The organism is Streptomyces sp. NPDC032940, from assembly GCF_040636935.1.
Lineage (GTDB): Bacteria > Actinomycetota > Actinomycetes > Streptomycetales > Streptomycetaceae > Streptomyces.
In genome coordinates this window covers 1-56,252 of the sequence record NZ_JBEZVJ010000002.1, presented here as the reverse complement: position 1 = coordinate 56,252, position 56,252 = coordinate 1, and the positions used below count along the sequence as shown (strand labels likewise).

General features: G+C 73.1%; 49 protein-coding genes and 3 pseudogenes. 36 read left to right on the top strand and 16 right to left on the bottom strand.

Annotated features, from left to right (window positions below; all coding sequences use genetic code 11):
* Positions 1 to 23: 23 nt before the first annotated feature.
* On the top strand, positions 24 to 494 hold the full coding sequence (locus AB0E77_RS02845; RefSeq protein WP_361564568.1) for a GNAT family N-acetyltransferase: 471 nt from the start codon (positions 24 to 26) through the stop codon (positions 492 to 494).
* Between the two features lie 18 nt (positions 495 to 512).
* Positions 513 to 1,328, top strand: coding sequence for a serine hydrolase domain-containing protein (locus AB0E77_RS02840; RefSeq protein WP_361564565.1), 816 nt, complete (start codon positions 513 to 515; stop codon positions 1,326 to 1,328).
* Here AB0E77_RS02840 and AB0E77_RS02835 read toward each other — a convergent pair.
* A complete protein-coding gene (locus AB0E77_RS02835) occupies positions 1,325 to 1,975 on the bottom strand; it encodes a pirin family protein (protein WP_361565573.1) in 651 nt (216 codons plus the stop codon). The two genes, AB0E77_RS02840 and AB0E77_RS02835, sit on opposite strands and share 4 nt — an antisense overlap.
* Positions 1,976 to 2,037: 62 nt before the next feature.
* On the opposite strand from AB0E77_RS02835, the gene fasR reads away from it, so the two are divergent.
* The 5 genes from fasR to AB0E77_RS02810 all read left to right on the top strand — a co-directional run bounded on the left by fasR (position 2,038) and on the right by AB0E77_RS02810 (position 6,981).
* Positions 2,038 to 3,243, top strand: a complete 1,206-nt coding sequence (gene fasR, locus AB0E77_RS02830; RefSeq protein ID WP_361564563.1) for a fatty acid biosynthesis transcriptional regulator FasR — start codon at positions 2,038 to 2,040, stop codon at positions 3,241 to 3,243.
* Between the two features lie 89 nt (positions 3,244 to 3,332).
* Positions 3,333 to 4,244: an ACP S-malonyltransferase gene (locus AB0E77_RS02825; protein ID WP_361564560.1), complete on the top strand. Its 912-nt coding sequence runs from the start codon at positions 3,333 to 3,335 to the stop codon at positions 4,242 to 4,244.
* 16 nt (positions 4,245 to 4,260) lie between these two features.
* Entirely contained in the window at positions 4,261 to 5,292 is a 1,032-nt protein-coding gene (locus AB0E77_RS02820) for a ketoacyl-ACP synthase III (protein ID WP_361564556.1), read from the top strand.
* An 81-nt stretch (positions 5,293 to 5,373) separates the two neighbouring features.
* Positions 5,374 to 5,622 carry an acyl carrier protein gene (locus tag AB0E77_RS02815; protein WP_077795951.1) on the top strand — a complete coding sequence of 83 codons (249 nt, stop codon included), beginning with the start codon at positions 5,374 to 5,376 and terminating at the stop codon, positions 5,620 to 5,622.
* An 87-nt stretch (positions 5,623 to 5,709) separates the two neighbouring features.
* Positions 5,710 to 6,981, top strand: a complete 1,272-nt coding sequence (locus tag AB0E77_RS02810; RefSeq protein WP_361564553.1) for a beta-ketoacyl-[acyl-carrier-protein] synthase family protein — start codon at positions 5,710 to 5,712, stop codon at positions 6,979 to 6,981.
* 86 nt (positions 6,982 to 7,067) lie between these two features.
* On the opposite strand, the gene AB0E77_RS02805 is transcribed toward AB0E77_RS02810, so the two are convergent.
* Positions 7,068 to 7,562 carry a DUF3145 domain-containing protein gene (locus tag AB0E77_RS02805; protein ID WP_361564550.1) on the bottom strand — a complete coding sequence of 165 codons (495 nt, stop codon included), beginning with the start codon at positions 7,560 to 7,562 and terminating at the stop codon, positions 7,068 to 7,070.
* Between the two features lie 255 nt (positions 7,563 to 7,817).
* Between AB0E77_RS02805 and AB0E77_RS02800 the strand changes: the two genes are divergently transcribed.
* Both AB0E77_RS02800 and AB0E77_RS02795 read left to right on the top strand, forming a co-directional pair.
* Complete coding sequence (locus tag AB0E77_RS02800) at positions 7,818 to 8,732, top strand: SGNH/GDSL hydrolase family protein (protein ID WP_361564547.1); 915 nt, start codon at positions 7,818 to 7,820, stop codon at positions 8,730 to 8,732.
* Positions 8,733 to 8,780: 48 nt separating this feature from the next.
* Entirely contained in the window at positions 8,781 to 9,752 is a 972-nt protein-coding gene (locus AB0E77_RS02795; protein WP_361564544.1) for an aldose epimerase family protein, read from the top strand.
* Between the two features lie 174 nt (positions 9,753 to 9,926).
* Here the strand turns inward: AB0E77_RS02795 and AB0E77_RS02790 are convergent, their stop codons facing one another.
* From AB0E77_RS02790 to AB0E77_RS02780, 3 genes are all read right to left on the bottom strand, one after another.
* A complete protein-coding gene (locus AB0E77_RS02790; protein WP_361564541.1) occupies positions 9,927 to 10,757 on the bottom strand; it encodes an EI24 domain-containing protein in 831 nt (276 codons plus the stop codon).
* A gap of 80 nt (positions 10,758 to 10,837) precedes the next feature.
* Entirely contained in the window at positions 10,838 to 11,257 is a 420-nt protein-coding gene (locus AB0E77_RS02785) for an organic hydroperoxide resistance protein (protein WP_361564538.1), read from the bottom strand.
* 126 nt (positions 11,258 to 11,383) lie between these two features.
* A complete protein-coding gene (locus AB0E77_RS02780) occupies positions 11,384 to 12,406 on the bottom strand; it encodes an NADP-dependent oxidoreductase (RefSeq protein ID WP_361564536.1) in 1,023 nt (340 codons plus the stop codon).
* 101 nt (positions 12,407 to 12,507) lie between these two features.
* Between AB0E77_RS02780 and AB0E77_RS02775 the strand changes: the two genes are divergently transcribed.
* On the top strand, positions 12,508 to 12,951 hold the full coding sequence (locus tag AB0E77_RS02775; protein ID WP_361564533.1) for a MarR family transcriptional regulator: 444 nt from the start codon (positions 12,508 to 12,510) through the stop codon (positions 12,949 to 12,951).
* A gap of 249 nt (positions 12,952 to 13,200) precedes the next feature.
* Here the strand turns inward: AB0E77_RS02775 and AB0E77_RS02770 are convergent, their stop codons facing one another.
* Positions 13,201 to 13,881 (bottom strand): hypothetical protein, encoded by a 681-nt coding sequence (locus tag AB0E77_RS02770; protein ID WP_361564530.1) that lies wholly within the window; start codon positions 13,879 to 13,881, stop codon positions 13,201 to 13,203.
* 214 nt (positions 13,882 to 14,095) lie between these two features.
* Between AB0E77_RS02770 and AB0E77_RS02765 the strand changes: the two genes are divergently transcribed.
* The 9 genes from AB0E77_RS02765 (at position 14,096) to AB0E77_RS02725 (ending at position 26,204) form a co-directional block, all read left to right on the top strand.
* Positions 14,096 to 15,262: a mandelate racemase/muconate lactonizing enzyme family protein gene (locus AB0E77_RS02765; RefSeq protein WP_361564527.1), complete on the top strand. Its 1,167-nt coding sequence runs from the start codon at positions 14,096 to 14,098 to the stop codon at positions 15,260 to 15,262.
* Complete coding sequence (locus AB0E77_RS02760; RefSeq protein WP_361564525.1) at positions 15,259 to 16,263, top strand: alcohol dehydrogenase catalytic domain-containing protein; 1,005 nt, start codon at positions 15,259 to 15,261, stop codon at positions 16,261 to 16,263. The genes AB0E77_RS02765 and AB0E77_RS02760 overlap by 4 nt, the downstream gene beginning before the upstream one ends.
* Positions 16,264 to 16,410: 147 nt before the next feature.
* Positions 16,411 to 17,406 carry a hypothetical protein gene (locus AB0E77_RS02755; RefSeq protein WP_361564522.1) on the top strand — a complete coding sequence of 332 codons (996 nt, stop codon included), beginning with the start codon at positions 16,411 to 16,413 and terminating at the stop codon, positions 17,404 to 17,406.
* Between the two features lie 144 nt (positions 17,407 to 17,550).
* Positions 17,551 to 18,660: a multiple monosaccharide ABC transporter substrate-binding protein gene (chvE, locus tag AB0E77_RS02750; protein ID WP_361564520.1), complete on the top strand. Its 1,110-nt coding sequence runs from the start codon at positions 17,551 to 17,553 to the stop codon at positions 18,658 to 18,660.
* Positions 18,661 to 18,692: 32 nt separating this feature from the next.
* Positions 18,693 to 20,243 (top strand): multiple monosaccharide ABC transporter ATP-binding protein, encoded by a 1,551-nt coding sequence (gene mmsA, locus AB0E77_RS02745; protein WP_361564518.1) that lies wholly within the window; start codon positions 18,693 to 18,695, stop codon positions 20,241 to 20,243.
* Positions 20,240 to 21,484, top strand: coding sequence for a multiple monosaccharide ABC transporter permease (gene mmsB / locus AB0E77_RS02740; protein WP_361564515.1), 1,245 nt, complete (start codon positions 20,240 to 20,242; stop codon positions 21,482 to 21,484). Before mmsA ends, mmsB begins: the two co-directional genes overlap by 4 nt.
* Positions 21,485 to 21,548: 64 nt before the next feature.
* Positions 21,549 to 22,697, top strand: coding sequence for an aldose epimerase family protein (locus AB0E77_RS02735; RefSeq protein ID WP_361564513.1), 1,149 nt, complete (start codon positions 21,549 to 21,551; stop codon positions 22,695 to 22,697).
* A gap of 169 nt (positions 22,698 to 22,866) precedes the next feature.
* Positions 22,867 to 24,510, top strand: coding sequence for a histidinol-phosphate transaminase (locus AB0E77_RS02730; protein ID WP_361564511.1), 1,644 nt, complete (start codon positions 22,867 to 22,869; stop codon positions 24,508 to 24,510).
* A gap of 134 nt (positions 24,511 to 24,644) precedes the next feature.
* Entirely contained in the window at positions 24,645 to 26,204 is a 1,560-nt protein-coding gene (locus tag AB0E77_RS02725; RefSeq protein WP_361564508.1) for a substrate-binding domain-containing protein, read from the top strand.
* A gap of 9 nt (positions 26,205 to 26,213) precedes the next feature.
* On the opposite strand, the gene AB0E77_RS02720 is transcribed toward AB0E77_RS02725, so the two are convergent.
* Complete coding sequence (locus tag AB0E77_RS02720; RefSeq protein WP_361564506.1) at positions 26,214 to 26,864, bottom strand: DUF4360 domain-containing protein; 651 nt, start codon at positions 26,862 to 26,864, stop codon at positions 26,214 to 26,216.
* 171 nt (positions 26,865 to 27,035) lie between these two features.
* The gene (locus tag AB0E77_RS02715; protein ID WP_361564504.1) at positions 27,036 to 27,494 is read right to left on the bottom strand and encodes an Rrf2 family transcriptional regulator; all 459 of its coding nucleotides are present in this window, start codon (positions 27,492 to 27,494) and stop codon (positions 27,036 to 27,038) included.
* A 96-nt stretch (positions 27,495 to 27,590) separates the two neighbouring features.
* Here AB0E77_RS02715 and AB0E77_RS02710 point away from each other — a divergent pair, with 96 nt between their 5' ends.
* Positions 27,591 to 30,329, top strand: coding sequence for a beta-galactosidase (locus AB0E77_RS02710; protein WP_361564501.1), 2,739 nt, complete (start codon positions 27,591 to 27,593; stop codon positions 30,327 to 30,329).
* A 33-nt stretch (positions 30,330 to 30,362) separates the two neighbouring features.
* On the opposite strand, the gene AB0E77_RS02705 is transcribed toward AB0E77_RS02710, so the two are convergent.
* Genes AB0E77_RS02705 through AB0E77_RS02690 form a run of 4 tightly spaced genes read right to left on the bottom strand, consistent with a single transcriptional unit; the run spans position 30,363 to position 35,059 of the window.
* On the bottom strand, positions 30,363 to 31,868 hold the full coding sequence (locus AB0E77_RS02705) for an alpha-N-arabinofuranosidase (protein WP_361564499.1): 1,506 nt from the start codon (positions 31,866 to 31,868) through the stop codon (positions 30,363 to 30,365).
* 40 nt (positions 31,869 to 31,908) lie between these two features.
* Positions 31,909 to 32,766 carry a carbohydrate ABC transporter permease gene (locus AB0E77_RS02700; protein WP_361564496.1) on the bottom strand — a complete coding sequence of 286 codons (858 nt, stop codon included), beginning with the start codon at positions 32,764 to 32,766 and terminating at the stop codon, positions 31,909 to 31,911.
* Positions 32,763 to 33,704: a sugar ABC transporter permease gene (locus AB0E77_RS02695; RefSeq protein ID WP_361564493.1), complete on the bottom strand. Its 942-nt coding sequence runs from the start codon at positions 33,702 to 33,704 to the stop codon at positions 32,763 to 32,765. Before AB0E77_RS02695 ends, AB0E77_RS02700 begins: the two co-directional genes overlap by 4 nt.
* Positions 33,701 to 35,059, bottom strand: coding sequence for an extracellular solute-binding protein (locus tag AB0E77_RS02690; RefSeq protein ID WP_361564490.1), 1,359 nt, complete (start codon positions 35,057 to 35,059; stop codon positions 33,701 to 33,703). The genes AB0E77_RS02695 and AB0E77_RS02690 overlap by 4 nt, the downstream gene beginning before the upstream one ends.
* Before the next feature lie 277 nt (positions 35,060 to 35,336).
* Between AB0E77_RS02690 and AB0E77_RS02685 the strand changes: the two genes are divergently transcribed.
* From AB0E77_RS02685 to AB0E77_RS02670, 4 genes are all read left to right on the top strand, one after another.
* On the top strand, positions 35,337 to 35,867 hold the full coding sequence (locus tag AB0E77_RS02685) for a toxin (protein ID WP_361564488.1): 531 nt from the start codon (positions 35,337 to 35,339) through the stop codon (positions 35,865 to 35,867).
* Positions 35,864 to 37,063, top strand: coding sequence for an MAB_1171c family putative transporter (locus tag AB0E77_RS02680; protein ID WP_361564485.1), 1,200 nt, complete (start codon positions 35,864 to 35,866; stop codon positions 37,061 to 37,063). The genes AB0E77_RS02685 and AB0E77_RS02680 overlap by 4 nt, the downstream gene beginning before the upstream one ends.
* A 61-nt stretch (positions 37,064 to 37,124) precedes the next feature.
* Positions 37,125 to 38,312 carry an MAB_1171c family putative transporter gene (locus AB0E77_RS02675; RefSeq protein ID WP_361564483.1) on the top strand — a complete coding sequence of 396 codons (1,188 nt, stop codon included), beginning with the start codon at positions 37,125 to 37,127 and terminating at the stop codon, positions 38,310 to 38,312.
* Between the two features lie 55 nt (positions 38,313 to 38,367).
* Entirely contained in the window at positions 38,368 to 39,771 is a 1,404-nt protein-coding gene (locus AB0E77_RS02670) for an FAD-dependent monooxygenase (protein WP_361564480.1), read from the top strand.
* A 16-nt stretch (positions 39,772 to 39,787) separates the two neighbouring features.
* Here AB0E77_RS02670 and AB0E77_RS02665 read toward each other — a convergent pair whose 3' ends face one another.
* Both AB0E77_RS02665 and AB0E77_RS02660 read right to left on the bottom strand, forming a co-directional pair.
* Complete coding sequence (locus AB0E77_RS02665; RefSeq protein ID WP_361564477.1) at positions 39,788 to 40,636, bottom strand: SMP-30/gluconolactonase/LRE family protein; 849 nt, start codon at positions 40,634 to 40,636, stop codon at positions 39,788 to 39,790.
* A complete protein-coding gene (locus AB0E77_RS02660) occupies positions 40,633 to 41,406 on the bottom strand; it encodes an IclR family transcriptional regulator (RefSeq protein WP_361564474.1) in 774 nt (257 codons plus the stop codon). The genes AB0E77_RS02665 and AB0E77_RS02660 overlap by 4 nt, the downstream gene beginning before the upstream one ends.
* Positions 41,407 to 41,568: 162 nt before the next feature.
* Here AB0E77_RS02660 and AB0E77_RS02655 point away from each other — a divergent pair, with 162 nt between their 5' ends.
* Positions 41,569 to 42,201 carry a hypothetical protein gene (locus AB0E77_RS02655; RefSeq protein WP_361564471.1) on the top strand — a complete coding sequence of 211 codons (633 nt, stop codon included), beginning with the start codon at positions 41,569 to 41,571 and terminating at the stop codon, positions 42,199 to 42,201.
* On the opposite strand, the gene AB0E77_RS02650 is transcribed toward AB0E77_RS02655, so the two are convergent.
* The gene (locus AB0E77_RS02650) at positions 42,152 to 43,054 is read right to left on the bottom strand and encodes a hypothetical protein (protein ID WP_361564468.1); all 903 of its coding nucleotides are present in this window, start codon (positions 43,052 to 43,054) and stop codon (positions 42,152 to 42,154) included. The genes AB0E77_RS02655 and AB0E77_RS02650 overlap by 50 nt on opposite strands.
* Positions 43,055 to 43,215: 161 nt before the next feature.
* Between AB0E77_RS02650 and AB0E77_RS02645 the strand changes: the two genes are divergently transcribed.
* The 6 genes and pseudogenes from AB0E77_RS02645 to AB0E77_RS02620 all read left to right on the top strand — a co-directional run.
* Positions 43,216 to 44,301 carry a MerR family transcriptional regulator gene (locus tag AB0E77_RS02645; RefSeq protein ID WP_361564466.1) on the top strand — a complete coding sequence of 362 codons (1,086 nt, stop codon included), beginning with the start codon at positions 43,216 to 43,218 and terminating at the stop codon, positions 44,299 to 44,301.
* A 28-nt stretch (positions 44,302 to 44,329) separates the two neighbouring features.
* Positions 44,330 to 44,947: a class I SAM-dependent methyltransferase gene (locus AB0E77_RS02640; protein ID WP_361564464.1), complete on the top strand. Its 618-nt coding sequence runs from the start codon at positions 44,330 to 44,332 to the stop codon at positions 44,945 to 44,947.
* A gap of 129 nt (positions 44,948 to 45,076) precedes the next feature.
* On the top strand, positions 45,077 to 46,555 hold the full coding sequence (locus tag AB0E77_RS02635) for an acyl-CoA synthetase (protein WP_361564462.1): 1,479 nt from the start codon (positions 45,077 to 45,079) through the stop codon (positions 46,553 to 46,555).
* Positions 46,548 to 47,098 (top strand): annotated as a pseudogene (locus tag AB0E77_RS02630) (carboxyl transferase domain-containing protein); the annotation flags it as partial. The gene AB0E77_RS02635 and the pseudogene AB0E77_RS02630, both read left to right, overlap by 8 nt.
* A pseudogene (locus AB0E77_RS02625) lies at positions 47,098 to 47,430 on the top strand (zinc ribbon domain-containing protein); the annotation flags it as partial. The pseudogenes AB0E77_RS02630 and AB0E77_RS02625, both read left to right, overlap by 1 nt.
* A 39-nt stretch (positions 47,431 to 47,469) precedes the next feature.
* Positions 47,470 to 47,643: pseudogene (locus AB0E77_RS02620) on the top strand (acetyl-CoA carboxylase); the annotation flags it as partial.
* A gap of 253 nt (positions 47,644 to 47,896) precedes the next feature.
* Here AB0E77_RS02620 and AB0E77_RS02615 read toward each other — a convergent pair.
* The gene (locus tag AB0E77_RS02615) at positions 47,897 to 51,532 is read right to left on the bottom strand and encodes a S8 family serine peptidase (RefSeq protein ID WP_361564459.1); all 3,636 of its coding nucleotides are present in this window, start codon (positions 51,530 to 51,532) and stop codon (positions 47,897 to 47,899) included.
* Positions 51,533 to 51,796: 264 nt separating this feature from the next.
* Here AB0E77_RS02615 and AB0E77_RS02610 point away from each other — a divergent pair, with 264 nt between their 5' ends.
* From AB0E77_RS02610 to AB0E77_RS02590, 5 genes are all read left to right on the top strand, one after another.
* Positions 51,797 to 52,834, top strand: coding sequence for a rod shape-determining protein (locus AB0E77_RS02610; protein WP_361564456.1), 1,038 nt, complete (start codon positions 51,797 to 51,799; stop codon positions 52,832 to 52,834).
* A gap of 19 nt (positions 52,835 to 52,853) precedes the next feature.
* Complete coding sequence (locus tag AB0E77_RS02605) at positions 52,854 to 54,275, top strand: GAF domain-containing protein (RefSeq protein ID WP_361564453.1); 1,422 nt, start codon at positions 52,854 to 52,856, stop codon at positions 54,273 to 54,275.
* Positions 54,276 to 54,444: 169 nt separating this feature from the next.
* Positions 54,445 to 55,122 (top strand): ANTAR domain-containing protein, encoded by a 678-nt coding sequence (locus AB0E77_RS02600; protein ID WP_361564450.1) that lies wholly within the window; start codon positions 54,445 to 54,447, stop codon positions 55,120 to 55,122.
* A gap of 81 nt (positions 55,123 to 55,203) precedes the next feature.
* Entirely contained in the window at positions 55,204 to 55,347 is a 144-nt protein-coding gene (locus AB0E77_RS02595) for a hypothetical protein (RefSeq protein WP_361564448.1), read from the top strand.
* A gap of 178 nt (positions 55,348 to 55,525) precedes the next feature.
* On the top strand, positions 55,526 to 56,161 hold the full coding sequence (locus AB0E77_RS02590) for a hypothetical protein (protein WP_361564445.1): 636 nt from the start codon (positions 55,526 to 55,528) through the stop codon (positions 56,159 to 56,161).
* Positions 56,162 to 56,252: the final 91 nt, after the last annotated feature.

Genomic DNA, 56,252 nt, shown 5'->3' with positions numbered 1-56,252 from the left:
AGCCGGTCGCTAGCGTGCACGGCATGACTCTCGTACGCCGTGCCGTGGCCGAGGACGCGCGGGAAGTGCTGCGCCTGCGCCAGGTGATGATCGATTCCATGGCCCGGTCCGATCCCTCCACGGAGTGGCACGCCGAGTCCCTGCCCGTGCTGCGGGACAGACTGGCCGAGCCGGACGGCACCTTCGCGGCGTTCGTCGTGGACCACCCGGAGCGGCCGGGCGCGCTCGCTGCCCTGGTGGCCGGGACGCTCGACTACCGCATCGGCGGGGCGCGCAATCCGCTCGGCACCGACGGCTACGTGTTCAGCGTGGCCACCGACCCGGACGCGCGCCGCCGCGGGTACGCGCGTGCCTGTGTGGAAGCCCTGCTGGAGTGGTTCCGGGAGCGCGGCGCCCGGCGGGTCCGCCTCACCGCGTCAACGGAGGCCGAGCCCATGTACCTGGCGCTGGGCTTCACGCCCAAGCCGGACCCCTTGCTGGAGCTGACGCTCTGAGCGCTTAGGCTCGACGGCATGTCGCTGAAGAGCCTCGCGCTGATCGAGAACTGGCCGGTCCCCACCGCCGCGGCGGGTGCCGTCCGCGCCGACGGCACGGTCCTCGGCACCCACGGCCCCGTCGGGCGGCGCTTCCCGCTCGCCTCGGTCACCAAGCCGCTCGCGGCGTACGCGGCGCTGGTCGCGTACGAGGAGGGCGCGATCGAGCTGGACGAGCCCGCGGGTCCGCCCGGGGCGACGGTCCGTCACCTCCTCGCCCACACCTCGGGGCTGGCCTTCGACGAGCACAAGGTCACCGCCCCGCCCGGGGAGCGCCGGCTGTACTCCAACGCCGGTTTCGAGCAGCTCGGCGACCACATCGCGAAGGCCACGGACATCCCGTTCGCCGAGTACGCGCGCCAGGCGGTGCTGGAGCCGCTGGGCATGACGGACACCACCCTGGACGGCTCCCCGGCGAAGGACGGCGTCTCGACGGTGGACGACCTCCTCCGCTTCGCCGCCGAGGTGCAGGCACCGCGCCTGCTCGACCCGCGCACGGTCGCCGAGGCGATGACGGTGCAGTACCCGGGCACCAAGGGCGTGCTGCCGGGCTACGGCCACCAGAACCCCAACGACTGGGGGCTGGGATTCGAGATCCGGGACGGCAAGTCCCCCCACTGGACGGGCGCTTCGTCCTCGCCCCGCACCTTCGGGCACTTCGGCCAGTCGGGCACGTTCCTGTGGGTCGACCCGGACGCCGGCGTGGCCTGCGCGGCCCTGGCCGACCGCGCCTTCGGACCGTGGGCGGTCGAGGCGTGGCCGCCGTTCACGGACGCGGTGCTCGCCGAGGTCTAGGGCATCTCCCACACCAGCAGCTCGGCGTCGGTCACCGCGAGCGCCTCCGCGTCCTTCGCGTCCGTGAGCCGCGCCGCGTCACCGGCGTCCAGTTCCTCGTCGTCCAGGCGTACGGTGCCGCGTACGACGTGGACGTAGACGTACGGCGCGTACGGGACCGCCGTCCGCTCGCCCGCCGCCGGGCGGCGCACATGGAGCACGGCGCCCGCCTCCGGGACGGCGTACGGGGTGGAGTCGGCGATGCCGCGGACGATCTCGTAGGCCGGGTCGCCGCCGGGCTCGGCCGGGGCCAGCCACATCTGGACGAAGGTCAGCGGCGCCGGGCCGTCGTTGCGCTCGACGTGGCGGACGCCGCCCGCCGAGCTGAGCCGCTGCACGTCGCCGGCGCGCACCAGCGTCTCGTGGCCCGCGCTGTCCCGGTGGGTCAGCTCGCCCTCCACCACCCACGTCACGATCTCGGTGTGGCTGTGCGGGTGCTCGTCGAAGCCGGCGCCGGGGGCGAGGCGCTCCTCGTTGCAGGCGATCAGCGCGCCGAAGCGCAGGTTGTCGGGGTCGTAGTGGGGGCCGAAGGAGAAGGCGTGGTGCGACTCGATGCCGGCCGAGCGGTCGCCGCCTGGGTAGCGCTCGTCGGCGCGCCGTACGTCCATCACGCCGTCCACCGTAGACCCGGCGGCACGCCCGCCCGTCCGGATAAGGCACTCTTGTCCCCGTGCCCGAACCCGAAACCAGCAAGCCCGAGCCCACGCCGCGCCCCGTCCATCCGCACACCGCGACCCTGAAGCGGCTGGAGCAGTCCTCCGGATCGCTCGCCGCGCAGGCGATCGCGCGGATGGACGAGACGCTGCCGTGGTACCGGGCGATGCCGCCGGAGAACCGTTCCTGGATCGGGCTGGTGGCCCAGGCCGGCATCGCCGCCTTCACCGAGTGGTTCCGGCACCCGGACGCCCCGCAGGCCATCTCCACCGACGTCTTCGGCACCGCCCCGCGCGAGCTGACCCGGGCGATCACGCTGCGGCAGACCGTCGAGATGGTGCGGACGACGATCGAGGTGATGGAGTCCGCGATCGACGAGGTCGCCGCCCCCGGCGACGAGTCCGTGCTGCGCGAGGCGCTGCTGGTCTACGCCCGGGAGATCGCCTTCGCGACCGCCCAGGTGTACGCGCAGGCCGCCGAGGCACGCGGTGCCTGGGACGCGCGGCTGGAGTCGCTCGTGGTGAACGCCGTGCTCAGCGGCGAGGCCGACGAGGGGGCCGTGTCCCGGGCGGCGGCGCTGGGCTGGAACTCCCCCGAGCACGTGTGCGTGGTGCTGGGCACCGCCCCCGACGGGGACTCCGAGCTGACCGTGGAGGCCATCCGGCGCGCCGCCCGGCACGCCAAGCTCCAGGTGCTGACCGGCGTGCTCGGGGACCGGCTGGTGGTGATCGCGGGCGGCAGCGACAATCCGCTGGCCGTCGCGAAGTCGCTGATCGGGCCGTTCGCGCCGGGGCCCGTGGTGGCCGGTCCGGTGGTGCCCGACCTGCTGGCCGCGACCCGGTCCGCGCAGGCCGCCGCGGCCGGGCTCAAGGCCTGCACCGCCTGGCAGGACGCGCCGCGCCCGGTCCTCGCGGACGATCTGCTGCCGGAGCGCGCGATCGCCTCCGACCCGTCGGCCCGCGAGCAGCTGGTGGAGGAGATCTACAGACCGCTGGAGGACGCCGGGGCCGCGCTCCTGGAGACGCTCAGTGTCTATCTGGAGCAGGCGAGCAGCCTCGAAGGCGCCGCCCGGATGCTCTTCGTTCACCCGAACACCGTGCGCTACCGGCTCCGACGTGTGACTGACGTCACCGGCTGGTCACCCTCTGATGTACGGTCTGCGTTCACCCTGCGGATCGCGCTGATCCTGGGGCGTCTGGCCGATGGAGATCCGCAACTCTAGAGTTTTGTCGGGGGCCCACAAAACCCCCTCGTGTTCTTCGTCCTTGTCCCCACGGGCGGTCGTGGCCGTCCTCAAGAGAGAGTGTGAGAGTGCTCGTACTCGTCGCTCCCGGCCAGGGCGCCCAGACGCCCGGCTTCCTGACTGAATGGCTCGAACTCCCCGGCGCCGCCGACCGCGTCGCCGCGTGGTCCGACGCCATCGGACTCGACCTCGCCCACTACGGCACGAAGGCCGACGCGGACGAGATCCGCGACACCTCCGTGGCGCAGCCGCTGCTGGTCGCCGCCGGACTCCTGTCCGCCGCGGCACTCGGTGACGTGGCGCCGGGCGCGGTCGCGGGCCACAGCGTCGGCGAGATCACCGCCGCCGCCTTCGCGGGCGTCCTCGACGACACCGCCGCGCTGACCCTCGTACGCCGTCGGGGCCTGGCCATGGCCGAGGCCGCCGCGGTGACCGAGACCGGCATGTCGGCGCTGCTCGGCGGCGACCCGGAGGTGAGCGTGGCGCACCTGGAGAAGCTCGGCCTGACCCCGGCCAACGTGAACGGCGCGGGCCAGATCGTGGCGGCCGGCACCCTGGAGCAGCTCGCGGCGCTGAACGAGGACAAGCCCGAGGGCGTCCGCAAGGTCGTGCCGCTGAAGGTGGCCGGCGCGTTCCACACGCACCACATGGCGCCCGCGGTGGACGCGCTCGCCGGGGCCGCCGAGGAGCTGGCGCCGGCCGACCCGAAGCTCACGTACGTCTCCAACAAGGACGGGCGGACCGTCGCCACCGGCGCCGAGGTGCTGGAGCGTCTGGTCGGCCAGGTCGCCAACCCGGTCCGCTGGGACCTGTGCATGGAGACCTTCAAGGAGCTCGGCGTCACCGCGCTGATCGAGGTGTGCCCCGGCGGCACCCTGACCGGCCTGGCCAAGCGCGCGCTGCCCGGTGTGAAGACGCTGGCCCTGAAGACCCCCGCCGATCTCGACGCGGCCCGCGCGCTCGTCGCCGAGCAGGCCTGACAAGGAGCCCGAGAGCATGCCGAAGATCAAGCCCAGCAAGGGCGCCCCGTACGCGCGCATCCTCGGCGTGGGCGGCTACCGTCCGACGCGGGTGGTGCCCAACGAGGTGATCCTCGAGAAGATCGACTCGTCCGACGAGTGGATCCGCTCGCGCTCCGGCATCGAGACGCGGCACTGGGCCTCGCCCGAGGAGACCGTCGCGGCGATGTCGGTCGAGGCGTCCGGCAAGGCCATCGCGGACGCCGGGATCGACGCCTCGCAGATCGGTGCCGTGGTCGTGTCGACCGTGTCGCACTTCAGCCAGACCCCGGCCATCGCCACCGCGATCGCCGACAAGCTCGGCACGGACAAGGCCGCCGCCTTCGACATCTCGGCGGGCTGCGCGGGCTTCGGCTACGGTCTGACGCTGGCCAAGGGCATGATCGTCGAGGGCTCCGCCGAGTACGTCCTGGTCATCGGCGTGGAGCGGCTGTCCGACCTGACCGACCTGGAGGACCGGGCCACGGCCTTCCTGTTCGGCGACGGCGCGGGCGCTGTCGTGGTCGGTCCCTCCCAGGAGCCGGCGATCGGCCCCACGGTCTGGGGCTCGGAGGGCGACAAGTCCGAGACGATCAAGCAGACGGTCCCCTGGGACCGCTTCCGGATCGGCGACGTCTCCGAACTGCCCCTGGACGGCGACGGCAACGTCAAGTTCCCCGCGATCACCCAGGAGGGCCAGGCGGTGTTCCGCTGGGCCGTGTTCGAGATGGCGAAGGTCGCCCAGCAGGCGCTGGACGCGGCCGGGATCAGCTCGGACGACCTGGACGTCTTCATCCCGCACCAGGCCAACGTGCGGATCATCGACTCGATGGTGAAGACGCTGAAACTGCCGGAGCACGTCACGGTCGCCCGTGACATCCGCACCACCGGCAACACCTCGGCCGCCTCGATCCCGCTCGCGATGGAGCGGCTCCTGGCGACCGGTGAGGCGAAAAGCGGCGACACCGCGCTCGTCATCGGCTTCGGGGCGGGTCTCGTCTACGCCGCGACGGTCGTTACTCTCCCCTAGGCACTCCGTGCCGGATCATGCGGTCCGGGGCGGGACACAAGAGCCACACACCCTCTGGAACATCTACGAAGGAGCGCCGCCATGGCCGCCACTCAGAAGGAGATCGTCGACGGTCTCGCCGAGATCGTGAACGAGATCGCCGGTATCCCGGTTGAGGACGTCCAGCTGGACAAGTCCTTCACCGACGACCTGGACGTCGACTCGCTGTCCATGGTCGAGGTCGTCGTCGCCGCCGAAGAGCGTTTCGACGTCAAGATCCCCGACGACGACGTCAAGAACCTCAAGACCGTCGGCGACGCGACCGACTACATCCTCAAGCACCAGAGCTGATCGACCGATCACTGCCTCTGGGCTGACTGCCCCGCCACCCGGCGGTGGCGCCGTACGAATCCGTATCCCGTTGGAGAAAGAATTCCCGTGAGCTCGACCAATCGCACCGTGGTCGTCACCGGTATCGGCGCAACCACACCGCTGGGTGGCGACGCAGCCTCTACCTGGGAGGGCCTGGTGGCCGGCCGTTCCGGCGCCAAGCCCCTCGAGCAGGAGTGGGCCGCCGACCAGGCGGTCCGTATCGCGGCCCCGGCCGCCGTGGACCCCTCCGAGATCATCCCGCGTCCCCAGGCCCGCCGGCTGGACCGCTCGGCGCAGTTCGCGCTGATCGCCGCCCAGGAGGCGTGGAAGGACGCCGGCTTCACCGGCAAGGCCGGTGAGGACGGTTCCGTCGACCCCGACCGGCTCGGTGCGGTCATCGCCTCCGGCATCGGCGGCGTGACGACCCTGCTGGACCAGTACGACGTGCTCAAGGAGAAGGGCGTCCGCCGCGTCTCCCCGCACACCGTGCCGATGCTGATGCCGAACGGCCCCTCCGCCAACGTGGGTCTGGCCGTGGGCGCCCGGGCGGGCGTGCACACGCCGGTCTCCGCCTGCGCGTCGGGCGCCGAGGCCATCGGCTACGCCATCGAGATGATCCGCTCCGGCCGTGCCGACGTCGTCGTCGCGGGTGGCACGGAGGCGGCGATCCACCCGCTGCCCATCGCCGCGTTCGGCAACATGATGGCGATGTCCAAGAACAACGACGACCCGCAGGGCGCGTCGCGTCCCTTCGACACCGCCCGGGACGGCTTCGTCCTCGGCGAGGGCGCCGGCGTCCTCGTGCTGGAGTCCGCCGAGCACGCCGCCGAGCGCGGTGCCCGCGTCTACGCGGAGGCCGTCGGCCAGGGCATCTCCGCCGACAGCCACGACATCGTGCAGCCGGAGCCCGAGGGCCGCGGCATCTCCGCCGCCCTCCAGCACCTGCTGGACCGCACCGACCTGAACCCGGCGGAGATCGTGCACGTCAACGCGCACGCCACGTCGACGCCGGCCGGTGACATCGCCGAGCTGAAGGCGCTGCGCAAGGTCTTCGGCGACGACGTGGACCACATGGCGGTCTCCGGCACCAAGTCGATGACCGGTCACCTCCTCGGTGGCGCGGGCGGCGTGGAGTCCGTCGCGACGGTGCTCGCCCTGTACCACCGGGTGGCTCCGCCGACCATCAACGTCGAGAACCTCGACCCGGAGGCGGAGGCGACCGCGGACATCGTGCGCGGTGAGGCCCGGAAGCTGCCCGTCGAGGGGCGTATCGCCGCGCTGAACGACTCGTTCGGGTTCGGTGGGCACAATGTTGTGCTGGCGTTCCGGACGGTCTGAGTGACGTCCGTACGGACCTGAGAGGGCCCCCACCACCGGTGGGGGCCCTTTCGTGTGCGGCGGCGTCGACGCCGGGGGTTACGCGCTCACACCACCTGGTGGAGCCAGCGGACCGGGGCGCCCTCGCCCGCGTAGCGGAAGGGTTCCAGTTCGTCGTCCCAGGGCTTGCCGAGGAGCTTGGCGATCTCCTTCTCCAGGTCGGTCTCGCCGGCCTGGGAGCGGGTCAGGGCGGCGCGCAGCCGGTCCTCGGGGATCATGATGTCGCCGTGGATGCCGGTGACGGCGTGGAAGATGCCGAGGTCGGGGGTGCAGCTGTAGCGCTCGCCCTCCGCTGTGGCGGACGGCTCCGCGGTGACCTCGAAGCGCAGCATCTGCCAGCCGCGCAGCGCGGAGGCGAGTTTGGAGGCGGTGCCGGCCTGGCCCTGCCAGGAGAACTCCGAGCGCCAGGTGCCGGGCGAGGCGGGCTGCCGGATCCAGTCCAGGGCGACGCGGGTGCCGAGCACCCCGGCGACGGCCCACTCGACGTGCGGGCAGAGCGCGCGCGGCGCGGAGTGCACGTACAGAACTCCACGGGTCGTCACCGGAACCTCCGGGCTGAGCGGGACATCTCGGAACGGGTGGAACGGCCGTGACCGGCCGGGTCACATGAGGGCGAGGCTACCGTGCGACGGCGCAAGGAGTGTGACGTACCGTCGGTCCCGGTGCCGGGAAACTCCCGGCATTCACCCGGCAGGACGCTTGTGCGGGCGTACGGCGCCGCTCGGCCGACGCCGGGAACCCTGGCGCGGTGTCATGGGTTGAGGAGTCGGAGGCACGAGACGAGGGACGGTACGGGCATGGGGCAGGGGACGGTTCGCGGGAGGCCGCGCCGGTTGCGCCGTTCGCGTGTCGTGCTCGCCGCGGTGAGCGCAGCCGTCCTGGGCCTGGCCGGCTGTGACGCGGTCGGCGGCGACTCCCCCGCCGCCTCCGGCACCGGCACCGGCCGGCCGTCCCCGAAGCCCACGCCGGACTGGGACACCAGCCCGGCGTCGGTCGCCGCGGTGGGCGACTCCATCACGCGCGGCTTCGACGCCTGCACGATCCTGTCGGACTGCCCGGAGGTGTCGTGGGCGACCGGCAGCAGCGCGGAGGTCGACAGTCTGGCCGTGCGGCTGCTGGGCGCGAAGGCGGCCTCACGCAGCTGGAACTACGCGGTCACCGGGGCCCGGATGGCGGATCTGACCGGGCAGATGACGCGGGCGGCGGCGCGGAGGCCGGAGCTGGTGACGGTGATGGTCGGGGCCAATGACGCCTGCCGGGCCACGGCCGACGCGATGACCCCGGTGGCCGACTTCCGGGCCCAGTTCGAGGACGCGATGCGCACGCTGCGCGGGACGCTCCCCAGGGCGCAGGTGTACGTGGCCGGCATCCCGGACCTGAAGCGGCTGTGGTCCGAGGGGCGCACCAACCCGCTGGGCAAGCAGGTGTGGAAGCTGGGCATCTGCCCGTCGATGCTGGCCGACGCGGACGCCGTGGACCCGGCGGCGACGCTGCGGCGCAACACGGTGCGGGACCGGGTGGACGACTACAACGAGGTGCTGCGGGACGTCTGCGCGAAGGACCGCAGGTGCCGCACCGACGGCGGCGCGGTGCACGCCTACCGGTTCGGCACCGGCCAGCTGAGCCAGTGGGACTGGTTCCACCCGAGCGTGAACGGGCAGGCCCGGCTGGCGGAGATCGCCTACCGCGCCGTCACCGCGAAGAACCCCTGATGAGACCGCGCCTCCGGCGGGTTCCCGGCGTGTCCTAGAGTTCCGCACATGAACGAACTCTTCGGCACACTTTCCGACGGCACCCCGGTCCACCGCTGGACCCTGGAGCGGGCCGGCGTGCGGGTGCGGGTGCTGACGTACGGCGGGATCGTGCAGTCGGCGGAGGTCCCGGACCGGGACGGGCGCACCGCGGACGTGGTACTGGGGTTCGCGGACCTGGACGGCTATGTGACGCACCCGGAGCCGTACTTGGGCGCGCTCGTCGGCCGGTACGCCAACCGGATCGCGGGCGGCCGTTTCCCGCTGGACGGGCGGACGTACGCGCTGGCGCTCAACAACGGGCCGAACTCGCTGCACGGCGGCGAGAGGGGCTTCGACAAGCGCGTGTGGGACGCGGAGCCCGTCGAGCACGGCGTGCGCCTCAGCCGGGTCAGCCCGGACGGCGAGGAGGGCTTCCCGGGCCGCGTGGAGTTCTCGGCGACGTACACGCTGGACGCGTCCGGGGCGCTGCGGATCGCCTACGAAGCGGTCACCGACGCGCCGACGGTGCTGAACCCGACCAACCACAGCTACTTCGATCTGAGCGGCTCCGGTCACGCGGGCGGCCACGAGCTGTGGATCGCCGCGTCCCGGATCACGCCGGTCGACGCGGACCTGATCCCTCGGGGTGCGCCCGTCGAGGTGGCGGGGACGCGCTTCGACTTCCGCGAGGCCCGCAAGGCGGGCACGGGCTACGACCACAACTTCGTCCTCGACAAGGGCGTGACAAAGACGGCGGTGCCGGTCGCCGAGCTGTACGACCCGGCGTCCGGGCGCGTGCTGACGGTGGAGACGACCGAGCCCGGTCTGCAGCTGTACACCGCGGACCATCTGGACGAGCCGTTCGCGCCGGGCGCGGGCATCGCGCTGGAGACGCAGCACTTCCCCGACTCGCCGAACCGGCCGGACTTCCCGAGCACCGTGCTGCGGCCGGGCGAGGTGTTCCGTTCGGAGACGGTGTACGGGTTCTCGGCGCGGTAGCGGTCGCGCGGACGGGGCGGCGCCGGCGCTCGCGTGAGCCCCGGCCCGGCCGTCAGGTCCCGGACCGGGGCTGTCCCGCGGGGGACGTACACGACCGTCCCGGTTCGACGGTAATCGCCGCGGTGGCCCCGGGGTCCGCGAAGCGGGCTTCGGTGCGCGGTCCGTACGAACCTTTCACAAACGCCCGGCGCGCCCGGCGGGGTCCGTGAACGCATCGCCGGAGGCGTCGTCGCCGGACGGGTCGGCGGCGCCCTCGCGGGTCTCCTCGCCCAGCAGCTCGCGGGCGAGGAGCGTGGCGCCCGCGACCGCGCCCGGCATCAGGAACACGGCGACGAACGGCACCAGGAAGGCCACGCCCAGCGGTGTGCCGAAGCCCCAGACCAGCGTCTTGCGGGAGCGGAGCAGGGCGAGGCGGTCGCGCAGCTCGACCCCGCGGCGCTGGAGGGCGACGGCGGCCAGCTCCTCGGTGAGGAAGAAGCCGGTGACGAAGAAGCCGATCACCGGCACGACCGTCTGGCCGACGACCGGGATGAAGCCGGCGGCGAAGAGCAGCACGCCCCAGACGGCGGCGCGCAGCACGATGCGCAGGCTGTCGCGGCCGGAGATCCACAGCTCGCGCCAGAGCGGTAGGCCGGACTCGGGCGCGGTGCCGTCCGGGGAGACGTCCCGGTCGACCCGCTCGGAGAGGTTCTCGTAGAAGGGCTGTCCGACCAGCAGCGTGACCGCGGTGAAGGTGAGGACGGCCAGGAGCAGGGCGAGGGCGAACAGGACGGCGGTGAGGAAGCCGCGGAAGAGGCCTGACCAGGGGCTCGTCCAGTCGTCGGCGAAGGGGGTCGCCCAGGCGACGACGTCATCGCCCCACAGCGCCAGTGCGACCAGCACGCCCAGGTACAGGAGGAGGGTGATCAGGCCCGGGACGAGCCCGAACCCGTAGCTCCTGCCGTGCCGGGCAACCCAGCGCTGGCCCTTCAGCAGATGGCCGAATCCCGCCCCAAGATCACGCATGGGCGGCACTCTACCGGGCGACGCAGGCCGCACCCCCGGCCCGTGGCGGGTGCGGCCTCCGTCGTGCGGGCGGGGTCCGGTCAGACGAGCGTCACGGTGATGTTGCCGCGGGTCGCCTTGGAGTACGGGCAGACCTGGTGGGCCTTCTCGACCAGGGACCGCGCGGTGGCGGCGTCCACGGACGGGATCGCGGCGGAGATCTCGACGATGATGCCGAAGCCCTCGTCGTTCTTGCCGATGCCGACCTTCGCGGTGACGGTCGAACCGGAGACGTCGGCGCCCTCCTGGCGGGCGACGACGGCGAGCGCGCCCTGGAAGCAGGCGCTGTAGCCGGCCGCGAACAGCTGCTCGGGGTTGGTGCCGTCGCCGCTGCCGCCCATCTCCTTGGGCGGGTTCACGACCACGTCGAGCTTGCCGTCATCGGTGGCCACGCGCCCGTCGCGCCCGTTCTCGGCGGTGGCGACGGCGGTGTACAGGACCTCGGACTGCTGGATCGGCATGCGGGTGTCTTCCTCCTCGGTCCGCCGTGACTCGCGCCCACGATCACGACGGATTTCGGAATGACGCTACCGCATGCCGGAAATCCAGTGAAGGTCCGTCCGGGTCCGGACGGCCCCCGTACCGGCTCAGAGCTTGACGATCATCTTGCCGGTGTTGTCGCCGCGCAGGACGCCGAGGAAGGCCTCGAGGGTGTTCTCGACGCCCTCGACGACCGTCTCGCGGTACTTCAGCTCGCCGGAGCGGACCCAGGGGCCGACCTCCTGGACGAACTGCGGCTGGAGGTCGTAGTGGTCGCCCACCAGGAAGCCCTCGATGCGACCGCGGGTCTGGATGAGCCGTGCGAGGTTCTTCGGGCCGGGGGCGGGCTCGGTGTTGTTGTAGACCGAGATCGCTCCGCAGATCGCGATGCGGCCGTCCCGGTTGAGGGAGCCGATGGCGGCCTCGAGGTGGTCGCCGCCCACGTTGTCGAAGTAGACGTCGATGCCGTCCGGGGCGGCGGCGCGCAGCTGCTCGCTCACCGGGCCCGCCTTGTAGTTGAAGGCGGCGTCGAAGCCGTACTCGTCGAGGAGCAGCTTGACCTTCTCGTCGGAACCGGCCGAGCCGATGACCCGCGAGGCGCCCTTGAGCCTGGCGATCTGGCCGACCTGGCTGCCGACGGCACCGGCGGCGCCGGAGACGAACACCGCGTCGCCCTCCTTGAAGGAGGCGGTGCGCAGCAGCCCGGCGTAGGCGGTGAGGCCCGTCATGCCGAGCACGCCCAGGTACGTCGACAGCGGCGCGGCCTCCGGGTCGACCTTGACGGCGTGCTTGGCGTCCAGGACGGCGTACTCGCGCCAGCCGAAGAAGTGCAGGACGTGGTCGCCGACGGCGATGCCCTCGGCGTCGGAGGCGACGACCTCGCCGACGGCGCCGCCCTGCATGACCTTGCCCAGTTCGTAGGGCTCGGCGTAGGACTTGGCGGCGCTCATGCGGCCGCGCATGTACGGGTCGACGGAGAGGTACCGGTTGCGCACCAGGACCTGGCCGTCGCGCGGCGTGGGCACCTCCGCCTCGACGAGGGCGAAGTCCTTCGGCTCGGGCCAGCCGACCGGGCGGCTGACCAGGTGCCATTCGCGGTTGACGGTGGGGAGGGCGGGGGAGTCGGCCATGGGGGGCGCCTTTCCTCGGGGGGAGTGAGGTGTTTCAGGTCGTGAAACAACCATGCGACTGAACATTTCACGTTGTCAAACAACTGGGTACCCTGGATTCCATGGCTACACCACGCGATTCCTCCCGCCGACCCGACGCGCTCACCCTCGAAGTCGTCGAGCTGATCGGCGAGGTCGTGGCCCGCTTCCACGCGGACTACGAGGAGGCCGCGGCGGAGCTGGCGCTGACCGGGGCGCAGGCCAGGCTGCTCAGTCTGCTGTCGCTGGAGCCGCTGCCGATGCGGAAGCTGGCGCAGCGGCTGAAGTGCGAGCCGTCGAACGTGACGGGGATCGTGGACCGGCTGGAGACGCGGGGACTGGTGGAGCGGCGGCCGGATCCGGCGGACCGGCGCGTCAAGGTGGCGGCGGCGACGGAGGAGGGGCGCCGGGTGGCCCGGGGGCTGCGGGAGTCGCTGCACTTCGCCCGGGAGCCGCTGGCGGGGCTGTCGGAGGGGGAGCGGGTCGCGCTGCGGGATGCGTTGCGGAGGGTCGTCGGGGAGGACTGAGCGGCCCGCCTTGCGGTCCCACGGCGCGGGGGCCGTGCCACACCCGTGGCGATCGATGTCCTGATCGGTTCACGGTGCCGTACCGGCCGCATCCCCGTCGCCCGTCCCGACGAGCCCGCGAAGACCGGCGCGCCGCGCTGGACGTTCAACGACGAGTCGGGCGACTGCCACACCTGGCTGACGGCCACCGACGGCGCCCACGTGTTCGCGCCGCACGGCACGGAGCCGCACGCGCCGCGGCCCGAGTGCCTAGGTGCACCACCACAGGAAGCGGTCGCAGGTCTCCGTGGGGGTGGGCTCCGGGTCCGACGGGGGTGGGGCGGGGGTGGTGGACGGGGGGTCCTCGGGGGTGGACGGCGAGTCCGAGGGCGGGGTCGCCTCCGGGGCCGGCGCGGAGGGCCGGGAGCCGGGGGTCGTCGGGGGCCTGGACTCCGTCGTGCCCGGGGAGGGGGACGCCGACGGCGAGGCCGAGGGGGACGCCGAGGGCGAGGCGTCCGGGGACTCGGAGGGCGAGGGCCGGGCCGGTCGTGAGGTGTCGCCGGCCGGGACCGCCGACGCCTCCCCCACCTCGCGCGTCGACGCGCCGTCCGCCGTCTCGCCCCCGGCGGCCGCCGGCCGGGACGGGGAGTCCGGGGCGTCCATGCCGAGTTCGGCGAGGCTCAGCCCGCCCGCCGCGAGGACGAAGCCGGCGGCGACGAGCAGCGTCCGGCGGCGCCGGCGGCGGTGTGCGGCGGCCTTGCGGTCCCGGCGGCTCGCCCTGCCACCGCCCGTCGGCCGCGCGTCGCCGGGGGCCTCGTCGGCGTCCGGTGCGCGTTCCTCATCGGGCGTCACACGGCCGTCGGATATGGGCAGTTGCTCGACAGGAGTGCCGCACCCAGGGCAGGCGAGGGCGCCGTTGAGGTGCCGTCGGCACGGGTGGCAGAAGTCCATGACGCGGGAAGGTTAAGTTCCGCGAGGGGCGCGTTCCTAGCCATGGCTGTGAAGGTTGTGTGGGAAAGCGGCCGGAGGCGCTCCGCCCCTGCTTTCGAAACTGCCGAAACCGTTACCTGTCCGACCCATTGACACCCCCGCCGCACCCTCCTTACTGTCACGCCAGCATTTCGAACGGCTGACGAAATATCGAACAGAGCGAAGGGCAACCGCCGTGCGCATCACCGGAATCAGCACACACGTGGTCGGGACGCCGTGGCGCAACCTGACGTACGTCCAGGTGCACACCGACGAGGGCCTCACCGGAGTCGGTGAGACCCGGATGCTCGGCCACACCGACGCGCTCCTCGGTTACTTGAAGGAAGCCGAGGTCAACCACATTCTCGGCTCCGACCCGTTCGCTGTCGAGGACCTGGTCCGCCGCATGAAGTACGGCGACTACGGCCGCGCCGGCGAGATCGTGATGTCCGGGATCGCCGTCGTCGAGATGGCCTGCTGGGACATCAAGGGCAAGGCTCTCGGGGTCCCGGTCTGGCAGCTGCTCGGCGGCAAGGTCACCGACAAGGTCAAGGCGTACGCCAACGGCTGGTACACGACCGAGCGCACCCCGGAGGCGTACCACAAGGCCGCGCAGGGCGTGATGGAGCGCGGGTACCGGGCGCTGAAGATCGACCCGTTCGGCACCGGGCACTTCGAGCTGGACCACGAGCAGACCCTGTACGCCGTGTCGCTGATCGAGGCCGTGCGCGACGCCATCGGCCCCGAGGCCGAGCTGATGCTGGAGATGCACGGCCGCTTCTCCCCCGCCACCGCCGTGCGGCTCGCCAAGGAGATGGCGCCCTTCAAGCCGGCCTGGCTGGAGGAGCCGGTGCCGCCGGAGAACCTGCGGGCGCTGAGGAAGGTCGCCGAGAAGGTCGACATTCCCGTCGCCACCGGTGAGCGCATCCACGACCGGATCGAGTTCCGCGAGCTGTTCGAGGACCAGTCGGTCGACATCATCCAGCCGGACGTCGGCCACATCGGCGGCATCTGGGAGACGCGGAAGCTGGCCGCCACCGCCGAGACCCACTACACGCTCGTCGCCCCGCACAACGTCGGCGGTCCCGTGCTCACCGCCGCCAGCCTCCAGGTCGGCTTCACCTCTCCGAACTTCAAGATCCTGGAGCACTTCAACGACTTCGCCGACGCGGAGATCAAGAAGGTCGTGAAGGGCGCGCCGGTGGTGGATCCGGAGGACGGGTGCTTCCACCTGTCCGACGCGCCCGGGCTCGGCGTGGAGCTGGACACCGACGCGGCGGCCGAGTTCCCGCAGCAGCAGGCCCGGTTCGACCTGTGGGCCGAGGGCTGGGAGCAGCGCAAGCCCAAGGGAGCGGGGGCATGAGCCGCGCGGTCGTCGTCGAGGCGCCGGGCGAGCACCGGCTCGTGGCGCACCGGCCGCGCGACCCCGGCCCGGGCGAGGCGCTGGTGCGGGTGCACGCCGCCGGGATCTGCGGCAGCGACCGCGAGGTCTACCAGGGCAACCGGCCCGAGGGGTACGTGCGGTACCCGCTCACCCCCGGCCACGAGTGGTCCGGGACCGTCGAGACGGTCGGCGCCGGGGCACCGGCGTCCCTGGTGGGCCGCAAGGTCGTCGGCGAGGGCTTCCGCAACTGCCAGGTGTGCGCCCGGTGTCACGCGGGCGAGACCACCTTGTGCGGCGCCGGGTACGAGGAGACCGGCTTCACCCAGCCGGGCGCGATGGCTCCCACGCTGACGCTGCCCGCCCGTCTCCTGCACGTCCTGCCCGACGACGCCGACCTGACGGCGGCCGCGCTGCTGGAGCCGGCCGCCTGCATCGCGGCCGCCGCGCTCAAGGCGAACGCCCGCCCCGGCGAGCGGGTCGCCGTCGTCGGCACCGGGACGCTAGGCATGTTCGCCGTGCAGTTCCTGCGCGCCGCCTCCCCGGCCGAGCTGCTGGTGGTCGGCACCCGCGGGGACCGTGAGGCGCTGTCGAGGCGGTTCGGGGCGACCGGCTTCCGGACCAAGGACCAGCCCCTGCCGGACGACTTCGACGTCGTGATCGAGACCGCCGGTTCCGCGGACGCGGCCCGCGTCTCCGCGGCGCTGCTGCGCAGGGGCGGGCGCCTGGTGCTGACCGGCATCCCCGCGCCCGGCGCCGGCGGCCTCGACCCGACCGACCTGGTGGTGCGTCAGCTGGAGGTGCACACGGTCTTCGGGGCGCCGCCGGAGGCGTGGGCGCACACCGTGCGGGTCTTCGCCGCCGGTCTGCTCGACCCGCTTCCGCTGGTGACGCACGAGCTGCCGCTCACCGAGTTCGCCGAGGCCATCGAGCTGGTCGGGGCCGGCGACCCGAAGGTCGGCAAGGTGCTGCTGCGCCCCTGAAGCCGTACGCCGGTACGGGGGCGACCTGACGGCCTCCGTACCGGCGTGCACCCAACGACCCGAGCTTTCCGTACCCTTCGCCGCGAACCCTGTCCGGCATTTCGAACAGGCGCATCGGGGCGGCTCATCGAACACGAAGGACAGCCCGTGACCGACTCTTCCGCCCAGGCAGCGGTCCCTTCCGCCCAGGCCGCGGTGGCCCGCAGACCCGGTGAGCAGGCGCTCGCCGCCCTCGGCCTGACCGCGCCCGCCCTCGACCCCGCCGACGCCTCGCCGCACTCCTTCCCGGGCGGTGGCCGCTGGCGCACCGAGGTCCCCTCCTGCGAGGGGCCGGAGGCGCTGGCGGTGGTGCTCAAGGAGTCCTCGCGGCTGGACGTGCCGATCCACCGGATCAGCCAGGGCAGCGGTGTGTGGATGCTGACGGACGCCGAGATCACCGAGATGGTCGAGGTCACCGCCGCACGCGACATCGAGCTCTGCCTGTTCACCGGCCCGCGCGGCACCTGGGACATCGGCGGTTCCACCCGGACCGACTCCGGCGGCGCGGGCCTCAGGGCGCGCGGCCACGACGCGGTCGCGGGGTGCGTCGAGGACGCCGTACGGGCGACCGAGCTGGGCGTCCAGTGCCTGCTGGTCGCCGACGAGGGCGTGCTGTGGACGCTGCACCGGGCGCGGTCGGCCGGAATCCTGCCCGCCGGGACCACGCTCAAGCTGTCCGCGCTCGTGGGCCCCGTCAACCCGGCCTCCTACGAGGTGTACGAGCGGCTCGGCGCCGACTCGATCAACGTGCCCAGCGATCTGACGCTGGACCACCTGTCCGAGATCCGGCGGGTTTCGGCCGCGCCGATGGACATGTACATCGAGGCCCCCGACGACCTCGGCGGCTATGTGCGCATGTACGAGGTCGCCGAGCTGATCCGGCGCGGGGCCCCGCTGTACCTGAAGTTCGGCCTGTCGAAGGCGCCGGGGATCTACCCCTACGGGCACCACCTGCGGGAGCTGACGCTGGCGACCGCGAAGGAGCGGGTGCGGCGCGGCCGGCTGGCCCTGGATCTGCTGGAACGGCACGGCGCCGGCGGGGACATGGCACCGCTCGGTTCGCGGCTTCCGGGATCGCTCAACCGGTTCGAGATCTCGTCATAACGTTCCGGAAACCCCCTTCACAAAAGAAGACACGACCGCGCACAATCCCACACACCTGCCTCTCGGTCGTCCCACCCTCAGCGTTCCCAGCGTTCCGGCACCACCACCCGACCGAGCCCTGCACCCACATCAAGGATGATGACCATGCGCAACCGCAGAGCCGCACTCTCCGCCATCGCCTCGGCCGCCACTCTCGCCCTCACCCTGACCGCCTGCGGCCAGAACAGCGAGGGGGGCAGCGAGGACAAGGGCGGCAGCGACGGCGCCACCATCGGCATCGCGATGCCCACCAAGTCCTCCGAGCGCTGGATAGCCGACGGCGCCAACGTCGAGAAGGAACTGAAGGCCAAGGGGTACAAGACCAAGCTCGTCTACGGCGAGGACGACCCCGACCAGCAGGTCTCCCAGATCGAGAACATGATCACGCAGGGCGTGGACGCCCTGATCGTCGCCGCGATCGACAACAAGTCCCTGGGCAACGTGCTCCAGCAGGCCAAGGACGCCGACATCCCGGTGATCTCCTACGACCGGCTGATCCTCGGCACCGAGAACGTCGACTACTACGCCTCGTTCGACAACGAGAAGGTCGGCGAGCTCCAGGGCGGCTACATCATCGACAAGCTCGGCCTGAAGGACGGCTCCAAGAAGGGCCCCTTCAACATCGAGCTGTTCGCCGGCTCCAACGACGACAACAACACCAAGTACTTCTTCCAGGGCGCGATGAACGTCCTGAAGCCGTACATGGACAAGGGCCAGCTCGTCGTCCGCTCCAAGCAGACCGCCCTCAACCAGGTCACCACCCTGCGCTGGGACGGCGGCACCGCGCAGAAGCGCATGGACGACCTGCTGACCTCCAGCTACCGCAGCGCCCGCGTCGACGCCGTCCTCTCGCCGTACGACGGCATCTCCATCGGCATCCTGTCCGCCCTGAAGTCGGACGGCTACGGCTCCGCCGGCAAGGCCATGCCCGTCGTCACGGGCCAGGACGCCGAGGTCGCCTCGGTGAAGTCGATCATCGCGGGCGAGCAGACGCAGACCGTCTACAAGGACCTGCGCCAGCTCGCCAAGGTCGCCTCGAACATGGTCGACGCGGTGCTCAACGACAAGAAGCCCGAGGTCAACGACACCAAGTCCTACGACAACGGCTCCAAGGTCGTCCCGGCCTACCTGCTCCAGCCGGTCAGCGTCGACAAGGCCAACTACAAGCAGGTCCTGATCGACGGCGGCTACTACACCGAGAACGACCTCAAGTAACCGGGCCCACCCAAGGATTGGAAGGCACGACCATGGCGGGACCCGTCCTGGAAATGCGCTCGATCGTCAAGACCTTCCCCGGTGTCAAAGCGCTGTCGGACGTCACGCTGACCGTTCACCAGGGCGAGGTCCACGCCATCTGCGGCGAGAACGGCGCCGGCAAGTCGACCCTGATGAAGGTGCTCTCCGGCGTCCATCCGCACGGCAGTTACGAGGGGGACATCCTCTTCGAGGGGGAGACCTGCCGGTTCAAGGACATCCGGGCGAGCGAACAGCACGGCATCGTGATCATCCACCAGGAGCTGGCGCTGGTGCCGTACCTCTCCATCGCGGAGAACATCTTCCTCGGCAACGAGCACGCCAAGCGCGGGCTGATCAACTGGCACGACACCCTCAGGCACGCCACCGAACTGCTGCGCCGCGTCGGGCTCGACGAGCACCCGGAGACCCGGGTCGCCGACATCGGCGTGGGCAAGCAGCAGCTGGTGGAGATCGCCAAGGCGCTGTCGAAGAAGGTGAAGCTGCTCATCCTCGACGAGCCGACGGCGGCGCTCAACGACGAGGACAGCGGCAAACTCCTCGACCTGATCCTTCAGTTGAAGGAACAGGGGATGACCTCGATCATCATCTCCCACAAGCTCAACGAGATCCGCCGGGTCGCCGACTCGGTCACGATCATCCGCGACGGGCGCTCCATCGAGACGCTCGACGTGAAGGCGGCGGAGACCACCGAGGACCGGATCATCAGCGGGATGGTCGGCCGCGACCTGGAGAACCGCTTCCCGGAGCGGACCCCGCACCAGCCGGAGGAGGGCGCCGCGCCCGCCCTGGAGATCCGCAACTGGACCGTCCACCACCCCATCGACCAGCAGCGCAAGGTCGTCGACGACGTGTCGGTCGAGGTCCGGCGCGGGGAGATCGTCGGCATCGCCGGTCTCATGGGCGCCGGCCGCACGGAGCTGGCGATGAGCGTGTTCGGCCGCACCTACGGCCGGTACACGGGCGGCACGGTCCTGCGCGACGGCAGGGAGATCCGCACCAAGACCGTCCCGGAGGCGGTCGGGCACGGCATCGCGTACGTCACCGAGGACCGCAAGCACTACGGCCTCAACCTCATCGACACCATCAACCGGAACATCTCGCTGACCGCGCTGGGCAAGGTCGCCAAACGGGGTGTCGTCGACGAGCACGGGGAACGGCAGGTCGCCGAGGGCTTCCGCACCTCCATGAACATCAAGGCGCCGACCGTCTTCGAGCCGGTGGGCAAGTTGTCCGGCGGCAACCAGCAGAAGGTCGTCCTCAGCAAGTGGATCTTCGCGGGTCCCGAGGTGCTGATCCTGGACGAGCCCACGCGCGGCATCGACGTGGGCGCCAAGTACGAGATCTACACGGTCATCGACCAGCTGGCCGCCCAGGGCAAGGCGGTCGTCTTCATCTCCTCCGAACTGCCGGAGCTGCTCGGCATGTGCGACCGCATCTACACGATGGCCGCCGGAAGGCTCACCGGTGAGTTCTCACGGGCCGAGGCGTCGCAGGAAGCGCTGATGCGTCAGATGACGAAGGACAAAGAGGTAACCCGATGAGCACGGACGTGACCGCCAAGACCCCGGCCCCCGCACCACCGGGCAAGGGCGCTTCCGCCGACGGGGGCGGCCTGCTGCAGCTGATGCTCGACGGCATGCGCCGCAACATGCGCCAGTACGGCATGCTGATCGCCCTCGGCCTGATCGTGGCACTGTTCGCCGTCTGGTCGAACGGGGACCTGCTGCTGCCGCGCAACGTCTCCAACCTGGTGCTGCAGAACAGCTACATCCTGATCCTCGCGATCGGCATGATGCTCGTCATCATCGCGGGCCACATCGACCTGTCGGTCGGCTCGCTGACGGCGTTCATCGGCGCGACGGCCGCCGTGCTGATGGTCGAGCACGATCTGTCCTGGCCGCTCGCGGTGGTGCTGTGCCTGGCCATCGGCGCGCTCGCGGGAGCCGTGCAGGGGTTCTTCATCGCCTATCTCGGCATACCGTCGTTCATCGTGACCCTCGCGGGCATGCTGCTCTTCCGCGGTCTGACGGAGATCTTCCTGAAGGGCCAGACGCTCGGCCCCTTCCCGAAGGACCTCCAGAAGATCGCCAACGGCTTCCTGCCCGAGGTCGGCCCGAACACCAACTACCACAACCTCACCCTGCTGCTCGGATTCGCTCTGATCGCCTTCGTGGTCTACCAGGAGGTGCGCGACCGGGGGCGCCAGCAGGAGTTCTCCCTGGACGTGCTCCCCGCCAAGCTGTTCCTGCTCAAGCTGGTCGCGCTGGTCGCCGCCGTCCTCGTGGTCACGCTGCTGCTGGCCAGCTACAAGGGCGCCCCGATCGTGCTGCTCATCCTGGGCGTGCTCGTCGTCGGCTTCGGCTATCTGATGCGCAACGCGATCATCGGCCGCCACATCTACGCCATCGGCGGCAACCTGCCCGCGGCCAAGCTGTCGGGTGTGAAGGACAAGAAGGTCACCTTCCTGGTCTTCCTGAACATGGGCATGCTGGCGGCCCTGGCGGGTCTCGTCTTCGCCTCCCGCTTCAACGCGGCCTCGCCCAAGGCCGGCCTCAACTTCGAGCTGGAGGCCATCGCGGCCTCGTTCATCGGCGGCGCGTCGATGAGCGGCGGCGTCGGCACGGTCCTCGGCGCGATCATCGGCGGTCTGGTCCTGGGCGTGCTGAACAACGGTATGAACCTCGTCGGCATCGGCACGGACTGGCAGCAGGTCATCAAGGGCCTGGTCCTGCTGGCCGCGGTCGGGTTCGACGTGTGGAACAAGCGCAAGGTCGGTTCGTAGTCACTCCGGGCCCCGCCCCATCCGGGCGGGGCCCGCTTCTTTCCACGGAAGTACAGGAGCCGCAATGGAACTGAGCAGACGCACGGTCATGGCATCGGCCGCGGCCGCCGGCATCGCCGCCACCACGCTCGGCGGCACGGCACATGCCACGGGAGGCAGGAAGCCTGTGAAGGAGCTCTTCGGCACGCTCGCCGACGGCACGAAGGTGTACCGCTGGTCGCTGGAGAACGGCGGCACGCGGATGAAGGTGCTGTCGTACGGCGGTGTCGTGCAGTCCCTGGAGATCCCCGACCGCCGCGGCCGGTACGCGAACGTCTCCCTGGGCTTCGACGACCTCGAGGACTACGTGGCCCGCAGCCCGCACTTCGGCGCCCTGATCGGCCGCTACGGCAACCGCATCGCCAAGGGCCGCTTCACCCTGGACGGCAAGCAGTACCAGCTCTCGGTCAACGACGGCGAGAACTCCCTGCACGGCGGCGCCCTGGGCTTCGACTACCGGGTGTGGGACGTCGAGCCGTTCACCCGGGGCTCCGACGTGGGCCTGGTCCTGCACTACACCAGCCTCGACGGCGAGATGGGCTACCCGGGCACGCTCCGGGCGACGGTGACGTACACGCTCACCCGGCGCGGTGAGTGGCGCATCGACTACGAGGCCACCACCGACAAGGCCACCGTCGTCAACCTCACCAGCCATGTCTACTGGAACCTGGCCGGCGAGGGCAGCGGCACGATCGAGGACCACGAGCTGTCGATCGCCGCCTCCCGGTTCACGCCCACCGACGCCGGGCTGATCCCCACCGGCGAGCTGGCGAAGGTCGCGGGCACCCCGTTCGACTTCCGCCGCGCCAAGCCGATCGGCCGGGACATCCGGGCCGGCCACCCGCAGCTGGTCACCGCCAAGGGCTTCGACCACAACTGGGTGCTGGACAAGGGCGTCACCGAGCGCCCCGAGCACATCGCCACCCTGCGCGACGGCGCCTCCGGCCGCACCCTGCGCATCGCCACCGACCAGCCGGGGCTCCAGTTCTACTCGGGCAACTTCCTCGACGGCACCCTGACCGGCCCCGGCGGCTCCGTCTACCGGCAGGGCGACGCGCTGTGCCTGGAGACCCAGCACTTCCCGGACTCGCCGAACCAGCCGTCGTTCCCGTCGACCGTGCTGCGCCCGGGGCAGACGTACCGGACGACGACGGTGCACTCGTTCGACGCGTGAGCCGTGACGTCGTGACGTCGTGACGTCGACGTCGTGGTGTCGTGGCGTCGGCGTCGTGGCGTCGTGAGGGCACACTTTCTTCACACGAGTTGAACGGCGTCCCGTCCGTCTCCGTATACAGGTGCGGCCCGCGTTCCCCCGCGCGGGCCGCTCACCCACGGAGGCACCTTTGTCCGGCAACGTCACCTCGTTGTTCCGCAGCACCGCGGCGCACAGCCCCTCGATGGCGGCGCTGACGCGGGAGAGCGGCGACGGGTCGGGCGGGCCGGTGGACTTCTGCATCCCCTGCAACCCGTACTTCCCCACCCCGGCGATGTTCGACGAGATGGCCTCCCGGCTGCGGGAGATCATCACGTACTACCCGAGCGGCGCCGACACCATCACGGCCGAGCTGTGCGGCCTGCTCCGCCTGCCGCCGCAGTGCGTGGCGATGGGCAACGGCTCCACCGAGCTGATCACCTGGATCGATCACCTCCTGGTCCGCGACTCCCTCGCCGTCCCCGTCCCCACCTTCGGCCGCTGGACCGACCAGCCCATGGAGACCGGCAAGCGGGTCGACATGTTCCCGCTCCAGGAGTCCAGCGGCTTCGCCCTCGACCTCGGGCAGTACGCCGAGTTCGTCCGGGCGAGGGGGACGCGCACGGTGGTGGTCTGCAACCCCAACAACCCCGACGGCGGCTACCAGCACAAGCAGGCGCTCGTGCAGTTCATGGACGCGATGGCCGACCGGGACCTGGTGGTGATCGACGAGTCCTTCCTGGAGTTCGCCGACGCGGAGGCGGAGCCCAGCGTGGTCCAGGAGGCGATGCTGCGGCCCAACGTCGTCGTGCTGCGCAGCCTCGGCAAGAACTTCGGACTGCACGGCATCCGCTTCGGCTATCTGGTCGCCAACCCGGCGCTCGCCGGACGGGTGCGCGCCATGCTCCCCAAGTGGAACCTCAACTCCTTCGCGGAGCACGTGGTGTTCATGCTGCGCGACCACGGCCCCGAGTACGCGCAGAGCCTGCACCAGGTCCGCCGCGACCGGCTGGAGATGGCCGGTCTGCTGTCGGCGCTGCCCGGTCTGACCGTCTACCCCTCCCAGGGCAACTTCCTCTTCGTCCGGCTTCCCGTGGGCGCCGAAGGCACCGTGGTCCGGGACCGCATGCTCACCGAGCACCGGGTCCTGGTCCGTGAGTGCGGCAACAAGATCGGCTCCTCCAGCCGCTTCCTGCGTCTCGTGGTGCGCCCCCAGGTGGACGTGCGTCGCCTGGTGTCCGGCCTGGAACAGGTGCTCTACGGGACCGGGAGGGGAGCCGCCGTGCCCGGGCCGGCCACAGGGACCGGCTACAGCCCGGGCACGGCGGCGATCGACCGGCTGATGAGCGAGACCAACGGGGCGGGCCTGCGGCAGCTCGCCGCTCCGGCCGCCGGCACCGGCATGCCGCTCCCCGCCGCGGTCCCCGTCGCCCCCGCGGCGGCGGACCCCGGCTCGACGCCGGTACCGGCGGTGCCTCAGCAGGTGCCGCAGCAGGTGCCGTTCCCGCAGCCGACGGCGCCGTATCCCCAGCCGGTGCCGGTCCCCCAGCCGGCACCGGTGCCGCAGCCCACGCCGTTCCCGCAGCCCACGCCCGTACCGGCGCCCGCACCCGCACCGGCCGCCGCCGGGTATCCCGTGCCCACCGGCCCCACCCCGCCCGGCGTCCCGGCCCGCGGGGGCCTGACGGCCGCCCAGGTCCGGGGCACCAACGGCCTGGACCCGGTCCCGGCGACGGGCCGTTCGGGGCCGCAGCAGGCGTGGCCGAACGCGGCGGGCATGGGCCGCACCGGCTGACCCCCGCACCGCCGGGCCGCGGATGACGCCCCGGTGAATTCCCGGCGGACGGTCGGCGCATCCCCCGCCGGCCGTCCCTCCCTCCGGTCACCATGGCCTCCCCGCTGTCCGCCGTCGCGTCCTGGAGCCGGTGAATGAACGGAGTTTCGTGGGAATCGGTGATCGCCGTGCTCGGCCTCGCCGTGCCCGTGGCCGCCGCCCTGTGGGAGTTCTTCCTCGCGGGCCGCAAACGGCTCGGCTACCGCGTGCAGATGGACACCACCGCCCGCGACTCGGCCACCTCGTCCGGCCCGGCGGCCGGGATCCTGCGGCGGCTCCAGTGGGACGGCTCCGAGCTGCGCGACCCCTCGGTCGTGCTGCTGCGCATCGAGAACGTGGGCTGGACGCCGATCGTCGAGGACGACTACGTGGCCCCCGCCAACGACCCGGTGGGCATACGCGTGGCGTTCCCGGGCCGCCGCGTCGTCGGCATGGTCGTGACGGAGTGCAGCCACACCGTGCTGCGCGACTTCTTCGCGCCGGGAACGCCGGGCCTCGGCTCCACGGACGGTGTCATCAGGCTGCCCAAGGTCAAGCTCAACCGCCGGGCGCACTACAAGGTGCTGGCGGTCCTGGACCGCGTACCGGAGTTCACCGACGCCGACTTCCCCGGCCCGGAGGTCACCGCGGGCGTCGTCGGCGGGGTGCGCGGCGGGACCATCAAGAAGACCGAGTACTACCCCTTCGCCTCCCGCCCGGTGCGCTGGCTGCTCGCCGTCCTCGTGCTGGTGAGCGTCACCCAGTCCGTGTCCGTCTTCGCCCGGGACGACGAACCGCGGGCGGCGCCGCTGGACTGCGCCGCCGGGACGCTGCACCTGTCGGGCTCCACCGCCTTCCAGCCGGTCCTGGAGCAGGCGGCGAAGCAGTACACGAAGACCTGCCCCGACGCCCGGATCCCGCTGACCGACGACTCCTTCAAGGGCAGCGTCCCCGGTCTGGACGCCCTCGCGGCGGCGGGACGCAAGGCGGCGCCGGAGGAGGGCCTGGGCGACCGGCTGTCCTTCAGCGACGGCCCCAAGTCCGACGGCCGCACCCAGCTGCTGCCCCGTCCCGTCGCCCTGTCCCTGTTCACCCTCGTCGTGAACCGGGACGCCGGGGTGCGGGACCTGTCGCTGGACCAGGTGCGGCGCATCTACGCGGGCGAGATCACCAACTGGAGCCAGGTGAAGGGCAACGACCTGCCGGTCCAGCTCGTCAGCCGCAACCCCGGCTCCGGCACCCGGACCACGCTCCAGAAGCAGGTGCTGGCCGGCCGGCCGCTGCTCGCGACGACCGCCAACGACTGCAACAGCCTGGACACCCGCGGGCCGGGCCGCTGCGAGGTGGGCGCCACGCCGACCCTGCTGGACACCGTGGCCTCCACACCGGGAGCCCTCGGCCACAGCGAGGTCGGCGCCGCCACCGCCCGCGACGACGTGCGGCTGGTCCGCATCGACGGCTACCCGGCGACCCTCGAGGGTGCCGACGAGGGCGCGTACCCGTACTGGGAGACCGAGATCGCCTACACCTACGGGGAACCCCCGGCGGACTCGGTCGCCGCGGGATTCCTGCGCTACCTCGCCAACGAGGTCGGCAAGGACGTCATCCGGTCCAAGGGCCACCGCCCCTGCGCGGAACTGGACAAGCCCCTGCTGTGCCGGCCGGGCGGGACGTGACCCGTCGGGTCAGGACTCCGGGCACTCCTTCCACGCCAGGTGGTAGACGGTGCTGATGTCGCCGTCCGTCGAGTCCATCGTCATGAAGCTGACCTGGTCCCGGTCCGTCCCGGCGCTCACCCGCAGTTCCGTGTTGACGTTGAAGTTGCGCTGGACCCCGCAGGGCGCCCAGACCAGCTGGGCCCAGTCGGTGGAGTCGGTGGCCTGCCAGTTGTCGTCGTAGGGGCCGTTGAACGGGTGGCTGCGGTACTCCGTGTTCGGGGAGCCCTGGAAGTAGTACGAGGCCCGCTGGGTGCCCTTGGCGCCCGGCTGGAGCGCGGCGAAGCCGCGGTAGTCGACGCTCGCGACGGCGTAGGTGAAGCCCTGCGGGACGTGGACGAGCAGGTTGAGCTGGCAGTTCTTGCGGTACGCGGTGGGCGCCGAGTCGCCGCCCGCCTGGGCCAGGTAGTCGCTGTAGGTGACGGTGAAGGCCGTGTTGTCCTCGGAGACGGCGACGGCGGTCGTGCCCTGGGGGCAGCCGGAGCCGTTCACCGTGGCGACCTTGATGACGATCTTGTCCGGGGGCGGGTCCTCGAACCCGCCGGAGGACGGGTGCTGCGCGGGCAGCGCGGAGGTGAGGAGCGCGGCGATCGTGCCGCTCAGGAGCAGGCCGGTGGCCATGGGTCTCCCATCCGGTCGGTGGGGGGTGGAAGCGGAACGGGAACTGGTTGAATGTGTGCGCCATGTGAATGGTCGTGCACATGTCATCCACAGGGCGGTCGCATCGTAAGCGGAGCCCGTTCGCCCCGGACAGGTGGAACTCCGGCCAAAAGCGGGGCCCGTCAGGGGGGTCTAAGGGTTCTCCCACGCCGCCGGTTCCGCCGCCAGCCGCCGCACCGGGTCCGGCAGCGCGCCGGCGGCCAGGTCCGCGATGGTCACGCCCTCCAGGATCCGGCGGACATTGGCGCGCAGCGCCACCCACAGCGGCAGCAGCGGCCCCGCCGTGCCCGTGTACACGAGGCCCGTCGGACGCTCGCCGCGCACCGAGACGATCGGGCCGTCCACCGCCCGGATGACGTCCGCGACCGTGACCTCGGCCGCCTCGCGCGCCAGCCGGTACCCGCCGCCCCCGCCCCGCCGGCTCTCCACGATGCCGCCCCGGCGCAGGTCTCCGAGGATGCCCTCCAGGAACTTGTGCGGGATGTCCTGGGCGGTGGCGACCTCCTCCGCCTTCACGGGGTGCTCGCCCTGCCGGACGGCCAGTTCCAGCACCGCCCGTACCGCGTAGTCCGCCCGTGCCGAGATCCTCATGCGTCCATTGTGCGGGGCGTTGTGGACAATGGGCCCGGCACAGGTGACCCGGCGGTCTCACCGGCACCGGCGGTACAGGCAACAGGAGAGGCTCCCTTGGAGCTCAGCAGACGAGTTTTCAGCGCCCTCGCGGGCACCGGCGTCCTCGGTCTCGCCCTCGGCGGCAGCGTGGGCGGCGGGGCGGTGCCGGCCTCCGGCGCGCCCGGCGACGCGTCCACCGGGCCGCGGCCCGCGCCGCCCGGCGCCGACGGGGTGCGCCACCGGGTCGCCTTCGACCGGCACTCCCTGCTGGTCGACGGCAGACGCCTCGTGCTGTGGGCCGGCGAGCTGCACCCCTTCCGGCTGCCGAGCCCGTCGCTGTGGCGGGACGTGCTCCAGAAGATGCGGGCGTCGGGCTTCAACGCGGTCGAGGTGCCCCTCGCCTGGCACCAGCACTCCCCCGCCCCGGGACGGTACGACTTCACCGGCGTCCGCGACCTGGACCTGTTCCTGCGCACCGCCGCCGAGACCGGTCTGTACGTCGTCCTGCGGCCGGGCCCGCGCATCGTCGCGGACGTCGACGCCGGCGGCCTGCCGGGCTGGCTGACGGCGGCCGGGGCGGACGCCCGGAGTGCGGATCCGGCGTATCTGCGGCACGCCGACGAGTGGCTGGGCCACGTGAACGCCGTCGCCGCCCGGCACCAGTACACCCGGGGCACCGGCACGGTCCTCCTCTACCGGGCCGACGCCCCGCAGCACGGCCTGCTCGGCCACCTGGAGGCGAGGCTCCGCGCGGACGGCATCGACGTCCCCCTCCTCCACGACGGCACCCCGCTCGCCCTCGGGGAGACACGGCGGACCGCGGACGCGGCCGAGGCCCGGCGGGTCCACCTCACCGACCTCGCGCGGGGCGTCACGCTGCACAGCACCGGCCCGGTGTTCGGCGGGACCTCGTGGGGCTGGCTGGCCGCGCCGTCGGCGCCCGCCCCCGCGTACGACCCCGCGGCGCCGATCGACGAGGCGCGCAGGCCCACGGAGCGGCTCGCCCCGCTCCACCAGATCGGGCACCTGCTGCGCCATGTCCCCGACCTGGCGCGGCTGGAGCCGGCGCCCGCCGTCCCGGCCGGCGACCCCCGGCTCCAGGTGCGCCACCTGACCAACCCGGACACCGGCACGCAGGTGTACGTCCTGCGCAACGACTCGGCCGCGGACGTGAGGTCCACCCTCCCGCTGAACGGGACGGACGTCCGGGTCTCCGTGCCCGCGCGGGACGCCAGGCTGCTCGCCGCCGGCCTCGACCTGGGCGGGGGGCGCAAGCTGGCCCACGCCACCGTGCAGCCCCTGCTCACCATGAGCGTCGGACGGCTGGACATCGCCGCCTTCGTGGGCCGCACCGGCGAGACGGCGCAGGTCGTGCTGGACTGCCCGGAGGAGCCCTGGCCCACCCGGCTGGACGCGGAGGCGGCCTGGGCGTACGACAAGGACAAGCTGCACGTGACGGTGCCGCTCGGGGCGGACGGCCTGGCCCGGGTGCGGGTGCGCAGCGCCGGCTCCGACCGCACCCTGCTGCTCCTCTTCGCCGACGACGCCGTCTCCCTGCGGCTGTGGCCCTTCGACACCCCGACCGGCAAGGGGCTCGTGTACGGCCCGACGCTGCTGCGCGACGCCGTCCTGGACGGCCACACGGTGCGGCTGACCGGGGACACGGCCGACGTGTACGGGCTGGAGGTGTGGGCGCCGCGCGGCATCACCGACGTCACCTGGAACGGCCGCGCGGTCGCCACGTCGGCCGGCCGGGACGGGGGCCTGGGGACCAGGCGTCCGCTGCCCGGCCCGCCGAGGCTGGTGCTGCCCGCGCTCGACGGCTGGCGGTGCCGGAGGGAGAACCCGGAGGCAGAGCCCGGTTACGACGACTCGGGCTGGACGGTCGCCGACCGCCGCATCTCGTACAGCACGACGCCGGTGCCCGACGAGCAGCCGGTGCTCTTCGCCGACGACTACGGCTTCCACTACGGCGACGTCTGGTACCGGGGCCGGCTCACCGGCGCCGCCGGGCTGGAGTCCGTCTCCCTCGCCTACGGCACGGGCGCCCGCGGGATGCTCATGGCCTGGCTGGACGGGGAGCCGCTGGGCACCCACGAGGTGGACCGGGAGGACGGGAAGGGCACGTGGTCCGGCACGGCCGGCTTCCTGCTGCCGCGGAGGCTGCGCGCACGGCTGCGCGAGCGGGCGGCGGCCGGACAGCCGCACACGCCCGTGCTGTCCGTCCTGGTCCGGCGCACCCAGCACGCCGAGGACGACTACCGGGCGGCCCGCGGGCTCACGTCGGTCACCTTCGGGGGCGTCTCCCCGGAGGTGCGCTGGCGGCTGCGCGGCGCCACGGCCCCCGACCCGGTGCGCGGGCCGCTCAACCACGGCGGCCTGTACGGCGAGCGGAAGGGCTGGCACCTGCCCGGGTACGACGACGGCGGCTGGGAGTCGGTGTCGCTGCCGCGCGCGGACCGGCGGCAGGGCGTCACGTGGTACCGGACGACGTTCCGGCTGGACGTCCCGCCGGAGGCGGACGCCTCGGTGGGGCTGACGTTCGACGACGCCCCGGACGGCGGCCACCGCGTCCAGGTCTTCCTGAACGGCTGGAACATGGGCGAGTACGCGGGAGGCGACGCCCGGCGCACCCTAGCGCTGCCGGGTGGCATCCTGCGCACGCGCGCCGCCGCCAACACCCTCGCCCTGGCGGTGCTGGCCGGCGGCGGCACGCCCGCGGGGCCGGGGGCCGTGCGGCTCACCCTGCTGGGCGGCGCGGCCGGAGGGGTGCCGGTGACACCGGTCGCCTCCCCCGGCCGCCGGAAGGCGTGACGCCGAGGCCTGCGCAAGGGTCCTGACGCCGGGTCAGGCGAGGCGGATCACGTTCCAGGACAGCGGCTCCAGGACGGCGGTCAGTCCACCGTCCCTCAGGGCGGTGCCCTCGACCGCGTGCGGGACGACCCGGTCGGGCTCGGCGAGGGTGTTGCGGGCGTCGGGGTCGGCGTCCGCGAGGGCGCTGTGCTCGACGACCTCGGTCAGGTCGAGGCCGTTCAGGGCGACGTCGAGGGGCAGCGGCTCGGTGCGGGAGCGGTTGACCGCGAAGACGGTGACGGTGCCGTCCTCGGCGCGCACGGCGGTGGCGTGCAGGAGGTCGGCCTCGCCGTACTTCGCCGTGTCGTACGTCGGGGAGTCCACGCGGACGTCGAGGACCTCGCCGCGGCCGTGCTTCGAGGCCTGGGAGAAGGGGAAGAAGGTGGTCTGGCGCCAGGCCGGGCCGCCCGGCTCGGTCATGATCGGGGCGATGACGTTGACCAGCTGGGCGAGGCAGGCCACGGTGACGCGGTCGGCGTGCCGCAGCAGGGCGATGAGGAGCGAGCCGAGGACGACGGCGTCGGTGACGCTGTAGTTGTCCTCCAGCAGCCGCGGCGCCTCGGGCCAGTCCAGGGCGCTGACCTCGGCCTGGGTCTTCGCCATGTACCAGACGTTCCACTCGTCGAAGGAGAGGTTGATCTTCTTCTTCGACTTGAGGCGGGCGCCGACGTGGTCGCAGGTGGCGACGACGTTCTCGATGAAGGACTCCATGTCCACGGCGGAGGCCAGGAAGGAGTCCACGTCGCCGTCGAGCGGCTCGTAGTAGGCGTGCAGGGAGACGTAGTCGACGAGGTCGTACGTCTCCTGGAGGACCGTCGCCTCCCACGCGGCGAAGGTCTCCATGGCCTGGCTGGAGGAGCCGCAGGCGACGAGTTCGACGTCCGGGTCGATCTGGCGCATGGCGCGGGCCGTCTCGGCGGCGACGCGGCCGTACTCCTCGGCGGTCTTGTGGCCGGTCTGCCAGGGGCCGTCCATCTCGTTGCCCAGGCACCAGAGCCGGATGCCGAAGGGGTCCTTGTCGCCGTGCTCGGCGCGCAGGTCCGACAGGGCCGTGCCACAGGGGTGGTTGGCGTACTCCTGGAGTTCGAGGGCCTCGGCGACGCCTCGGGTGCCGAGGTTGACGGCCATCATGGGCTCGGCCCGGGGGCCGATCTTCTTGAGGAAGGCGATGTACTCGGAGAGGCCGAAGCGGTTGGTCTCGGTGGAGCGCCAGGCCAGGTCCAGGCGGCGCGGGCGGTCCTCCACCGGGCCGACCGAGTCCTCCCACTTGTAGCCGGAGACGAAGTTGCCGCCGGGGTAGCGGACGGCGGTCACACCGAGCTCGCGGACCAGGTCCAGCACGTCCTGGCGCAGGCCCTCGGCGTCCGCGGTGGGGTGGCCCGGTTCGAAGACGCCGGTGTACACGCAGCGTCCGAGGTGTTCGACGAAGGAGCCGAAGAGGCGGGGGCTGACGGCGCCGACGGTGAAGGCGGGGTCGAGGGTGAAGCGGGCGGGGCGCATCTTTTCCTTTCGGGGGGTGACTTGTCCTCGTAGGGGCTCTCTACTGGCCGGCCAGACCCGTGTGGGCGACGCCCGCCACGATCTGGCGCTGGAAGAAGACGAAGACGACGATCAGCGGCAGGCCCGCCATCAGACCGCCGGCCATGAGCTGGGCCCACTGGATGCCGTAGGAGTTCATGACGGTCGCGATGCCGTTCGGCATGGTCATCAGGTCGGGGTCGTTGGTGACCATGTAGGGCCACAGGAAGTTGTTCCAGGAGCTGATGAAGGTGAAGATGCCGACCGCCGCGAGCGAGGGGCGGGAGAGCGGCACGATGATCGTGAAGAAGACGCGCCAGCGGCCGGCGCCGTCGATGAAGGCGGCCTCCTCCAGTTCGCGCGGGATGCCCTGGAAGAACTTGTAGAGGATGTAGACCATCGCGGCGGGCGCGCACTGCGGCAGGATCATGCCCCAGTAGGTGTCGACCATCCCCATCTGCTGGACGGTGGTGAACAGCGGGACGCCGAGCACGGCCGGGGAGACCATCAGGCCGGCCATCACGACGCCCATCAGGACGCCCTTGCCGCGGAACTCGGTGCGGGCGAAGCCGTATCCGGCGAGCGCGGCGACCAGCATCACGACCGTCGTCACGCACACGGACACGACCAGCGAGTTGACGAACCAGTTGGTGATGTTGCCGGTCTCGAACAGGGCCGACCAGGCCTGGCCGGTCCAGTCGTGCGGCAGCCAGTGCGTGGGCACCTCGACCGCCTCGGTCTCCGACTTGAGCGAGGTGAACAGGGCCCAGGCGAGCGGGGCGAGGAACACCGCGGAGACGGCGGTGCCGAGCAGGGTGAGCACGACCTGGCCGGGTGTCCACCCCCGGCGGGTGCGGATCGGCGGTGCGGCGGTGGTCATCGGCCGCCCTCCTCACGGTTGCGCAGCAGCCACATCCGGGCGAGGGCGACGGCCGCGATGAGCACGAAGAAGATGATGGAGATGGCGGAGGCGTAGCCCACGCGGTAGCTGGTGAAGCCCTGTTCGAGCGTGTACTGCACGAAGGTGCGGGTCGAGTTCTCCGGGCCGGGCCCGAAGTCCTGCATGACGACGGCCTGGTCGAAGACCTGGAGCGAGGCGAGGATCTGCAGCGCGACGACGAGGCCGGTGATGTTGCGCAGCATCGGCAGCGTGATGTGGACGGTGCGGTGCCACGCGTTCGCGCCGTCGAGCTCGGCTGCCTCGTACAGGTGGGCGGGGATGCCCTGGAGCGCGGCGAGGTAGAGCAGGAAGCTGAAGCCGACGGTCCACCACAGCGTGGTGATGACGACGGCGAGCATGGCGTACGACTTGTCGGTCAGCCAGGGCGTCTCGATGCCGAGGACGTGGTTGACCATGCCGGTGCCCGGGTTGAACAGCCACTGCCACAGATTGGCGGCGACGGTGGACGGCAGCAGGAACGGCAGGAAGAAGCAGAGCCGCCACAGCCACTTGCCGCGCTCGATGTGGTGGGCCAGCATCGCGAGGAGGAAGGCGAGGACGGTGATGCAGGGCACGACGAGCAGCGTGAAGTAGGCGCTGTGGCCGAGCGCGTCCCACATCAGGGGGTCCTGGAGGGCCTCGCGGTAGTTGTCGAGGCCGATGAAGCTCGCGCTGTCGCCGGAGATGTTGGCGTCGGTGAAGCTCAGGTAGAGGCCGCGCAGCAGCGGCCATATCACGAACAGGGCGAAGAGGGCGAGGAACGGGGCGACGAACCAGCCGCCGTGCTGGAAGCCCTGCTTTCGGCGGACGGCGGAACTGTCGGCGGCGGTCCCGGCGCGGGCCGGGCGGATGACGGCCCCGGCGTTGGTCGTCGTCATGCGGCGGCACCTCCCTGCGCGGCGGTCCTGCCGTCCATGGGGTTCTTCGACGCGAGGAGCCGGGTGAGTTCGCTCCTCATCCGGCGCGCCGCGGCGTCCGGCTTGGCGGAGCCCATCGTCGAGGAGACGACGACCGGGCCGATGCGCTGGGCGAGGATGCCGGTGGAGCCGGCGAACCACACCTTGGGCTCGGTGGCCTGGTGGTCCATGGCCGAGACGTACTCGTTCTGCGGCTGAAGTTCCCGGTACGCGGCGGTGGACAGGGTTGGCGTGTAGGCGGGGATGTGCCCGCCGGCCGCCCACTGCCTGGCGTGCTTGACGACGTAGGCGGCGAGCCGGTGCGCGCCCTCGTTGGTGGCGCCGCCGCGGTCGGCCTGGTGCGGCAGGACGAAGGAGTGGGACTCGGCGTGGGTGGCGCGCCGGCCGAAGACGGGCGGCAGCGGAGTGGCGCCGTAGTCGAGCTTCGCGGCGTCGAAGACCGGCACGGACCAGTTGCCCTCCCAGGCGAACGGGGAGCCGTTGACGAACTGTTCGGCACCGGCTCCGCCGCCGAAGGAGGGGTTGGCGTACCCGTCGGCGACGTGCTTGCGCAGGAACTCCAGGACCTGGACGGCCTTGTCGGTGTCGAAGGTGACCTCGGTCCTGGCGTCGTTGAACCAGGTGCCGCCGAGCTGGGTGTAGAAGGCGACGAAGAACCACCACTGGAAGTTCTGGTCGTTGTGCCACAGGCCGATCGTCTGCAGCCCCTTCGCGGTGGCCTTCCTGGCCTCCTTGAGCACGTCGAACCACTCTTCGGTGGAGTCGACCGGCACGATCCGGCCGTCCTCGCCGAGCAGGCCCGCCTTCTTCAGCACGTCCTTGCGGTAGAAGCAGAGCTGGACGTGGATGTCGAGCGGCAGCGCGTAGAGCTTGCCGTCGATGACGGCGCGCTTCCACAACTCCGGGTTGAAGTCCTGCTCGCGCACGCCGTACTTGGCGAGCAGGGCGGGGTCCCAGGGGTCGAGGAGGCGGCCGGGCGAGAAGCCGGTGACGCGGCCGAGGTGCATGACGCCGAGGTCCGGCGCGCGGTTGCCGGCCGCCGCCATGGCGAGCTTGGTGTAGAAGGGGCTGCCCCACTGGAGGGTGGAGTCCTGCACGTCGATGCCGGGGTTGTCCTTACGGAAGGAGTCCAGCATCGCGATCATGTTGTAGCCGTCGCCGCCGCTGAACAGGTTCCAGTAGCGCACCCGGGTGCCGGCGCCGGAGGCCAGGGCGTCGGCGCCCGTGCCGAGGGCCGCGAAGCCGAAGCTGCCCGCGACCGTCAGGCCGCCCGCCGCGGCCAGAAAGTGCCTGCGATCCAGGCCAGGTCGTCCCATGCCCTGCCCCATCTGTTGGTGACGTACCGAGGCGCGAAGGGAGAGCACCCCTGCATGTTCGAGATTTCGAATCACGCTCGTAACTTCGAACGGGAACGTAAGGTGGGAGCGCGCACACGTCAATAAGTCGCGCAGGACTTTCGGGCGGCGGCGGTCTTTTCACAGGGAACGGCCGCATCGTCGGCCGGAGGTGGCTGAGCGGGCCGGAGTCTTGGCATATTGCTCGAGTGGACCGCGCGGCACGCCCGCAAGCGGAACGGGACCCGAGAGGAGAACGGTGCGCACGAGCAGGCAGATGCGTCGCCTCGCCGACGCGCTGATCGACCCCATCCGCATCCCGGTACCCGCGGATCCGGAGGCCCTGTTCGAGGCGCTCGTCGCGTCCGTCTCCGCATGGCGGGGGCGCGAGATCGTGGTGCGCCGGGAGACCTTTCCGCCGGGCACCGCCAGCGGGTTGTGGCTGGAGGCCGGGACGTACGACGTCGTCGTGGTCGACCGGCGGGCCGCGGTGTGGCACCAGATCGTGATCCTGTGCCACGAGGTCTGGCACATGTGCCGGCACGCCGAGGAAGCGGAAGCGGAACCGTCCCCGGCCGGGGACGGCCGGCTCCGACCCGTCGCCGCGCGCACCGACTTCAGCCTGACCGAGGAGCAGGAGGCCGACCGCTTCGGCATGCTGATGGGTCGCCGGCTGCGGGGCTGGCTGGAGGCCCCGCGGGACTCCGTCTACGCGGCGGGCGACGACGCCGCCGAGGGCCTGGCGGGACGCATCGGCGCCGCGCTCAACTACCGGGGCCCGCACCGGTGAACGGCCTGGCCAACTACGTCAGCTGCGCCGTGCTGTGGCTCGGCCTGGCGACCAGGGCCCCCGACCTGGTGCGGCACCGGCACGATCCCTATCTGCGCTCCCTGTGCGCCGTGCTGGGGCTGGCCGGCCTCTGCTTCCTCCTCGGCGCCCCGCCGACCGTCGGCGCCGTCAACCGGCTCAGCGGCGTCCCGAACCTGGCCGCGCCGCTCACGTACGCGTCGATCACCGCGTACGGCGCCGCCGCGCAGGTGCTGATCGTCCACTGGCGCGGCGGGCGCCGGGTGCGCGTCGTCGCCCGATGCTGGATCCTCGCGTACGCGTTCGTCGTCCTCGGCATCGCGGCCGCCTTCGCGCTGGGCGACGCGCCTGTGGAGCGCCGCACCGACCTGGACGCCTACTACGCGACGACGCCGTACATCGGCCAGATGATCGTGCTGTACCTGGCCGGGCATCTCACCGCCGTCACGGTCACCACCGTGTCGGCGCTGCGCTGGGCCCGGCGGGTGCGCGGCCCGCTGCGGGTGGGGCTGACCGTCCTGGGGGCCGGCTCGCTGTGCAACGCCGGGTACAGCGTGGCCAAGCTGGCGGCGGTGGCCGCCCGCTGGAGCGGCCGGGACTGGCCGGTGCTGGTCACCGGCATCTCCCCGGCGGCGGCCGCGGTGAGCGCCGTCCTGACGGTCGCCGGGATCCTGATCCCGCTGGCCGCCCCGCGGGCCGCCGAGTGGCGGCGGGCGGCACGGACGTACGCGCGGCTGGCGCCGCTGGAGCGGGTACTCGACGACGTCCTCGTCCGGCGCTCGCTGCGGCTGCCGCGGCCGTGCCTGTCCTCCCCCGCGACCCGGCTGGTGTGGCGGCAGACCAGCATCCACAACGCGCTGAGCCATCTCGCCCCGCACCTCGACGGCGCCCTGTACGACCGCACCCGCGAGGCCGTGCTGCGGACCGGCGGCGACCGCGAGCGGGCCGAGGCGCGGGCATGGGCGGTGACCGTGGCCTCGGCGGCACGGGACACGGAACTCTGGGACACTCCCCCGGGCGGCGCGTACGGCGGCCTCCGCCCCGACGTGTCCGGCCTGCTGCCCGACCGGCTGCCCGGACCGGACGCGCTGGTGCGCATCGCCGACGCGCTGACCGGCGCCCGCCCCGTCGCCCCGGCCCGGGAGCACGGCGCGACGGCCACGACGGGCGGGGTATGAACGGGGAGGGTGTGGACAGGGCGCGAGTGAACCGGGCGCCGAGCGAACGGAGTTCTCCGGCATGAGTCTCGTCGTGTACCTGGCGGCCGGGGTGTTCGGGCTGTCCTGCCTGGTGCTGCTGCGCCGGCCGCGCGGCCCGGTGCGCAGCCCGCTGACCCTGGCCACCTGCGCGGCGATCGTCCTCGGCTCCCTGGTCTTCGTCTGTGCGGCCCCGCTGACCCTCGCCGCCGTCAACGACCTCACGGGTGTACCGAACTTCGGTGCGCCGCTGACGTACGGGATGCTGTCGGCCTACAGCTGCTCGCTGCTCGTCCTGCTGGTCAACTGGCGGGGCGGTTCGCGGGCCCGGGTCCGGCGCCGGGTGCTGCGCTGCATGGCCGCGTACACGCTGCTGATCGTCGCGCTCGTCGTGCTGTTCGTGCTGGCCGACGCGCGCACGGAGCGGCTGACAGACCTGGACACGTACTACGCCGGCACCCCGTACATGCGCGAGATGATCCTGCTGTACCTGCTGGGGCACAGCGCCGCGACGCTGGTGATGTGCGCCGTGTGCGTCCGGTGGCTGCGGGAGGTCGACGGGCTGCTGCGGACCGGGCTGCGGCTGATCCTGGCCGGCAGCCTGCTGGACGTGGTCGGCTTCCAGCTGACCAAGTACACGGCGGTCGCGGCCCGTTGGTACGGCCACGACCTGGACTTCCTGTCCACCACGCTCGCCCCGCCCATGGCCTCGCTCGGCGCGCTGACCTGCTCCGCCGGTTTCGTGCTGCCGCGGCTGCTGCCGGCGGTGGTCGCCCAGTGGCGGGGCCTGGCCGACTACCGCGGGCTCGGCCCGCTGTGGGCGCTGCTGCGGTTCGTGCCGACCGCCCCGAAGCCGCCGGCGCCCTGGTGGCAGCTGCCCCGCGAGCGGCTCCAGTGGCGCGAGGTGTCCATCCACGACGCGCTGCTCGCCCTCGCCCCGTACTTCGACGACCGGGTGCGGGAGCGGGAACGGGACGCCGCCCTGCGCGCGGGCCGCCCCGCCCACCAGGCCCGGCTGGCCGCGGAGGCGGCGATGCTCGCGGACGCCGCGCGCCGCGCCGCCGCGCGGGAGGCGCCCCTGGACACGCCGAGCGGCTACCGGCTGCACGCCACGGAGGTCTCCGGGCCGGGCGGGCTGGTGGAGCTGGCCAGGACGCTGGCGGCCTCCACGGCCGGCGACGCCGGGTGTGACGGTACGGTGAGGGCCGCCCACGGCTGGACCCACGGCTGAACGCGTCCGCGACCGGGGGAAGTTGGCCTCAGTCCGTCCGAACCGGAGGAGAACCGTGTCCCGTAGAGCTGTCGTCGTCGGTGCCGGACTCGCGGGCATGCTGGCCGCGGCGGCGCTGTCCACCGCGGTGGACGAGGTGGTCGTGCTGGAGCGCGACGAGCTGCCGGACGGACCGGAGCACCGCCGGGGCCTGCCGCAGGGGCGGCACGCGCATCTGCTGATGGCCGGGGGCCTGGACGCCATGGAGGACCTCGTCCCCGGCGCCGGGCTGCGCAAGCGGCTGCTCGCGGCGGGGGCGCACGAGATATCGCTGAGTTCGGGCACGCTGGCGATGACCCCCGAGGGCTGGCTGCGGCGCTGGCGCCACGAGGGCCCCGCCATGCTCACGTGCAGCCGGGCGCTGCTGGACTGGACGCTGCGCGCGGCGGTGCTCGAGCGGCCCGGGGTCCGGATCCGCAAGGGCGACGCGCGGGAGCTGACGGGCGGTCCGGGGCGCGTCACGGGCGTCCGGGTCACGGCGCCGGACGGGTCCGGGGAGGAGGTCCTCGACGCCGGCCTGGTCGTCGACGCCGGCGGCCGGGGCTCGCGGCTGCTCACCTGGCTGGACGGCCTCGGCGTGACCGGGGTCCGGGAGCGGACCGTGGACTCCGGCCTGGTCAACGCCACCCGGGTGTACCGGGTGCCGGAGGGGGCGGAGCGGTTCCCGCTGACGGTCGTGCACGCCGACCCGTACGCGTCCCGGCCGGGGCACAGCGGCATGGTCCTGCCCATCGAGGACGGCCGCTGGATGGTCAGCCTGGGCGGCACCCGGGGCGGCGAGCCGCCGGCGGACCCGGAGGGCTTCCTGCGGTACGCCCTCGAGCTGCGCGACCCGGTCGTGGGCCGGCTGATCTCGGGCGCCGAGCCGCTCACCGGGGTGCATGTCAGCCGCAGCACCAGCAATGTGCGGCGGTACGTGGAGAGGGTCCGGCACTGGCCGGAAGGGCTCGTCGTCCTCGGCGACGCGCTGGCCACCTTCAACCCGGCCTACGGGCAGGGCATGTCGGTGGCCGCGCTGGGCGCGCGGGTGCTCGCCGGGGAGGTGCGGCGGGCCGGCCCCACCGCGCCCGGTCTGGCCCGCCGGGTGCAGCGCGGGGCGGCGGGGCCGGTCGGCGCGGCGTGGGCCATGGCGGTGGGCCAGGACGTGCGGTACCCGGGCACGCGCGGCGGGAGCCCGAACGCGGCGGACCGGCTCGTCGGCGCGTACACCCGGCGGCTGACCCGGACGGCGACCGGTTCCTATCCGGCGGCGGCGGCCCTGTGGGACGTGACCAGCATCCTGGCGGGGCCGGAGCGCGTCCTGCGCCCGGCCACCCTGCTGGCCACGCTGGCCGGCCCCCCGCTGCCGCCGCCGGCCGGACCGCCGCTGACCCCGTCCGAACGGGACGTCCTGCGGGCCCTGGACCGCACCGGCGCCTGACCGGGCGTCCCTGCCGTCAGCCCCGGAACGCCGGCTGCCGCAGCCCCGTGCCCGCCCCCGGCACCACGAGCACCGACCCGGCGAGCGGGTGCGGGGCGGCGAGGCCGGTGCGGGCCGTGGTGATGTACAGGTCGGCCAGGCCGGCACCGCCGAACGCGCAGGCGGTGACGAGCGGGACGGGCAGGCCGATCACCCGGTCCAGCGTGCCGTCCGGCGCGTAGCGGCGTACCGCCGAGCCGCCCCACAGCGCCACCCACACACCGCCCTCGGCGTCCACGGTGAGCCCGTCGGGGAAGCCGGCGCCCTCCTCGACGACGGCGAAGGGCCGCCGGCCGGCGACCTCGCCGGTCCCGGCGTCGTGGTCGAAGACGTCGATGCGGCGGGTCGGCGAGTCGATGTGGTACATGAGCCGCCCATCGGGGCTCCAGCCGGTGCCGTTGCTGACCGCCACGTCGTCCAGGACGGTCGTCGCGGTGCCGTCGCCCGTGAGGCGGAAGAGCGTGCCGCCGCCGGGGGCCTCGTCATAGCGCATGGTGCCGGCCCAGAGGCTGCCGTCGGGGGCGACGGCGGCGTCGTTGGCCCGGCGGCCGGGGACGGGGTCGTGATGCAGCGGGCGGAAGGTGCCGTCGGGGTCGAGGAGGCCGACGCCGTCGCGCAGGTTCAGGACGAGCCCGCCGCCGGCCCGCGGCTTGGCGGCGCCCACGTGCTGCTCGGTCGTGCGCACCGTGCGCCGCCCGGAGCCGGGGTCGTAGGTGTGCACGCGGCTGCCCAGGATGTCCACCCAGATCAGCCGGCCCGCGTCCGCGTCCCAGGTCGGCCCCTCGCCGAGCGCCGCCTCGGCCCGTACCGCCACCTCGTACGTCATGCCGCGCTCCGGTGGCCGAGCCGCTCGGACAGGTCGGCGGCGCCCTTCACGGCGAGCTCCTCCAGCTCGGCGCGGCGCTCCTCGCTCCAGCGGATCATGGGCACGGAGATCGACAGCGCGGCGACGACCCGGCCGGTGCGGTCCCGGACCGGGGCGGCCACGCAGGAGACGTCCGGGTTGGACTCGCGGTTCTCCACCGCGATGCCGCGCTCGCGGATCTCGGCGAGGGCCGTGCGCAGGGCGGCCGGGTCGGTGATGCTGTTCGGCGTCATCGCGGTGAGCTCGGCGCCGTCGGGGAAGCGGGCGGCGACCTCCGGCTCGGGCAGGGAGGCCAGCAGCATCTTGCCGACGGACGTGCAGTGCGCGGGCAGCCGGCGCCCGGCCGCCGACACCATGCGCACCGCGTGCGTGGAGTCGACCTTGGCGATGTAGATGACGTCGGTGTCCTCGAGGATCGCCACGTGCACGGTCTCGTCGCAGGTCTCGGCGACGCTCCGGGCGACCTGCTGGCCCTCGGCGGCGAGGTCGAGGTGCTCGGCGTAGCGGGCGCCGAGCTGGTACGGACGCACCCCGAGCCGGTACCGTCCGGGCTGGCCGGCCACGGGGACGATGTACTTGCGGGCGGCGAGCGTGGTCACCAGTTCGTGCACGGTGGTGCGCGGCAGCTGGAGCCGGCGCACGATGTCGGGGGCGGAGAGCGTGCCGTCCCCGTCGAGGAAGAGCTCCAGTATGTCGAGAGCCCGGGTCACGGCTGGTACGAGACGTCCCATGTCCGGCCCCCTCCCTAGGTGTCTCAGGCGCCTGCGGTCGCGATACCCGATGTTCGAGATATCAACAGGCGATCGGAATGGCGAACACAGGCTACTCATACTGCGTTTGCCGGGGCAATGGTCACGCGGGTGCGGCCTGCCCCGCTGAGCGACGATGGACGCATGCCCGCCTCCCCGCGCCCCGCAGGCCCGTTCACGCCGCTCGACTTCCAGCTGGTGCTGCTGCGCCGCATGGCCGACCACAACCCGGGCCTGGTCGAGGACGCCCGCCGCGAGCTGGGCGCCTCGGCCGCGGACATGCGGGAGGCCAACCGCCGCTGGCAGGCGATGCTCCGCTCCCCGCGGTCCCGATCGTCGGCCTCCCTCCCCCACGGCCTTGAGGGCATGGGAGGTACCCCCGTCCGCACCGTCCTGGGCGAGCCCGAGTCGACCGCCCCCCGCCGCATCGGGGACCTGGAGTGCGAGGCCCGGCAGTGGCGCCTCCCCCTCTGGCCGGACCTGCGCTTCGAGGTGCTCGTGACCGACAGGGGCGTCGTCTGGAACGAGTGGCTCGTCCGCGCCCCCGGCGCCCGGGCCCCGCGGCTGGAGACCCTGGACGACCTCACCCCCTGGTCCTGCACGGTCGACGAGGCCGCCCGCGCCTTCGCCCCCGCCCGCCCGCTCCAGGGCTCGGCACCCACCCGGTGGGGGCTCGCCTTCACCGCGCCGGACGCGGAGGGGCAGCGGCACGACGTGGTCGCGGAGTTCACCTGGGGGCTGCTCCAGCGGACGGCCACGGACGGCCGGCGGCCCTGAGGACCTCCTCGACGACGCGCGGCACCGAGCCCTCGTGCAGCCACAGGAACAGGTTCGGCTCGACCAGCTCCAGCTCCATCACCCGGGGCAGTCCGTCCTCCCCGTCCACCAGGTCGACCCGGGCGTACAGCAGCTCGGGCGCGCCGGGCACGGCGGCCAGGGCCCGCTCGGCCACGTCCCGTTCGGCCGGGGTCGCCGACCAGGGCTCGAGCCCGGGATGCGCGACCTTCCGCTCGTCGTAGGGCGTGCCGGGCGTCAGGACGGCGCCCTTGCGGCTGGCGTGCAGCAGCCGGCCGCCGACGTACTGCAGGGCCCGCTCACCGGCCGCGTCGATGCCGCGCACATACGGCTGCACCATCGCCGTGAGCCCCTCGGCGTGCATCCGCTCCACGTGCCGTACGGCGGTGTCGTGCCGGTCGGGCGTGTAGCGGGCGGCGAACCGGGCGCCGGCCCCGGATGCGGGCTTGACGACGTACTCGTGGTCGCCGGGCAGGCCGACCGGGTCGCCGGGGGCCAGGTACCGGGTGGGGACGACGGGCACCCCGGCCGCCGCGAGGTCGCCCAGGTAGCGCTTGTCGGTGTTCCAGCGCACCACCGCCGCCGGATTCGCCAGCCGCGTGACCTTCCCGCACACCTCGGCCCACGCGGTGAACTCGGCCGCCCGCCAGCTGTAGTCCCAGGTGGACCGTATGACGACGAGATCGAACGCGCCCCAGTCCACCGCGTCGTCGTCCCACACCTCGACCGACGCCCCGGCCCCCGCGTCCCGCAAGGCGGCCTCCAGCACCGGCAGATCACGGTCGACGCTGACCTGCGGCCCGGGACGGCAGGTGACGAGAGCGATGCGGGGCACGGCGGGCTCCTCTTCTTCGACGGCTGCCGGGCGGCGTCCGGAGGTTCTTCGTACGGCTGCCGGGAGGCTAACAACGCCGGCCGGCGGAACCGGAACCCGATGCTTGACCTTCACCTTCGGTGAAGCCCCAGCATCGGTGGCGGAACGGAGGGGAGCACGCGATGCGCGAGGACATGCTGACGATCGGTGCGTTCGCCAGGGCCTGCCGCCTGTCACCGAAGGCGCTGCGCCTGTACGACGAGCTGGACCTGCTGCGCCCGGCCCGGGTGGACCCGGACACCGGTTACCGCTACTACGCGGTGGCGCAGCTGGAGCAGGCGCGGCTGGTGGCCTGGCTGCGCCGGCTCGGGATGCCGCTGGCCGGCATCCGGCGGATCCGCGCCGTCGACGACCCGGCCTCGGCCGCCCGCGAGATCCGCGCCTACTGGGCGCGGGTGGAGGCGGAGACGGCGGCGCGGCGGGACCTCGCCTCCTTCCTGGTCGATCACCTGGCAGCGGAATCGAGAGAGGACCCCGTCATGAACGCCACCACGCTGGAACTGCGGTACTGCGCCCACTCGGACACCGGTCGCGTCCGCCCCGCCAACCAGGACGCCGCGTACGCGGGCACCCGGCTGCTCGCCGTGGCCGACGGCTTCGGGCCGGCCGGCGCGCCCGCGAGCAGCGCCGCGGTGGAGGCGCTGCGCTTCCTGGACACGGAGGAGGTGCCGGCGGGCGGTGTGCTCAACCTGCTGGAGGACGCCGTGCAGGGAGCGGCCGACGCGGTGCGGGACGCCGCGGGCGGCACCGCGGAGGCCGGCACCACGCTGACGGCGATGCTGTGGACGGGCTCCCGGCTGGCGCTGGTGCACATAGGCGACTCGCGGGCGTATCTGCTGCGCGACGGCGAGCTGTTCCGCATCACCCACGACCACACGATGGTCCAGTCGATGGTCGACGAGGGCCGGCTGACGCCGGAGGAGGCGGCGGCCCACCCGCAGCGCGCGCTGCTGCTGAAGGCGCTCATCGGTGACGGCCCGCACCCACACCCGGACCTGCGGCTGCACGAGGCCCTCCCCGGCGACCGGTATCTGCTCTGCTCCGACGGCCTGTCCTCCGTCGTCCCGCAGGACCGGGTCCACGAGCTGCTGGCCGCCGCCCCGGTCCCCGACCGTGCGGTGACCGCGCTGGTCGACGCGGCGAACGCGGCGGGCGGCCCGGACAACGTCAGCTGTGTGGTCGCGGACGTGGTGGAGGCCGTGGCCTGAGGCGTGCTCGTGCGGCAGGATCGGCGCCATGTCGGCCTGTGGAACGGACGCCTACGACGCGGCCGCCGGAAGCCTGCCCCCGCTGGTGGGGCGGGCCCTGGCCGCCGCGCGGGCCCACGGGTTCTCGTACTCCTGCCGGCCGGAGCAGGGACGGCTGCTGCACGTCCTGGCCGGCGGGGCGCGCGGGACGATCGGGGAGACCGGGACGGGCTGTGGGGTGGGGCTGGCCTGGCTGGCGTCCGGGGCGGGGCCGGGGGTGCGGCTGGTGAGCGTGGAGCGGGATCCGGGGCGTGCGCGGACAGCCGCCGAGGTCTTCGCCGGGCGGCCCGGGGTGGAGGTGCTCACCGGAGACTGGACGCGGATCGCCGAGCGGGGCCCGTACGACCTGCTGGTGCTGGACGGCGGCGGGCAGGGCAAGGCGGAGCACGACCCGCCCGCCGACGTGGGCCGGCTGCTCACCCCGGGCGGCACGGTGGTGCTGGACGACTTCACCCCGGCCACCGGGTGGCCCCCGGTGCACGAGGGCCGGGTCGACCGGGCGCGGCTGCACTGGCTGGAGCATCCGGCACTGCGCACCGTCGAGCTGCGCCTCGCGCCCGGCCTCGCCGCGCTGGTGGGGACGCGGCACCTGTCCCCCGGGGCGTGATGTGACCGGCGGAAGCCTGCCGCCGCGCCGGGGACCGGAGTGACCGGCGTCAACCTCCCGCGGCGTCGGATCGCCCCGGGGCCGGGGTAGGAACGGGGTGTCCGTTTCCCGAGTCCCCAGGAGTGCCGCGTGTCCTCCCTCTTCCCCGCCCTCACCCACGCCCCGGGCGACCAGGTCGCCCTGCGGTTCGGCGAACGCTCCCTGACCTACGCGGAGCTGGCCGCGGCGGCCGGGGCCGTCGGTGACCGGGTGCGCGGCGCCGGCCGGGTCGCCGTGTGGGCGGCGCCGGCGATGGAGACCGCCGTCGCCGTCGTGGGCACGCTGCTCGCCGGTGCCGCCGCCGTGCCGCTCAACCCGAAGTCGGGTGCGAAGGAGCTCGCCCACATCCTGTCCGACAGCGCCCCTGCCCTGGTGCTGGCCGCCCCCGGCGACCAACTGCCCGAGCCGCTCGCCGCGCTGCCGCGCGTGGACGTCGACGTGCGCGCCGCCGGGTCCGCCCCCGCCGGCGAGGGCGGTGCGGAGGATCCCGCGCTGATCGTCTACACCTCCGGCACCACCGGCCCGCCCAAGGGCGCCGTCATTCCCCGGCGGGCGCTCGCCGCCACCCTGGACGCGCTCGCCGACGCCTGGCGGTGGACCGGCGACGACGTACTGGTGCAGGGGCTGCCGCTGTTCCATGTGCACGGGCTGGTGCTCGGCATCCTCGGCCCGCTGCGCCGCGGCGGCTCGGTGCGGCACCTCGGCAGGTTCAGCACCGAGGGCGCCGCGCGGGAGCTGGGCGACGGCGCGACCATGCTGTTCGGGGTGCCGACGATGTACCACCGCATCGCCGAGGCCCTGCCCGGCGACCCCGAGCTGGCCAAGGCGCTCGCGGGCGCCCGGCTGCTGGTGTCCGGGTCGGCCGCGCTGCCGGTGCACGACCTCGAGCGGATCACCGCCGCGACCGGACGGCACGTCATCGAGCGGTACGGCATGACGGAGACCCTCATGCTGTGCTCGTCCCGGTGGACACCCCCGGACCCCCGGCCCGGCGTCCGCGCCGACGGCGAGCCCCGGGCCGGCACCGTGGGCGTGCCGCTGCCGGGGGTGGAGCTGCGGCTCGTGGAGGAGGACGGCACACCGATCACGGCCCTCGACGGGGAGACCGTCGGCGAGATCCAGGTACGCGGCCCGAACCTGTTCACGGAGTACCTGAACCGCCCCGACGCCACCGCCGCCGCCTTCACCGCGGACGGCTTCTTCCGCACCGGCGACATGGCGGTGCGCGACCCCGACGGCTGTGTCCGCATCGTCGGCCGCAAGGCCACCGACCTGATCAAGAGCGGCGGGTACAAGATCGGTGCCGGGGAGATCGAGAACGCGCTGCTCGAGCACCCGGCGGTGCGCGAGGCGGCCGTCACCGGGGAACCCGACCCGGACCTGGGCGAGCGGATCGTCGCCTGGATCGTGCCGGCCGACCCCGCCGCGCCGCCCGCCCTCGACGAGTTGGCCGGTCATGTCGCCGCCCGCCTCGCCCCGCACAAGCGGCCCCGCGTCGTCCGCTATCTCGACGCGCTGCCCCGCAACGACATGGGGAAGATCATGAAGCGGGCGCTGGACCATGGCTGACCGGCTCTCCGCCCGCGCGTTCCTCGCCCTGCTCACCGACGATTTCACCGAACTCCCCCGCCCGGACGGCGACCGGGAACCCGACGGCCCGCTCGGCGGGCCCGGCTACGGCGACCAGCGCGACCGGGCCGCCGCCCGCACCGGCTGGAGGCGGCCTACGCGTACGCGCGCGAGCACCGGCTGCCGGTCGTGCCGCTGGTCGCCACCGGGGGCAGCCGGATGCAGGAGGGGATGTTCGCGCTGACCCAGCTCCAACGCGTGGCCCGGCAGTCGGCGCTCACCCGGGGGGCCGGCCTCGCGCAGATCGCCGTCGTGCGGGACCCCGCCACCGGCGGCGGCTGGGCGACGCTGGGCGCGGGCGCCGACGTGGTCCTCGCGCTGCCCGGCGCCCGGGTGGGCTTCGCCGGTTCCCGGGTCCGGCCGCCGGACGCCGACCCGGCGGCGTACACGGCCGAGGCGCAGGCGGCGGCGGGCAGCGCGGACGCCGTCGTGGAGCCCGGGGAACTGCGCGCGACGCTGGGCCGCTGGCTGCGGCTGCTGACGACGCCGGGTGGTCGTCGTTCGTGAACATGCTGGAGTACAAGGCCGGCCGGTACGGGCGCACCTTCGTGAAGATCGGCCGGTTCGAGCCGACCTCGCAGGTGTGCTCGCAGTGCGGCGTCAAGGACGGCCCCAAGCCCCTGCACGTCCGTGTGTGGACGTGCGGGGCGTGCGGGGCCGTCCTGGACCGGGACATCAACGCGGCGGTCAACGTCGCCAAGGCGGCCGGACTGGCCGTGTCAGCCCGTGGAGCGCAGGTAAGACCGGGACTCGTCCCGGCACCGCGCGGCGAAGCAGGAACCCACCCGACACCGCAGCCTTCAACGGCGCGGTAGGCGGGAATCGCCGCCCCTTCAGAGCGGCGAGGATGTCAATTCTCCGTCATCGCGCCCGAACTCGCCGCGGCGATCCTGAAGCGCGCACCGGAGGAGGTGGAGGCGACGGCGGGTCAACTGCGGCTGCGGCCACAGGACTTGGCAGACCTGGGCGTGCTGCGGCTTCGAACAGGGGAGCACGTGTTCCCTGGAACAGGTGATCGTCGCTCATGAGATCGCACGGGACCCGTGCGCCCGGAGATACTGACGGTGCGCGAGCGACGGGCTGCAGACCGTAGTCGAGCGCAGGTCCCACACCATGAACAGCGCAAGGAGCTGCACGATCATGAACCTTCTCACCGACATCCTCGCCGGCCTCGTCCACTTCGTCGGCTGGCTGGTCTGACGGTCGGAGAAACCAGGCGGCGCCGCCTCCCCGTCCCAGGGAGGCGGCGCCGTCTTCGTACGACCAGGCGCCCGCCGTGGGTTACCGGACGCCCACGGCCCGCACGATCTCCTGCGTGACCGAGCCGCCCCGGTCGTCGCGCGCCGAGGCCCGCAGCGAGATGTGCCCGGTGCCGCGCGGCACGTCCAGCGTCCCGTGCCAGTTCGCGCCCTCGCCGGTCAGCCGGACGGACTTCCAGGTCGTGCCGCCGTCGTAGGACACCTGGAGGGTGCCGCCGCCGATCGTCCCGGTGTCCGGGGCACCGGCCACGTACTCGGCGCCGAGCCCGACCGACAGCTTCCGCCCGCCGCGCACCCCGCCCGCGAGGTCGGTGTCCACGTCGAAGGACAGGTTGATCAGTGGCAGGCGGGTCCAGCGGTCCTCGGGGGTCGCGGCCGAACGGAAGGTCCACTCGGCGTGGCCGCTCGTCCCCAGCCCCCAGCGCTCCGCGTCCAGCGCGGTGTCCGTGACCAGCTTGTACGTGTGCTCGTCGGCGGGCGCCTCCCACACGTAGGCGGCGGACGACGGCCCCTCGTCGACCAGTTCGCCGTCCAGGTACACGGCCGTGGTCTGGGTCATCCCGCTGGTCTCGCTCCACACGTCGCCGAAGCCGGTGTGGTCGGGGCCGGAGTCGCCCCAGCCGGGGGCGTTGAACTGGAGCCGGTTGCCGGCGCGCTGCTGGCCCCAGCCGAGCCCGGTGCCGAGCCACGGGTGCCAGACGGGCTTGAACCAGTCGAGCTGCGGCCGCGACCCGCCCTCGTACCGCACCAGCCCGCTGCGCTGCTCCAGCGCGCCGTCGGCGGCGTCCACCGACTCGTGCCACAGCTGGCCGCGCCCGGTCGACACGTACTCGGTCCGCTCGGCCGGGTAGTCGATGCGCTCCTTGAAGCCGAGGCCGACCGGGAAGGTGCCGGTGATCGAGTACCGGAACTCGCCCCCGCTCACCGGCCGCGCGGCGTGGTACTTCGCGTGCACGACGGCCAGGTCCCGCCTGCCCGGCCGGTACGTCAGGTCCCGGTCCGGCACCGCGCCGGGGTGCCCCTCGGACACGTCGTACACGTAGGGCGTGTTGCGCGTGCCGGTCATGTCGACGCGGCCGGCCCTGCGCAGCCGGGCGGCGTCGGCGGCGTTCACCGTGGCGATGGTGAGCGGCCGGTCGGCGTTGTCGTCGGTGCCCCACCACGCCGTCAGCCGGCCGGGCGCGTCGTCGGTGACGAACAGCGCCTCGGCGCCCGCGTCCTGGGCGGCCCGGGCGAGGGCGGCCGGCGTGGTGCCCTCGGCGAGCCGGGCGAGGACCGCTTTGCCCTCGACCCCGGCGAGCGGGCCGGTGCCGACGTCGACGAGCGGCAGCCTCGTCCGGCCGTCGGCGAGCGTGCCGCCCGGCTGCACGACGGCCTCGCCGAGCCCCTTGACCTCCAGCAGCGGCTTGCCGAGCCGCCACACGGTCCGGTACTCGAAGCCGCCCCGGGTGACCTTCTCGGTCGGCGCGGCGAAGACGCTGTCGTAGGTCAGCGGCACCTGCACGGCGCCGAACAGGTCGGAGCCGTTCGCGCTGCGGTCGTACTCCATGAGCAGCTGACGGGTCTCGGTGCGCCGGCCGACGTCCGCGCGGAGCTCGCGCAGTGTCCGGCCGTCGAGGGTGATCTCCCGGTCCCGGTCGAGGACGACCTCGGGCGCCGCGAGGAAGCCGAGGCCGAGCGAGTCGGGGCCGTGGCTGCCGTGCACGTCGAGGAAGGAGGTGAGGCTGTACGTCCCCGGCACGAGCCGCAGTTTCAGGGTGCCCGAGTCGCCGACGTGGGCGGGCACGGGGTCGACGCCCTCGGCCAGCCGCTGGACGGCGAGGTCGGCGGCGGTCGCCGCGCCCGCGCGGTCCTTGACGTGGACGGTGAGCGTGTACCGCTCCTCCTCCTTGACCAGCCCGAACGCGGTGTGCGCGACGGGGGTGCCGCCGGCCGAGGCCACGATCTGGCCGCCGGTGTTCCCGACCGGCGCCTTCGCACCGTCCCCGGTCACGGTCGTGGAGGCCGTGCCGTGGGCGGGCACGGTGAGCGCGGTGTCGGCGAGCGTGGCGACCCCGTCGGGCGCCCCCTGCACGGACAGGCTCAGCTCGACGGGGGCGTCGGAGGAGTTGGTGTAGGTGACGGTGCGGGTGACCGTCTCGTTGCCCTCGTAGGGCCAGGCGTGGAAGCCGAGGTCGGCGCTGCCCGTCGCGGTGATCTCGGCGCCGACGGCGTCGGGCACGCTGACCCGGCCCGCGCCCAGCTGGTAGGCGGAGGCGTCGAGCCGCTTCGACGTGGACATCAGGGCGTCCTTGAGCTGGGCGCCCGTCCAGTCGGGGTGCTTCTCGGCGAGCAGGGCGGCGACGCCGGCGATGTGCGGGGTGGCCATCGACGTGCCGTCCATCGAGGTGTAGTCGCCGCTGCCCTCGCTGAGCCGGGACCGGGCGGCGAGGATGCCGACGCCGGGGGCGGAGAGGTCGGGCTTGAGCGCGTTGTCCCCGTAGCGGGGGCCGCCGCTGGTGAACCAGGCCGCCTGGTCGGCGGAGTCGACGGCGCCCACGGTCAGCGCGGCGTCGGCGGCGCCGGGCGAGCCTATGGAGGAGGGTGCGCCGGTGTTGCCGGCGGCGATCACGAACAGGGCGCCGGTCTCCCGGGACAGGGTGTTCACGGCCTGCGCCATGGGATCGGTGCCGTCGCTCGGCTCGGTCGAGCCGAGGCTCATCGAGACGATGTCGGCGTCCACGTCCCGGGCGGCCCACTCCATGCCGGCGATGATCTCGGACTCGCTGCCCGTCCCCTGGTCGCTGAGGACCTTGCCGACGGCGAGCGTGGCGCCGGGGGCGACGCCCTTCTCCTTGCCGTCGGAGGCCGCGCCGCTGCCGCCGACGGTGGAGGTGACGTGCGTGCCGTGGCCGTGCCGGTCGGCGACCTCCTCGCCGGGGATGAAGCTGCGGCTCTCGGCGATCCGTCCGGCGAGGTCGGGGTGGCCGGCGTCCACACCGCTGTCCAGCACGGCGACGGTGACGCCCTTGCCGGTCAGCCCGGCCTCCCAGGCCTCGGGGGAGCCTATCTGCGCGTTGCTCTCGGCCATGGCGGCGGTAACCCGCCCGTCGAGCCACACGCCGTCGATGCCGGTCTGCCCGGTGAACGACCGCCAGAAGGTACGTCCCCTGTCCGCCTCGACGGCGGCGCCGCGCACGCTGGGCAGCGCCCGCGTCCGCTCGGCGCCGCGCGGGGTGACGGCCCGCGCCTTCTCGTCGTACGTCACGATCAGCGGCAGCTCGCCGCTCTCGGTGTCGGCGAGCCCCTGCCGCAGCAACTCGTCCACGTCGAAGAGCCGTTCGTCGAGCCGCCCGTCGCGCAGATAGGGCAGGGCCTCGTCCGGTACGACGCTGATCCGGCCGTTCGCGTTCTGGGTGCGCACGGCACCGGTGGCGCCCGGGGGACGCTCGACGGTGACGGTCCTGCGGCCGGCCCCGAGGTCGGTGACGGTCACCCGGTCCCCGGTGACGAGGGTGACGGTACGGGTGGCCGTCTGGATGCGCGTGCTCCCGAAAGCGCCCTCGGCCGTGGACGTCGCCGTCGCCGTCGCCGCCGTCGCCGGCCCGACCGGCAGCAGGCCGATCACGAGCCCGGCCGACAGGAGGGCCGCTCCGCGTCTGACTGGTCCTCTGCTCATCCTCGCCTCTCTTCGTGGAGTGCTGCGAAAGAGTCTCAGGGGACCTGTGTGACAAGGAAGTTGCCGGGACGTGGCGGGTTGGCGCCTCGGCGCATTCCCGCCACGGGGACGGCGGACGGCGCGACGCCCTCGGCGGCGCCCCCCATTCAGCGGCCCCCCGCCCGGCCCCCTCCAGAGGGCGCCCGCCCCCGCCCCCGCACACGATGCCTAGGAGACCGGCCCCCCGCCGGCCCCGCACGGTCTGCGCTCTCGGGAGGAACTGCCATGACCGCCACTCTGGAGCAGCTGCGCCGCTGCCACTTCGCCGTCGACCTCGGCGCGTCGAGGACCCGGGTCTATGTGAAGGGCTCCGGGCTGGTCGTCGACCAGCCGTCCGCCGCCGCGGTCAACACCCGTACCGGCGCGCTCATCGCGGTGGGCGAGCTCGCGGAGAAGATGACCGGCCGCACCCCCGGCTACATCCGTGTCGTCCGGCCGGTCTCCGGCGGCACGATCGTCGACATCGAGATGGCCCAGCGCATGCTGCGGCACCTGCTCGGCGACAAGATGCGCCGGGCGCTGCGCCGCAAGCCCCGGCTGCGCGCCGCCGTGTGCACCCCGCACGACGCCGATCCGCTGGCCCAGCGGGCGGCGATCGAGACGCTGGTCGGGCTCGGCGCCCGGCGGGTGGAGCTGGTCGACACGCTGATCGCCGCGGCGGTCGGCTGCGGACTGCCCGTGGAGCAGCCCGAGGCGACGATGATCATGGTGTGCGGGGCGCACGCCACGCAGGTGGCGGTGCTCTCGCTCGGCTCGACCGTCACCGCCGAGCGCATCCCGGTGGGCGGCGAGGCCGTCGACCACGCGATCGTGCAGCACCTGCGCCACCAGCACGAGCTGGTGCTGCCCAGCCAGTCGGTGCGCCCGCTCCAGCTCGCCCTGTCGGGCAACGGCCTCACCCCGCAGGGCCCGGCGTCCACCGAGATCCACGGGCGGGACGTGGCGACCGGACTGGCACGCAGCGTGAAGGTCGACACGGCCGCCGTGCGCAACGCGATCCAGACGCCGCTGACGGCCGTCCTCGACGGCATCGGCAAGGTGCTGCGCGACTGCCCGCCCGATCTGGTCGCGGACCTCGCCGACCGCGGGATCATGATGGTGGGCGGCAGTGCGCTGCTGCCCGGCTTCGACCAGATGCTGCGTCAGGCGACCGGTATGCCGGTGCACATCGCGGAGCGGCCCGACGTGTGCGCCGTGCAGGGGCTCGGCACGATGCTCGAGGGCCGGGTGGAGCCGCTGGTGCTGGACCCGCTGGCCGACTGACCGCCGCGGAACCGACGCCATGACCGCCCGGCCCGCGGCACGGCTGAGCCGCCTCCTCGACGCTCTCCTCGAGGTCGGCACCGACCTGGACCTGCGCGGCACCCTCCAGCACGTCGTGGACGGCGCCGCCGAACTGACCGGCGCCGCCCGTGCGACGCTGACCCCGGCCGACCCGGCCGCGACGGGCCTCCCCGAGATCAGCACCCCGCCCCCGAAGGCCCCCGCCCGGGCTGCGACCCCGCACCGCCTGCGGGTGCCGATCCACGTACGCGACGAGAGGTTCGGCGAGCTGTGCCTGACCGGACCGCCCGGCGACGGCCCGTTCACGGCGGAGGACGAGCAACTGCTGCGGGTCCTCACCACCCAGGCCGGCATCGCGATCGGCAACGCCCGCCTGTACGAGACGGCTCGGCAGCGCGAGCACTGGATCGAGGGCGCGGCGGCCGTCACCACGGCGCTGCTCACCGGGCAGAGCGCGGACGGCGCCCTGACGACGGTCGCGGAACGCGCCCGGCTGCTGGCCGGCGCCTCGGCCGGGGTGATCCTCCAGCCGACCCCCGAGGGCGGCATGGAGATCGTGACCGCCTCGACCCCCGACGACCCGGACGGCCTCGTCGGCACGGCCATCGCCCCGGGCAGCCCCGTCCTCGAGCAGTTGCTGGGCGGTGAGCCGGTGTTCATCGCGGACTCGGCCACCGACCCGCGCATGACGACCCGGGTACGGCACCGGTTCGGCCCCAGCATGATGCTGCCGTTGCAGGCGAGCGGCCGGCTGATCGGCACCCTCGCCCTGCCCCGCCGCCGCGGCGGACACCCGTACACGTCCGTCGAACGGCTGCTCGCCACCCAGTTCGCCTCCCAGGCCGCGCTGGCCCTCGTCCTCGCCGACGCCGGTCCGGGCCGCGAGCGCCTCGCGGTGTACGAGGACCGCGACCGCATCGCCCGCGACCTGCACGACCTGGTGGTGCAGCGGCTGTTCGCCACCGGTATGACGCTGGAGTCGACCCGGCGCCGCCCCGGCGCGGACGGCGTCCGCGACCTCCTCGGCCGGGCGGTGGACGAGCTGCGCTCCACGGTCCAGGAGGTCCGTACGGCGATCTTCGCACTCCAGCAGCCCCCGCCCGGCCCGCCGGCCGGACTGCGCGGCCGGGTGCTGCGCGAGACGGCGTCCGCCGCGACCCTGCTCGGCTTTCCGCCCTCCACGCACTTCAGGGGCCCGGTGGACGGCCGCGTACCGGAAGACCTCGCGGCCCCCCTCCTCTCCGCCCTGCGCCGCGCCCTGGCCGCCGCGTCCCGCGGGCCGGACGTCTCCCGCGTCGAGGTCGTGGTCGACGCCACGGCGGCCCTGCCCGACGGCCGCGACGCGGTACGCCTGACGGTCACCCACGACGGCACACCCGACGGCGAACGCTCGACGACCACCTGGCAGTCACCCCTGTGATCCCCCGAGCGCCCGCCGCGTCGGGCACCGCCTTTACCCGCCCATGGGCGGCTCATTCCCCGCGGCCGGGTGTACGTCCGCCGGACGGCGGGCAGGCGCACCGGCAGACGGGGGCCGGGTGACGTCGGGAACGTCGTCGGGGATCGATGAGGACGGACAAGGCGGTGACATGACCTCAGCGGCACCACCACGTCTGGCGGGGAGGCCGGCCACCCTGGTGATCGACGGCCGTGTGGAGGCGGGCCGGGCGCTGCTCGTCCCTCGTGGCGAGCTGGTCCACGGCTGTGCGGACGTCCTGGCCGAGGCGCTCGCCTCGCTGCCCGCGGGCGTCGAGCGGGTCGACCTGGACATGGGCGACGTGTCGTTCATGGACACGGCGGGACTGCAGTTCCTGGAGCTGCTGCGCGACTACGGCGACCGGCGGGCGGTGCCGGTGACGGCGCGCGGCTGGACCGGCCAGCCGCGCAGGATCCTCGAACTGCTCGGCCTGGACACCGCCTGTCCCCTGCACGGCACGCCGCACCCCCGCACCGGTGAACCGGCGGGTTCGGCGGTGGCGGCGGAGCGGTCGGAGCGGCTGCACCTGTTGCAGGAGGAGGTGGAGCAGCTCCGGCAGGCCATCGCCTCCCGCCCGGTCATCGACCAGGCGCGGGGCGTCCTGATGGCCCTCCACGCCTGTACGCCGGACGAGGCGTGGCACATCCTGCGGGAGGCCTCCCAGCTGTCCAACACCAAGCTGCGCACGGTGGCCGCGGCGGTGACGGCCGGCGCCCGCACCGACGGCCCGCCGCCACCGCCCGAGGTCCGCGCGGCCCTGCGGACGGCCCTGGACCGGTCCGGCCGCTGAGCCGCACTCCGGAAGGCATGGTGCCGCCGGCGCGGGCGGGGTACTCGGCACCGGAACCCCGCCCCGGCAGGAGGTGCCCCGATGACCCACCAGACCCCGTCCCAGGCGGAGGGCGAACGCGACGACGAGCCGGACCGCACGGACACCCCGACCCCGGCCCAGACGACTCCCTCCCAGGCGGAGGGCGCCCGCGAGGAGGAGGAACCCGACGAGGACGGCCTCTGAGGCGCCGCACGGCCTTCATGTCATGCACTGAACCACCCGGGTTCTGTGTACGGTGAGGATCTTCGGACTCGTCGCGGGATGGAACTCGGGGGGACACAGCGTCATGACGCGCGAACCGGACGGCATACGGCAACACCCACCGATGCCGCCGCAACCGCCGCTGCCTCCCATGCCCCAGGTGCCTCCCCAGCCCGTCCACGGGGCGCCCCGGTGGGCGTGGTGGGTCGTCGGCATCCTGGTGCCCGTGCTCGGCCTGGTCGTCACGCTGATCAACCAGTCGGGGAACGCCCCCTCGCACAGCTCACCCGCTCCGCCGGCGCCGGCCCCCGCCGCGTCGGCGGCACCCGGGACCTCGGCCGCCGAGGACCCGAGCGAACCGGCCACCGACGAGCCGGCCGCCGACGAAGCCGTCACCACGCTGTCCCCGTCTCCGTCGCCGTCGAGGACGTCGGCGGAGATCCTCAAGAGAGGGGACTTCTCGCTGGCCGAGGGCGACAGCGCGGACCTGGAGCACGGCACCGTCGGACCGTCGGTGGCGAGCCCTGACATGTCGTGGAGCGGCGGCGACGAGTTCTCCGCCATGAACGGCCGCGTGAGCACCAGCTCCAGCGGTGCGACCCCCAGGGCCTGCGCCCACGTGCTCGAGGCCTTCCCCAGAGCCACGGGCTGGATGGCCGCCGGCACCGAGGGCACCTGGTTCTGCATGCCGACCAGCGCGAACCATCTGGCGGCCGTGGAGTGGCTGGGCAGCGACGAGAACGGGATGCGCTTCCACTACATCGTCTGGGCCACCCCGGCCCCCGAAGACGCCTAGGGCCTGTCCGGCGGATCTTGGATGGTTGCTCCCTGCGGAGGCTAGGGTCTGGCTGCGGAGGCTAGGGTCTGGCTATGGGATCAATGGGGGA

Excerpts from the sequence above, each read along its gene's own strand:
- AB0E77_RS02785 (WP_361564538.1), bottom strand. The coding sequence starts at position 11,257 with ATGCCGATCCAGCAGTCCGAGGTCCTGTACACCGCCGTCGCCACCGCC.
- AB0E77_RS02640 (WP_361564464.1), top strand. The coding sequence starts at position 44,330 with ATGTCGGCCTGTGGAACGGACGCCTACGACGCGGCCGCCGGAAGCCTG.
- mmsB (WP_361564515.1), top strand. The coding sequence starts at position 20,240 with ATGAGCACGGACGTGACCGCCAAGACCCCGGCCCCCGCACCACCGGGC.
- AB0E77_RS02735 (WP_361564513.1), top strand. The coding sequence starts at position 21,549 with ATGGAACTGAGCAGACGCACGGTCATGGCATCGGCCGCGGCCGCCGGC.
- AB0E77_RS02835 (WP_361565573.1), bottom strand. The coding sequence starts at position 1,975 with ATGGACGTACGGCGCGCCGACGAGCGCTACCCAGGCGGCGACCGCTCG.
- AB0E77_RS02780 (WP_361564536.1), bottom strand. The coding sequence starts at position 12,406 with ATGGCCGACTCCCCCGCCCTCCCCACCGTCAACCGCGAATGGCACCTG.
- AB0E77_RS02660 (WP_361564474.1), bottom strand. The coding sequence starts at position 41,406 with ATGGGACGTCTCGTACCAGCCGTGACCCGGGCTCTCGACATACTGGAG.
- AB0E77_RS02770 (WP_361564530.1), bottom strand. The coding sequence starts at position 13,881 with ATGGACTTCTGCCACCCGTGCCGACGGCACCTCAACGGCGCCCTCGCC.
- AB0E77_RS02845 (WP_361564568.1), top strand. The coding sequence starts at position 24 with ATGACTCTCGTACGCCGTGCCGTGGCCGAGGACGCGCGGGAAGTGCTG.
- AB0E77_RS02800 (WP_361564547.1), top strand. The coding sequence starts at position 7,818 with ATGGGGCAGGGGACGGTTCGCGGGAGGCCGCGCCGGTTGCGCCGTTCG.
- AB0E77_RS02725 (WP_361564508.1), top strand. The coding sequence starts at position 24,645 with ATGAACGGAGTTTCGTGGGAATCGGTGATCGCCGTGCTCGGCCTCGCC.
- AB0E77_RS02795 (WP_361564544.1), top strand. The coding sequence starts at position 8,781 with ATGAACGAACTCTTCGGCACACTTTCCGACGGCACCCCGGTCCACCGC.
- AB0E77_RS02700 (WP_361564496.1), bottom strand. The coding sequence starts at position 32,766 with ATGACCACCGCCGCACCGCCGATCCGCACCCGCCGGGGGTGGACACCC.
- AB0E77_RS02815 (WP_077795951.1), top strand. The coding sequence starts at position 5,374 with ATGGCCGCCACTCAGAAGGAGATCGTCGACGGTCTCGCCGAGATCGTG.
- AB0E77_RS02690 (WP_361564490.1), bottom strand. The coding sequence starts at position 35,059 with ATGGGACGACCTGGCCTGGATCGCAGGCACTTTCTGGCCGCGGCGGGC.
- AB0E77_RS02775 (WP_361564533.1), top strand. The coding sequence starts at position 12,508 with ATGGCTACACCACGCGATTCCTCCCGCCGACCCGACGCGCTCACCCTC.
- AB0E77_RS02605 (WP_361564453.1), top strand. The coding sequence starts at position 52,854 with ATGACCGCCCGGCCCGCGGCACGGCTGAGCCGCCTCCTCGACGCTCTC.
- AB0E77_RS02715 (WP_361564504.1), bottom strand. The coding sequence starts at position 27,494 with ATGAGGATCTCGGCACGGGCGGACTACGCGGTACGGGCGGTGCTGGAA.
- AB0E77_RS02840 (WP_361564565.1), top strand. The coding sequence starts at position 513 with ATGTCGCTGAAGAGCCTCGCGCTGATCGAGAACTGGCCGGTCCCCACC.
- AB0E77_RS02610 (WP_361564456.1), top strand. The coding sequence starts at position 51,797 with ATGACCGCCACTCTGGAGCAGCTGCGCCGCTGCCACTTCGCCGTCGAC.
- AB0E77_RS02695 (WP_361564493.1), bottom strand. The coding sequence starts at position 33,704 with ATGACGACGACCAACGCCGGGGCCGTCATCCGCCCGGCCCGCGCCGGG.
- AB0E77_RS02645 (WP_361564466.1), top strand. The coding sequence starts at position 43,216 with ATGCGCGAGGACATGCTGACGATCGGTGCGTTCGCCAGGGCCTGCCGC.
- AB0E77_RS02655 (WP_361564471.1), top strand. The coding sequence starts at position 41,569 with ATGCCCGCCTCCCCGCGCCCCGCAGGCCCGTTCACGCCGCTCGACTTC.
- chvE (WP_361564520.1), top strand. The coding sequence starts at position 17,551 with ATGCGCAACCGCAGAGCCGCACTCTCCGCCATCGCCTCGGCCGCCACT.
- AB0E77_RS02790 (WP_361564541.1), bottom strand. The coding sequence starts at position 10,757 with ATGCGTGATCTTGGGGCGGGATTCGGCCATCTGCTGAAGGGCCAGCGC.
- AB0E77_RS02615 (WP_361564459.1), bottom strand. The coding sequence starts at position 51,532 with ATGAGCAGAGGACCAGTCAGACGCGGAGCGGCCCTCCTGTCGGCCGGG.
- AB0E77_RS02595 (WP_361564448.1), top strand. The coding sequence starts at position 55,204 with ATGACCCACCAGACCCCGTCCCAGGCGGAGGGCGAACGCGACGACGAG.
- AB0E77_RS02600 (WP_361564450.1), top strand. The coding sequence starts at position 54,445 with ATGACCTCAGCGGCACCACCACGTCTGGCGGGGAGGCCGGCCACCCTG.
- AB0E77_RS02675 (WP_361564483.1), top strand. The coding sequence starts at position 37,125 with ATGAGTCTCGTCGTGTACCTGGCGGCCGGGGTGTTCGGGCTGTCCTGC.
- AB0E77_RS02705 (WP_361564499.1), bottom strand. The coding sequence starts at position 31,868 with ATGCGCCCCGCCCGCTTCACCCTCGACCCCGCCTTCACCGTCGGCGCC.
- AB0E77_RS02820 (WP_361564556.1), top strand. The coding sequence starts at position 4,261 with ATGCCGAAGATCAAGCCCAGCAAGGGCGCCCCGTACGCGCGCATCCTC.
- mmsA (WP_361564518.1), top strand. The coding sequence starts at position 18,693 with ATGGCGGGACCCGTCCTGGAAATGCGCTCGATCGTCAAGACCTTCCCC.
- AB0E77_RS02665 (WP_361564477.1), bottom strand. The coding sequence starts at position 40,636 with ATGACGTACGAGGTGGCGGTACGGGCCGAGGCGGCGCTCGGCGAGGGG.
- AB0E77_RS02760 (WP_361564525.1), top strand. The coding sequence starts at position 15,259 with ATGAGCCGCGCGGTCGTCGTCGAGGCGCCGGGCGAGCACCGGCTCGTG.
- AB0E77_RS02720 (WP_361564506.1), bottom strand. The coding sequence starts at position 26,864 with ATGGCCACCGGCCTGCTCCTGAGCGGCACGATCGCCGCGCTCCTCACC.